54 protein-coding genes and 1 other RNA gene (2 of these 55 running past the window's edge) are annotated in these 56,123 nt (G+C 73.6%); 30 read left to right on the forward strand and 25 right to left on the reverse strand.

Annotated features, from left to right (window positions below):
* Positions 1–706, forward strand: the 3' portion of a protein-coding gene (locus J3P38_RS13100) for a 5'-3' exonuclease (RefSeq protein ID WP_210441429.1). 278 nt of this gene lie to the left of the window's left edge; 706 of the gene's 984 nt are visible here — the last part of the coding sequence; its start codon lies beyond the left edge, outside the window; it ends in the stop codon at positions 704–706.
* Here J3P38_RS13100 and J3P38_RS13105 read toward each other — a convergent pair.
* Positions 698–1,000 carry a MerR family transcriptional regulator gene (locus J3P38_RS13105; protein ID WP_307807900.1) on the reverse strand — a complete coding sequence of 101 codons (303 nt, stop codon included), beginning with the start codon at positions 998–1,000 and terminating at the stop codon, positions 698–700. The two genes, J3P38_RS13100 and J3P38_RS13105, sit on opposite strands and share 9 nt — an antisense overlap.
* A 132-nt stretch (positions 1,001–1,132) precedes the next feature.
* Between J3P38_RS13105 and J3P38_RS13110 the strand changes: the two genes are divergently transcribed.
* Together J3P38_RS13110 and J3P38_RS13115 are read left to right on the forward strand one after the other, a co-directional pair.
* Positions 1,133–1,570, forward strand: coding sequence for an Hsp20/alpha crystallin family protein (locus J3P38_RS13110; protein ID WP_282594235.1), 438 nt, complete (start codon positions 1,133–1,135; stop codon positions 1,568–1,570).
* A gap of 123 nt (positions 1,571–1,693) precedes the next feature.
* Positions 1,694–2,899 (forward strand): thiolase family protein, encoded by a 1,206-nt coding sequence (locus J3P38_RS13115; RefSeq protein ID WP_210503960.1) that lies wholly within the window; start codon positions 1,694–1,696, stop codon positions 2,897–2,899.
* 69 nt (positions 2,900–2,968) lie between these two features.
* On the opposite strand, the gene J3P38_RS13120 is transcribed toward J3P38_RS13115, so the two are convergent.
* Positions 2,969–3,583 carry a hypothetical protein gene (locus tag J3P38_RS13120; RefSeq protein WP_210503961.1) on the reverse strand — a complete coding sequence of 205 codons (615 nt, stop codon included), beginning with the start codon at positions 3,581–3,583 and terminating at the stop codon, positions 2,969–2,971.
* A gap of 188 nt (positions 3,584–3,771) precedes the next feature.
* Here J3P38_RS13120 and J3P38_RS13125 point away from each other — a divergent pair, with 188 nt between their 5' ends.
* The 3 genes from J3P38_RS13125 (at position 3,772) to J3P38_RS13135 (ending at position 9,636) form a co-directional block, all read left to right on the forward strand.
* Entirely contained in the window at positions 3,772–5,817 is a 2,046-nt protein-coding gene (locus tag J3P38_RS13125) for a PhoX family protein (protein WP_210503962.1), read from the forward strand.
* A 93-nt stretch (positions 5,818–5,910) separates the two neighbouring features.
* The gene (locus J3P38_RS13130) at positions 5,911–8,223 is read left to right on the forward strand and encodes an esterase-like activity of phytase family protein (RefSeq protein ID WP_210503963.1); all 2,313 of its coding nucleotides are present in this window, start codon (positions 5,911–5,913) and stop codon (positions 8,221–8,223) included.
* A 42-nt stretch (positions 8,224–8,265) separates the two neighbouring features.
* Positions 8,266–9,636, forward strand: coding sequence for an endonuclease/exonuclease/phosphatase family protein (locus J3P38_RS13135; protein ID WP_210503964.1), 1,371 nt, complete (start codon positions 8,266–8,268; stop codon positions 9,634–9,636).
* Positions 9,637–9,664: 28 nt separating this feature from the next.
* On the opposite strand, the gene ctlX is transcribed toward J3P38_RS13135, so the two are convergent.
* The 5 genes from ctlX to J3P38_RS13160 form a co-directional block, all read right to left on the reverse strand.
* Entirely contained in the window at positions 9,665–10,696 is a 1,032-nt protein-coding gene (gene ctlX, locus J3P38_RS13140; protein ID WP_307807901.1) for a citrulline utilization hydrolase CtlX, read from the reverse strand.
* A 52-nt stretch (positions 10,697–10,748) separates the two neighbouring features.
* On the reverse strand, positions 10,749–11,852 hold the full coding sequence (locus tag J3P38_RS13145) for a threonine aldolase family protein (RefSeq protein ID WP_210503966.1): 1,104 nt from the start codon (positions 11,850–11,852) through the stop codon (positions 10,749–10,751).
* A 19-nt stretch (positions 11,853–11,871) separates the two neighbouring features.
* A complete protein-coding gene (locus J3P38_RS13150; protein WP_210441675.1) occupies positions 11,872–12,075 on the reverse strand; it encodes a hypothetical protein in 204 nt (67 codons plus the stop codon).
* A gap of 44 nt (positions 12,076–12,119) precedes the next feature.
* Entirely contained in the window at positions 12,120–12,848 is a 729-nt protein-coding gene (locus J3P38_RS13155; protein ID WP_210503967.1) for a thermonuclease family protein, read from the reverse strand.
* Positions 12,849–12,912: 64 nt separating this feature from the next.
* Positions 12,913–13,446 carry a 2'-5' RNA ligase family protein gene (locus J3P38_RS13160; protein ID WP_307807902.1) on the reverse strand — a complete coding sequence of 178 codons (534 nt, stop codon included), beginning with the start codon at positions 13,444–13,446 and terminating at the stop codon, positions 12,913–12,915.
* 55 nt (positions 13,447–13,501) lie between these two features.
* Between J3P38_RS13160 and cobT the strand changes: the two genes are divergently transcribed.
* Positions 13,502–14,608 carry a nicotinate-nucleotide--dimethylbenzimidazole phosphoribosyltransferase gene (gene cobT / locus J3P38_RS13165; RefSeq protein WP_210503969.1) on the forward strand — a complete coding sequence of 369 codons (1,107 nt, stop codon included), beginning with the start codon at positions 13,502–13,504 and terminating at the stop codon, positions 14,606–14,608.
* A complete protein-coding gene (locus tag J3P38_RS13170) occupies positions 14,605–15,369 on the forward strand; it encodes an adenosylcobinamide-GDP ribazoletransferase (protein ID WP_210503970.1) in 765 nt (254 codons plus the stop codon). Before cobT ends, J3P38_RS13170 begins: the two co-directional genes overlap by 4 nt.
* Before the next feature lie 30 nt (positions 15,370–15,399).
* Here the strand turns inward: J3P38_RS13170 and J3P38_RS13175 are convergent, their stop codons facing one another.
* Entirely contained in the window at positions 15,400–16,248 is an 849-nt protein-coding gene (locus J3P38_RS13175; protein WP_210503971.1) for an SDR family NAD(P)-dependent oxidoreductase, read from the reverse strand.
* Positions 16,249–16,308: 60 nt separating this feature from the next.
* Here J3P38_RS13175 and cobU point away from each other — a divergent pair, with 60 nt between their 5' ends.
* The 6 genes from cobU (at position 16,309) to J3P38_RS13205 (ending at position 22,443) form a co-directional block, all read left to right on the forward strand.
* Complete coding sequence (gene cobU, locus J3P38_RS13180) at positions 16,309–16,836, forward strand: bifunctional adenosylcobinamide kinase/adenosylcobinamide-phosphate guanylyltransferase (RefSeq protein WP_210503972.1); 528 nt, start codon at positions 16,309–16,311, stop codon at positions 16,834–16,836.
* A 72-nt stretch (positions 16,837–16,908) separates the two neighbouring features.
* The gene (locus tag J3P38_RS13185) at positions 16,909–17,226 is read left to right on the forward strand and encodes a hypothetical protein (RefSeq protein ID WP_210503973.1); all 318 of its coding nucleotides are present in this window, start codon (positions 16,909–16,911) and stop codon (positions 17,224–17,226) included.
* Positions 17,227–17,317: 91 nt separating this feature from the next.
* Positions 17,318–17,782 (forward strand): hypothetical protein, encoded by a 465-nt coding sequence (locus tag J3P38_RS13190; RefSeq protein WP_210503974.1) that lies wholly within the window; start codon positions 17,318–17,320, stop codon positions 17,780–17,782.
* A gap of 127 nt (positions 17,783–17,909) precedes the next feature.
* Positions 17,910–19,991, forward strand: coding sequence for an ATP-binding protein (locus J3P38_RS13195; RefSeq protein ID WP_210503975.1), 2,082 nt, complete (start codon positions 17,910–17,912; stop codon positions 19,989–19,991).
* A gap of 49 nt (positions 19,992–20,040) precedes the next feature.
* Positions 20,041–21,414, forward strand: a complete 1,374-nt coding sequence (locus tag J3P38_RS13200) for an FAD-dependent oxidoreductase (protein WP_210503976.1) — start codon at positions 20,041–20,043, stop codon at positions 21,412–21,414.
* A 297-nt stretch (positions 21,415–21,711) separates the two neighbouring features.
* Entirely contained in the window at positions 21,712–22,443 is a 732-nt protein-coding gene (locus J3P38_RS13205; RefSeq protein ID WP_210503977.1) for a DUF5995 family protein, read from the forward strand.
* 94 nt (positions 22,444–22,537) lie between these two features.
* On the opposite strand, the gene J3P38_RS13210 is transcribed toward J3P38_RS13205, so the two are convergent.
* The 4 genes from J3P38_RS13210 to J3P38_RS13225 form a co-directional block, all read right to left on the reverse strand.
* Positions 22,538–23,272: a hypothetical protein gene (locus J3P38_RS13210; protein WP_210503978.1), complete on the reverse strand. Its 735-nt coding sequence runs from the start codon at positions 23,270–23,272 to the stop codon at positions 22,538–22,540.
* Positions 23,269–23,928 carry a SatD family protein gene (locus J3P38_RS13215; protein ID WP_246856056.1) on the reverse strand — a complete coding sequence of 220 codons (660 nt, stop codon included), beginning with the start codon at positions 23,926–23,928 and terminating at the stop codon, positions 23,269–23,271. Before J3P38_RS13215 ends, J3P38_RS13210 begins: the two co-directional genes overlap by 4 nt.
* A 63-nt stretch (positions 23,929–23,991) precedes the next feature.
* Positions 23,992–26,988, reverse strand: a complete 2,997-nt coding sequence (locus J3P38_RS13220; protein ID WP_210503980.1) for a bifunctional [glutamine synthetase] adenylyltransferase/[glutamine synthetase]-adenylyl-L-tyrosine phosphorylase — start codon at positions 26,986–26,988, stop codon at positions 23,992–23,994.
* Positions 26,989–26,998: 10 nt separating this feature from the next.
* Positions 26,999–28,345: a glutamine synthetase family protein gene (locus J3P38_RS13225; protein ID WP_210503981.1), complete on the reverse strand. Its 1,347-nt coding sequence runs from the start codon at positions 28,343–28,345 to the stop codon at positions 26,999–27,001.
* A 120-nt stretch (positions 28,346–28,465) separates the two neighbouring features.
* Here J3P38_RS13225 and J3P38_RS13230 point away from each other — a divergent pair, with 120 nt between their 5' ends.
* Entirely contained in the window at positions 28,466–29,815 is a 1,350-nt protein-coding gene (locus tag J3P38_RS13230; RefSeq protein WP_210503982.1) for a M20 family metallopeptidase, read from the forward strand.
* A gap of 3 nt (positions 29,816–29,818) precedes the next feature.
* Complete coding sequence (locus J3P38_RS13235) at positions 29,819–31,432, forward strand: AbgT family transporter (RefSeq protein ID WP_210503983.1); 1,614 nt, start codon at positions 29,819–29,821, stop codon at positions 31,430–31,432.
* Between the two features lie 60 nt (positions 31,433–31,492).
* Here the strand turns inward: J3P38_RS13235 and J3P38_RS13240 are convergent, their stop codons facing one another.
* Positions 31,493–32,128, reverse strand: a complete 636-nt coding sequence (locus J3P38_RS13240; RefSeq protein WP_210503984.1) for a hypothetical protein — start codon at positions 32,126–32,128, stop codon at positions 31,493–31,495.
* Between the two features lie 67 nt (positions 32,129–32,195).
* Entirely contained in the window at positions 32,196–32,627 is a 432-nt protein-coding gene (locus tag J3P38_RS13245; protein ID WP_210503985.1) for a hypothetical protein, read from the reverse strand.
* A gap of 102 nt (positions 32,628–32,729) precedes the next feature.
* Between J3P38_RS13245 and J3P38_RS13250 the strand changes: the two genes are divergently transcribed.
* A complete protein-coding gene (locus J3P38_RS13250; RefSeq protein WP_210503986.1) occupies positions 32,730–33,467 on the forward strand; it encodes a response regulator transcription factor in 738 nt (245 codons plus the stop codon).
* Position 33,468: 1 nt separating this feature from the next.
* Positions 33,469–34,767, forward strand: coding sequence for a sensor histidine kinase (locus J3P38_RS13255; protein WP_210503987.1), 1,299 nt, complete (start codon positions 33,469–33,471; stop codon positions 34,765–34,767).
* Between the two features lie 42 nt (positions 34,768–34,809).
* Here J3P38_RS13255 and J3P38_RS13260 read toward each other — a convergent pair whose 3' ends face one another.
* The 3 genes from J3P38_RS13260 to J3P38_RS13270 form a co-directional block, all read right to left on the reverse strand.
* Positions 34,810–35,187: a hypothetical protein gene (locus J3P38_RS13260; protein WP_210503988.1), complete on the reverse strand. Its 378-nt coding sequence runs from the start codon at positions 35,185–35,187 to the stop codon at positions 34,810–34,812.
* Between the two features lie 29 nt (positions 35,188–35,216).
* A complete protein-coding gene (locus J3P38_RS13265; protein WP_210503989.1) occupies positions 35,217–35,597 on the reverse strand; it encodes a hypothetical protein in 381 nt (126 codons plus the stop codon).
* A gap of 599 nt (positions 35,598–36,196) precedes the next feature.
* Positions 36,197–38,236: an NAD(+) synthase gene (locus tag J3P38_RS13270; protein ID WP_210503990.1), complete on the reverse strand. Its 2,040-nt coding sequence runs from the start codon at positions 38,234–38,236 to the stop codon at positions 36,197–36,199.
* A 175-nt stretch (positions 38,237–38,411) separates the two neighbouring features.
* Between J3P38_RS13270 and J3P38_RS13275 the strand changes: the two genes are divergently transcribed.
* From J3P38_RS13275 to panB, 4 genes are all read left to right on the forward strand, one after another.
* Positions 38,412–39,299: a GNAT family N-acetyltransferase gene (locus J3P38_RS13275; protein ID WP_210503991.1), complete on the forward strand. Its 888-nt coding sequence runs from the start codon at positions 38,412–38,414 to the stop codon at positions 39,297–39,299.
* A gap of 53 nt (positions 39,300–39,352) precedes the next feature.
* A complete protein-coding gene (locus J3P38_RS13280; RefSeq protein ID WP_210503992.1) occupies positions 39,353–40,585 on the forward strand; it encodes a PQQ-dependent sugar dehydrogenase in 1,233 nt (410 codons plus the stop codon).
* A 273-nt stretch (positions 40,586–40,858) separates the two neighbouring features.
* Positions 40,859–41,878 carry a PQQ-dependent sugar dehydrogenase gene (locus J3P38_RS13285; RefSeq protein ID WP_210503993.1) on the forward strand — a complete coding sequence of 340 codons (1,020 nt, stop codon included), beginning with the start codon at positions 40,859–40,861 and terminating at the stop codon, positions 41,876–41,878.
* Positions 41,879–42,045: 167 nt separating this feature from the next.
* Complete coding sequence (panB, locus tag J3P38_RS13290; protein ID WP_210503994.1) at positions 42,046–42,921, forward strand: 3-methyl-2-oxobutanoate hydroxymethyltransferase; 876 nt, start codon at positions 42,046–42,048, stop codon at positions 42,919–42,921.
* A 16-nt stretch (positions 42,922–42,937) separates the two neighbouring features.
* Here panB and J3P38_RS13295 read toward each other — a convergent pair whose 3' ends face one another.
* Both J3P38_RS13295 and J3P38_RS13300 read right to left on the reverse strand, forming a co-directional pair.
* Positions 42,938–43,273, reverse strand: coding sequence for a hypothetical protein (locus tag J3P38_RS13295; protein WP_210503995.1), 336 nt, complete (start codon positions 43,271–43,273; stop codon positions 42,938–42,940).
* Positions 43,225–43,437, reverse strand: coding sequence for a hypothetical protein (locus J3P38_RS13300; RefSeq protein WP_210441493.1), 213 nt, complete (start codon positions 43,435–43,437; stop codon positions 43,225–43,227). The genes J3P38_RS13295 and J3P38_RS13300 overlap by 49 nt, the downstream gene beginning before the upstream one ends.
* A gap of 23 nt (positions 43,438–43,460) precedes the next feature.
* Between J3P38_RS13300 and map the strand changes: the two genes are divergently transcribed.
* A complete protein-coding gene (gene map, locus J3P38_RS13305) occupies positions 43,461–44,309 on the forward strand; it encodes a type I methionyl aminopeptidase (RefSeq protein ID WP_210503996.1) in 849 nt (282 codons plus the stop codon).
* A gap of 13 nt (positions 44,310–44,322) precedes the next feature.
* Positions 44,323–44,702: RNase P RNA component class A (gene rnpB / locus J3P38_RS13310), an RNA gene on the forward strand.
* A 66-nt stretch (positions 44,703–44,768) separates the two neighbouring features.
* Here rnpB and J3P38_RS13315 read toward each other — a convergent pair.
* Positions 44,769–45,107: a hypothetical protein gene (locus J3P38_RS13315; RefSeq protein WP_210441529.1), complete on the reverse strand. Its 339-nt coding sequence runs from the start codon at positions 45,105–45,107 to the stop codon at positions 44,769–44,771.
* Positions 45,108–45,307: 200 nt separating this feature from the next.
* Between J3P38_RS13315 and J3P38_RS13320 the strand changes: the two genes are divergently transcribed.
* Positions 45,308–46,192: a PDDEXK family nuclease gene (locus J3P38_RS13320; RefSeq protein ID WP_210503997.1), complete on the forward strand. Its 885-nt coding sequence runs from the start codon at positions 45,308–45,310 to the stop codon at positions 46,190–46,192.
* A 55-nt stretch (positions 46,193–46,247) separates the two neighbouring features.
* On the opposite strand, the gene J3P38_RS13325 is transcribed toward J3P38_RS13320, so the two are convergent.
* Positions 46,248–47,699 carry an RNB domain-containing ribonuclease gene (locus J3P38_RS13325; RefSeq protein ID WP_210503998.1) on the reverse strand — a complete coding sequence of 484 codons (1,452 nt, stop codon included), beginning with the start codon at positions 47,697–47,699 and terminating at the stop codon, positions 46,248–46,250.
* A 51-nt stretch (positions 47,700–47,750) separates the two neighbouring features.
* Here J3P38_RS13325 and yaaA point away from each other — a divergent pair, with 51 nt between their 5' ends.
* Together yaaA and J3P38_RS13335 are read left to right on the forward strand one after the other, a co-directional pair.
* Entirely contained in the window at positions 47,751–48,530 is a 780-nt protein-coding gene (gene yaaA / locus J3P38_RS13330; RefSeq protein WP_210503999.1) for a peroxide stress protein YaaA, read from the forward strand.
* A gap of 63 nt (positions 48,531–48,593) precedes the next feature.
* Positions 48,594–49,370: a DUF427 domain-containing protein gene (locus tag J3P38_RS13335; RefSeq protein WP_210441537.1), complete on the forward strand. Its 777-nt coding sequence runs from the start codon at positions 48,594–48,596 to the stop codon at positions 49,368–49,370.
* Between the two features lie 24 nt (positions 49,371–49,394).
* Here J3P38_RS13335 and J3P38_RS13340 read toward each other — a convergent pair whose 3' ends face one another.
* The 4 genes from J3P38_RS13340 to J3P38_RS13355 are packed head-to-tail and all read right to left on the reverse strand — an operon-like array spanning position 49,395 to position 53,934.
* Complete coding sequence (locus tag J3P38_RS13340; protein ID WP_210504000.1) at positions 49,395–50,489, reverse strand: FUSC family protein; 1,095 nt, start codon at positions 50,487–50,489, stop codon at positions 49,395–49,397.
* Positions 50,490–50,503: 14 nt separating this feature from the next.
* Positions 50,504–51,244, reverse strand: coding sequence for a zinc ribbon domain-containing protein (locus tag J3P38_RS13345; RefSeq protein ID WP_210504001.1), 741 nt, complete (start codon positions 51,242–51,244; stop codon positions 50,504–50,506).
* Between the two features lie 16 nt (positions 51,245–51,260).
* Positions 51,261–52,379, reverse strand: a complete 1,119-nt coding sequence (locus J3P38_RS13350; RefSeq protein WP_210504002.1) for a Nif3-like dinuclear metal center hexameric protein — start codon at positions 52,377–52,379, stop codon at positions 51,261–51,263.
* A gap of 22 nt (positions 52,380–52,401) precedes the next feature.
* A complete protein-coding gene (locus J3P38_RS13355; protein WP_210504003.1) occupies positions 52,402–53,934 on the reverse strand; it encodes an AMP-binding protein in 1,533 nt (510 codons plus the stop codon).
* Between the two features lie 148 nt (positions 53,935–54,082).
* Between J3P38_RS13355 and J3P38_RS13360 the strand changes: the two genes are divergently transcribed.
* The 3 genes in view from J3P38_RS13360 to J3P38_RS13370 are tightly spaced (at most 40 nt apart) and all read left to right on the forward strand, a layout consistent with a single transcriptional unit that may run on beyond the window.
* Positions 54,083–54,481: a hypothetical protein gene (locus J3P38_RS13360; protein ID WP_210504004.1), complete on the forward strand. Its 399-nt coding sequence runs from the start codon at positions 54,083–54,085 to the stop codon at positions 54,479–54,481.
* Positions 54,438–55,892 carry a sensor histidine kinase gene (locus J3P38_RS13365; protein WP_246856057.1) on the forward strand — a complete coding sequence of 485 codons (1,455 nt, stop codon included), beginning with the start codon at positions 54,438–54,440 and terminating at the stop codon, positions 55,890–55,892. The genes J3P38_RS13360 and J3P38_RS13365 overlap by 44 nt, the downstream gene beginning before the upstream one ends.
* A 40-nt stretch (positions 55,893–55,932) precedes the next feature.
* Positions 55,933–56,123, forward strand: the beginning of a protein-coding gene (locus J3P38_RS13370; protein WP_210441551.1) for a response regulator transcription factor. 484 nt of this gene lie beyond the right edge of the window; the window shows 191 of its 675 coding nt (coding positions 1–191); the start codon lies at positions 55,933–55,935; the stop codon falls past the right edge of the window.

A 56,123-nucleotide genomic window follows, 5' to 3' on the forward strand; every position in this document is an offset into this window, starting at 1 on the left:
CGACCGCGCCGGCGCGCTCCTCGACGCGCTGGGCCTGGCGACGCTGACACCGACCGGGCTCGAGGCCGACGACGTCAACGCCTCGGGCGCCACCTGGGCCTCGGCCAACGGCTGGGACTGCGTGATCATCACCTCCGACCGCGACGCCTTCGCGCACATCAGCCGCCACACCCGGGTGCTGCGCCTCATCGACGGCGGCATCCACGGCTCGCCGATGCTCGACCCCGCCCGGCTGTTCACCATGTACGGCGTCCGTCCCTCCAACTACCTGGCCTTCGCCGCCCTGCGGGGCGACGCCAGCGACAACCTGCCCGGCGTGCAGGGCATTGGCGAGAAGACCGCGGCCATCCTGCTCGACGTCGCCGGCTCGATGGACGCCGTGTGGGCCGACGTCGACCACCAGGAGGGTCGCTCGCTCCTCGCCGCCCTCGACGACTGGTCGGCCGAGACGGGTGGCCGCCGCGTCGGCGCCACCGTCGTGCGCCGACTGCTGGCGCCGGGCGCCCGCGAGCGCTACGAGTTCAACGTGCAGATGATGGCCGGCCGCGACGACCTCGACCTCGGCCTGACCCCGGACGTCCCCGGGTCGCGCGGACTGCTCCCGCTGGACCTCGACCGCGTGACGCGGGTCGTCGGCTTCCTCGACAACGACTTCACCACCGACTTCGCGGTGCGGGTGCTGACCAGCGCGCCGGCGTCAGGCTGAGTCCCTGCTGTTGGGGTCCGCGAGCGCGTCGTCCAGCCGGGCCCGCAGCTCCTGCACCTCGTCCTCGAGCTCCAGCACGCGGGCGATGCCCGCCAGGTTCAGGCCGTCGGCCAGCAGGTCGCGGATCCTCTCGAGGCGGGCCACGTCGTCCGCGCTGTAGAGGCGCGTGCCGCCCGCTGTGCGGTCGGGCGTGAGCAGCCCGCGCCGTTCGTAGACCCGCAGGTTCTGGATCTCCATCGAGACCATCGAGGCCGCGACGGAGATGGCGTACACGCCGTGGTCGCTGGCTGTCACTCGCACCTCCTCCGACGAAATTTCCGAGCCGCTCGGCTTGATCTTGCCTCATCCATTGGCTATAAGAAACCTATAACAGCAACTACAGGTCGTGGACCAGAGGTCCACCCGGCAGAACCAGGAGGAGACGACATGCTGCTTCGCAACACCGACCCGTTCCGTGACCTCGACCGGCTCGCCCAGCAGCTCATGGGCACGACCAACCGTCCCGCGGTGATGCCGATGGACGCCTGGCGCGAGGGAGACCGCTTCGTCATCGAGTTCGACCTGCCGGGCGTCACCCCCGACAGCATCGACCTCGACGTCGAGCGCAACGTGCTGACCGTGCGTGCCGAGCGCGTCGCCCGCAACGGCGACTGGGAGGCACTGGCCGCCGAGCGGCCGAGGGGCGCGTTCAGCCGCCAGCTGGTGCTGGGCGACAACCTCGACCTCGAGCGCATCGACGCCTCCTACGAGCACGGTGTGCTGCGCCTGGTCGTCCCGGTCGCCGAGAGGGCCAAGCCCCGCAAGATCGAGATCACGCAGTCCGGTTCCAGCCGGACCGGGGACCACGCCGAGCTGACGGCCTGATCCCCCTCCCCTCGCGGGGTCGCAGCCCTTGCGCAGTGCGCTGCGACCCCGCGATCGCGGTCCTCCCGCGGCACGGCAGGTGTCGCCGGCCGGGCCGCTGCGGCCATCGGCGAAGATGGCTGCATGAGCACGTCTCAGGCCCACGTCTACGCCGCGGTGCGCACGCCCTTCGGACGCTTCGGCGGGGCGCTGGCGACGTCCCGGCCCGACGACCTGGCGGCCGGGGTGCTCCGGGCGGCGCTCGAGCGCACGCGGCTCGACGCAGCCGAGGTCGACGAGGTGGTGCTCGGCAACGCCAACGGAGCCGGTGAGGACAACCGCAACGTCGCGCGGATGGCCGCCCTGCTCGCCGGGCTCCCGGTGTCGGTGCCCGGCACGTCGGTCAACCGGCTCTGCGGGTCGTCCCTCGACGCCGCCATGGCCGGCTCGCGCACCATCGAGACCGGTGACGCCGACATCGTCCTGACCGGCGGCGTCGAGTCCATGACCCGTGCCCCCTGGGTGCTGCCGAAGGCCGAGCGGGCGTTCCCGGCGGGCAACGCCGAGCTGGTCTCCACCACCCTCGGCTGGCGCCTGGTGAACCCGCGCATGCGGGCCGAGTGGACCGTCTCCCTCGGCGAGGCCAACGAGCAGCTCTGCGAGGCGTACGACGTCTCCCGCGACCGGCAGGACGCCTTCGCCGTGCGCTCGCACCGGCTGGCCCACGAGGCGTGGGAGGCGGGGTTCTACGACGACCTCGTCGTGCCCGTCGACGGCGTCGACCTGGCCCGCGACGAGGGGATCCGTCCCGACGCCACGGCCGCGTCGCTGGCCGGCCTCCGGCCGTCGTTCCGACCGGACGGGACCATCACCGCGGGCAACGCCTCCCCGCTCAGCGACGGCGCGTCCGCGGTGCTGCTCGGCTCGGCCGGAGCGGCCGACCGCATCGGGCGCGAGCCGCTGGCGCGCATCGCCGGGCGCGGCACGCACGCCGTCGAGCCGCACCGGTTCGGCTACGCCCCTGTCGAGGCCGCCGACAAGGCACTCGCCCGGGCGGGCATCACGTGGTCCGACGTCGGGGTCGTCGAGCTCAACGAGGCGTTCGCGGTCCAGTCGCTCGTCTGCGTCGACGCGTGGCTGGAGCGCGGGCTGTCCGACCCCGAGGTCGTCAACACGCGAGGCGGCGCGATCGCCCTCGGCCACCCGCTGGGCGCCTCGGGCGGTCGCGTCCTCGGCACCCTCGCGGAGGCCATGCGCGCCGACGGCCACCGCTGGGGCGTCGCCGCCATCTGCATCGGTGTCGGTCAGGGACTGGCCGTGGTGCTCGAGAACGAGGCCGCGGCGGGGTAGTTGGCCGTCAGCGACCCCCGGCGCGGCCGACCACCGCGGGGACGATGGCCGCGGGGACGACGACCGCCGTCAGGACGTCTCCGCTCCTCGCGGATCCGTCTGCTGGCGGAGGTCGAGCCGCAACCGGCGGGCGGCGAGGTCCACCGCCGGACCGAGGAGCAGGATGACCGCGAGCGTGCCCACCCCCACCGTCGCCCCGAGCAGCCACCCGGCCAGCGCTCCCCCTCCCTGCACCGCGCTGTAGCTCCACCGGAACGGCACCGGCGGGTCCCAGGCGAGCGCGGCCGCCTCGGCCGGCCCGGCGCCGGTGTTGCTGCCGAGGTAGAGGGCGATGCCCACCGCCAGCACCGGGAACGCCGCGACCAGGAGGAGCACCTGCCAGACGGTGGCGTCCGGCGTGGGCAGCAGACCCAGCACGACCGAGACCGTCACCCCCACCAGGACGACCTGCACGACGGTGCCGACGCCCGGGCGGACCTTGCGCAGCGCGGCGAGCGCGACGAGGGCGACGCCGACCAGGAGGTTCACGACCCAGAAGGCGGCACCGGTCCTGCGCGTGAGCCCGTTGACGAACGTGGAGTAGCCGTCGGACCCGAGGTCGGCGGCTAGGAGGAGGGCCACCCCTGTGCCGAGGACGACACACCCGAGGAGGAGCAGGACCGTACGACGCGGGCTGGGGATCACGGCGTCAGCATGGCAGCCGGGACCGGCCGGCTCGTCGTCGACGCGGCCCGTCGTACCGCCGGAGCGGGCCTGCGGGGCACGATTGTCGAGTCGTTCACCGGACGTCCACCTGCCGGACTCCGAACCGGTCGGGCGGCGTACGAGAGTCGTCGGTGCATCCATCCCCCCTCACTCGGCACGGAGAAACGATGACCGACACCACCCCGCGGCCCCTCCTCCCCCTCCTCCCCATGGCGGGCCGCACCCACGGCAACCGGAGTGCGGTGACCTGCCACCTCCGGTGCGGCGACGCCTGCTCCGTGGCCGCTCCCAACACCACCGACACGTCCTACTTCCGCGACGTCGCCGCGCAGGCCCTGAGCCGCCGCACCGTCGTGGGCGCCGGGCTCACCGTCACCGCCCTCGGTGCGGTCTCGGCCTCCCCCGCGGCCGCGGGCCGGGCGACCGGGCACGGCAACGGCAACGGGCACGGCGGACACGGTCACCACCTCGACCTCGAGTTCGACGCGATCGCGCCCGCGCCGGTCACCGTCGACGACGTGACCGTCCCCGCCGGCTACGACTGGCGGACGATCATCCGCTGGGGCGACCCGATCCTGCGGGGCGCGCCCACCTTCGACGCCGCCCACCAGACGCCCGAGGCGCAGGCCGGCCAGTTCGGCTACAACAACGACTACCTCGACATCATCGAGACCAACCGCCAGGGCACCAGGGCGCTGCTGGTGTGCAACCACGAGTACACCAACGAGAACATCATGTTCCCGCCCGGCACCGACCCGGCCACCGTCATCCGCACCGCGTGGGCCGCCCACGGCATGTCGGTCGTCGAGCTCAGGCGCCGCCGCCGCGGCGACGCCTGGACCTACGTCCCGGGCGCCCGCCTCAACCGGCGGATCACCCTCGACACCCCGTTCGCCGTGGACGGCCCCGCCGCCGGCTCCGACCTGCTCAAGACCGCGGCCGACCCGACGGGCACCCGCGTGCTGGGCACGATGAACAACTGCGCCGGCGGGACGACCCCGTGGGGCACGGTGCTCTCGGGCGAGGAGAACTTCAACCAGTACTTCCGCGCCTCCGGCACCGACCCCCGCGAGGCCCGCTACGGCCTCTCCGCGACGCAGGACTCGCGCAACTGGCGCTCGCTCGACCCGCGGTGGGACGCCACCACACCGGAGTTCGCCAACGAGCCCAACCGCTTCGGCTGGATCGTGGAGGTCGACCCCTCCGACCCGCGGTCGACCCCGGTGAAGCACACCGCGATGGGCCGCTTCAAGCACGAGGGCGCGAACGTCATCGTCAACCGCGACGGACACGTCGTGGCCTACATGGGCGACGACGAGCGCTTCGACTACCTCTACCGCTTCGTCTCCCGCGACCGCATGCGCAGCGGCGACAGCCGGTCGGACCGCCGGCACAACAAGACGCTCCTCAGCGAGGGCGACCTCTCGGTGGCGCGCTTCACCGGCGACGGTCTCGGGGACGGCGTCAGCGACGGCACCGGCGAGTGGATCCCGCTCACCAAGGACGGACGGTCCATGGTGCCCGGGTTCACCATCGAGGAGGTGCTGGTCTACACGCGCCTCGCAGCCGACACGGTCATGCCGACCAAGATGGACCGCCCCGAGGACGTGGAGCCGAGCATGCACAACGGCCGCGTCTACGTCGCCTGCACCAACAACACCGACCGCGGCAAGGCCGGCAAGGAGGGCCCGACCGAGCCCAACCCGCGCCCCCTCAACAAGGACGGGCACGTCGTCGAGATCACGCCGACGAACGGCGACCACACCCGCTCGACCTTCACCTGGAACCTGTTCCTGATCTGCGGTGACGCCGCCTCGGCCGGCACCTACTTCGGCGGCTGGACCGGCCCCGTGTCGCCCATCTCCTGCCCCGACAACGTCGCCTTCGACAGCGAGGGCAACCTCTGGGTCTCCACCGACGGCCAGCCCAGCGCGATCAAGGTCAGCGACGGCCTCTTCAAGGTCCCGGTCGAGGGCCCCGAGCGCGGCCACGTCCAGCAGTTCCTCGCGGTGCCCTCGGGCGCCGAGACGTGCGGTCCGGTCATCCACGACCGCGACGGCTCGGTCTTCGTCGCCGTCCAGCACCCCGGCGAGGACGGCAGCTGGGAGGCCCCGCAGTCGCGGTTCCCGGACTTCGTGCCCGCCGGCTCGACCGCCGCCCGCGGCCAGTTCGCCGGCCCGCGCCCGTCGGTCGTCCAGGTCACCCGCGGCTGATCCGACACCCACGCCCGGTGCGGGCCGTCGCCGACGGCCCGCACCGGCGCCTCGCCCTGCACGCAGCACCCGCGAACCAGCGAAGGACCCGCCATGCCCCTGCCCCGCCGTACGGCGCTCGCCACCGTCGCCGCCCTCGTCAGCCCCCTGCTCACCCTGCCCCTGCTCGGCGCACCCGGCCACGCCGACCGGCCCACCGACCGGTCCACCGACCGGCCGTCGGGTCGACCCGCCGAGCGGCCCGCCGACCAGGCCGTGGGCCGCTGGCTGGACGTGCCGACCCTGGTCGGCCGCGCCACCCTCGACGCCGACTTCCTGGCGCCCGGTCCCCCGTCGGGGACCCGGATGACCCCTGCGAACGGACGCAGCGGCCCCTTCCCCGGCCAGGTGGTCCCCGGGTTCTCGGCCATGCTCGACAACGGCGACGGCACCTTCTGGGCCATGCCGGACAACGGCTTCGGCACCAAGGCCAACTCCGCCGACTTCCTGCTGCGGATGTACGAGGCGCGCCCCGACTTCGAAGGGGCCGACGGCGGTGAGGGCACCGTCGACCTGCCCCGCTTCCTCTCCTTCCGCGACCCCGACCACAAGGTCCCCTTCCCCATCGTCAACGAGGCCACCACCGAGCGGCTGCTCACCGGTGCCGACTTCGACATCGAGTCCGTGGTGCGGCTGCGCGACGGCAGCTTCCTCGTCGGTGAGGAGTTCGGGCCGTTCGTGCTCCACTTCGACCGCACCGGCAAGCTGCTGGCAGCACCGGTGCCGCTGCCGGGCGTGCAGTCGCCCCAGCACCCCGGTCTCGCCGGCGCCCGACCGACCCTGCCCGCCAGCAAGGGCTTCGAGGCGATGGCCTTCGACGGCTCGCGCTACGCCTACCCCGTCCTCGAGGGCGCCCTGGTCGACGAGCCCGACCAGCGCGTCCGCGAGATCCACCAGCTCGACACCCGCACGATGCGCTACACCGGGCGCACGTGGGACTACCGCACCGTCGAGGCCGCCAACCTCGTCGGCGACGCGTTCATGGTCGGCCGCGACCGCATGCTCGTGCTGGAGCGCGACAACTTCGGCGGCGCCCAGGCGGTCACCAAGCGCGTCGTCGAGGTCGACCTCGGCCGCACCGAGCCCGGTGGCCACCTCGTCGCCGAGCCGGTGCTCGACCTGCTGGAGATTGCGAACCCCGACGGCATCGGCGCCGGCGACGGCTACGGCACGGGCGACCCGTTCTCGTTCCCGTTCGTCTCCGACGAGACGATCGTGCAGCTGCGCGACGGCAGCTTCGTGCTCACCAACGACAACAACTTCCCCGGCGACGACGCCCGGGTCGACGGCGAGCCCGACGACATCGAGATCATCCACGTCGACCTGCGCCGCCAGCGGGTCCGCGACGGCGGTCCGGTCGTCTTCGCCCACCGCGGCGCGTCCGGCTACCGCCCCGAGCACACCATCGCCGCCTACGAGCTGGCCGCGCAGCAGTGCGCCGACTTCGTCGAGCCGGACCTGGTGATGACGAAGGACGGCGTGCTCGTGGCCCGCCACGAGCCGGAGATCGGCGGGACGACCGACGTCGCCGCGCGTCCGGAGTTTGCCGAGCGCCGCACCACCAAGCAGGTCGACGGTCGCGCGGTGACCGGCTGGTTCGTCGAGGACTTCACCCTCGCCGAGCTCAAGACCCTGCGGGCCGAGGAGCGCCTGCCACAGCTGCGCCCGGGCAACACGGCCTGGGACGGCCTCTACCAGGTGCCGACGCTCGACGAGGTCCTCACCTTCGCCCGGCGCACCGAGACGTGCGACGGCGAGCCGCTCGGCGTCATCCCCGAGATCAAGCACAGCACCTACCTGGCGCAGGCGGGCCTGCCGGCGGAGCGACCCCTGCTCGAGGCACTGCACCGCAACGGCGTACGCCCCGGGGACACACCGGTCGTCATCCAGAGCTTCGAGGTCTCCAACCTCCGTGCGCTCGACCCGATGACCCGCTTCGAGCTCGTCCAGCTCGTCGACTGCTCCGGCGCGCCCTACGACCAGGTCGCGGCCGGCACCGGCGTCACGTACGCCGACCTGGTCACCCGCCGGGGCATGCGGACGGTGGCCCGCTACGCCGACAGCGTCGGGATGTGCAAGGACGTGATGATCCCCCGGCTGCCCGACGGTAGGCTGGGTCGCCCCACCGACGCCATCGACAACGCCCACGAGGCCGGCCTCACCGTCACCGGCTGGACGTTCCGCCGCGAGAACTCCTTCCTGCCGCTGCAGTTCCGCTCGTCCACCGACCCGGCGGCCCCCGGCGACCTGGCCGGCGAGATCCGCGCGTTCCTCCGGGCCGGCATGGACGACGTCTTCACCGACAACCCCGACGTCGGCGCCCAGGTGGCGGCGGACTGGGGCGACCGTGCCCGGCGCTCGTCGTAGGTTGTCCAGGTCCCCTGAGGAACCGCTCGGAAAGGTCCTTCCATGACGTCACGCACCCGCACGACCCCCGCCGGCCGGGCCGCGCTCGCCGCGACCCTCGCCGCGACCGTCGCCATGTCCCTCGCGATGTCCCTCGTCGCGACCCTCACCACCGCGAGCCTCGCCGCCGCGCCGCCGACGTCGTCCGTCGGCGACCGCGACCGGCACCCGGCCGGCCGCGGACACGGTGGCGCGCCCCACGACCGCGCGCCGGTGCTCCGGTTCGCCACGTTCAACGCCTCGCTCAACCGGGGCACGGCCGGTGAGCTCGTCCGCGACCTCTCCACCCCGGGCCACCGGCAGGCTGCCGCGGCAGCGGAGACCATCCAGCGCACCGGGGCCGACGTGCTGCTGATCAACGAGTTCGACCACGACGAGGCCGGGCGCGCGGCCGAGCTGTTCCGCGACAACTACCTCGCGGTGGGGCAGAACGGCGCCGCCCCCATCGACTACCCCTACTACTACGTCGCGCCGTCCAACACCGGCGTCCCGAGCGGATTCGACCTGAACAACGACGGCCAGGTCGGCCGGCCCGGCACCCAGGCGGGCGGTGACGACTCGCTGGGCTTCGGCCTCTTCCCCGGCCAGTACGGCATGGTCGTCTACTCCAGGTACCCGATCCTCACCGACGAGGTCCGCACCTTCCAGCGCTTCCTGTGGAAGGACATGCCCGGCGCGCTGCTCCCCGACGACCCGGCGACACCTGCCCCGGCCGACTGGTACTCCCCCGACGAGCTCGACGTCCTCCGGCTCTCGTCGAAGTCCCACTGGGACGTCCCGGTCGCGGTGCCCGGTCGCAAGCCCGTGCACTTCCTGGTGTCGCACCCCACGCCGCCCACGTTCGACGGTGCCGAGGACCGCAACGGCACGCGCAACCACGACGAGATCCGGCTGTGGGCCGACTACGTCAGCGGCGGTCGGCGCGCCGCGTACATCTACGACGACGCGGGACGCCGGGGCGGCCTCGGCAAGGGCCAGGACTTCGTGATCGCGGGCGACCAGAACGCCGACCCGTTCGACGGCGACTCGACCGGCCGGGCTATCCACCAGCTGCTCGACCACCCGCGCATCCAGGACCCCCGCCCCCGGTCCACCGGCGCGGTGGACCAGTCGCGGTCGCAGGCGGGCGCCAACCTCACGCACACCGGACCGGCCGCCGAGGACACCGCCGACTTCGCCGATACGACGCCCGGCAACCTGCGCGCCGACTACGTGCTGCCGAGCCGCAGCCTGCAGGTGCGGGGATCCGGCGTGTACTGGCTGCCGAGCAGCGACCCGCTGTTCCCGCGCCTCGTCGGGGTCTACCCGTTCCCGGTGAGCGACCACCGGCTGGTGTGGGTCGACGTCCGCGCCTCGAAGGGACGCCACCGCTGACCCGGCGCGGGCGCCTCGTCGGCGGCGGTCAGTCGTTGCCGTCGACGAAGCGCCCGTCGGGCGTCACCGGGTTGTCCTCGTTGATGGCCTCCACGGCCTCCGTGAGCTCGGCCTCCTCGAGCGGCGGGCGCCGGTCGAGGTGGATGCCGGCGATCATGCAGCGCACGGAGCCGCCGGCCAGCTCGATCGTGGGGATGTCGACGGCGATGATCTCGCAGGACTCCTCGATCGCGGCCACCTGCTCGGGGCGCAGCGAGCGGCACGCCCGCGCCGACATCGCCATGACGTAGCGCCGCCGACCCTCGGGCGTCCGGCCGCAGAGCTCCACCGCGTTGCCGGCGAACTCCCGGACCTGCTGCTCGGTCAGCTCGATGATCGTGCGGCCGGTCACCGCGAGCCGCTCGCGCACCTGGTCGCGCCGGTGCTTGTCCGGGATCATCTCCAGGGCGATCATCGCGACCTCGGTGCCGATGCAGGCGATGACGTTGGTGTGGTAGACCGGGACGCCGTCGGAGTCGAGCGCGTCGAAGGCCATCGGCTCGTAGTTGAAGTCGGTGCAGAAGCGCTCGAGCACGGTGACGTCGGCGCGGTGGCTGCGAGCGGTGTACGCCACGCGCGACACGTGGTCGAGCACCATGGCCCCGGTGCCCTCCAGGAACACGCCGTCGGGCTCGAGGCCGGAGTAGTCGACGATCGCCTGGACGCGGTACTCCGACTTGAGCATCTCCAGCACGTCCGCGCGGCGCTCGTGCCGGCGGTTCGAGGCGTACATCGGGTAGACGGCGACCGTGCCGCCCGCGTGGGTCGAGACCCAGTTGTTGGGGAACACGCTGTCGGGACGGGTGTGGTCGTCGTCCTCGAACACGTGGACCCGGACGCCGGCCGCGCGGAGGGCCTCGGCCAGCGCGTCCATCTCGGCCAGCGCCTTGGCCGACGTCGCCTCCTGCGACTGGCCGGCGGGCGCGTCGGACTGGAACGCGTTGTCGGCCGCGGTCGCCGGGTTGGGGACGAAGCTGGTCGCGCGGACGAGGATGACGGCGGAAGGGGCCTGAGCACTCACGGGAGGAATGTAGGCCACCGGGAGCGCCGCCCGGAAACCGCGCCGCGCGTCCTCAGGTGGCCGGCGACGGGCCTGTCACGACCTCCGCGAGCAGGCGCGCCACCTCGCCGGGTTCGCGCGCAGCGGCCGACTCGTAGCAGGTCAGCTCGGTCTGGACCCACCCGGGCACGTCGGCCGCGCTCCAGAGACCCGAGGGCACCACGGCGTGCTCCTCGGCCCAGGCGACCACGCGCTCGTTGACCTCGTCGGCCGTGCCGGGGGCGTAGGCCAGGAACGTGGCGATGTGGGGCACCTCCGGGAAGGTCCGGATGCCGTGCTCGTGCAGCGCGCCGGCGAGCTCGACGGCCCAGGAGCGGTAGTCGCCGAACCTCGGCAGGCGCTCGCGCAGCCCCATGAGCCCGCCGACGGCGGCCGTCGTCATCGAGAAGATCGTGCCGCCCATCCGCTGCCGCCACGCCCGCAGCTCGCCGGCAAGGTCCTCCGGGCAGACGACGAGGGCGCCGCTCGAGCCGCCGAGGCCCTTGTAGAGGGAGACGTACATCGAGTCGAACAACGCCGCCGCCTCCGCCAGCGTCCGGTCCCAGTAGGGCACCGACTCCCAGATGCGGGCGCCGTCGGCGTGCAGGGGCACGCCGCGGTCGCGCGCCGCCTCGGACAGCTCCACCAGCTCGTCCCACGTCGGCAGCAGGCACCCGGCGTCGCGCAGCGGCAGCTCCACCATCGCCGCGCCGAGCCGCCCGCCCACCGCCGCGAGCGCAGCCGCCGTGGGCGTCGCACGCCCGGAGGTCAACCACTCCAGCTCCAGGCCCAGCACGCGACGCGGGCCGTCCTGCTCGTGGTGGACCAGGTGCGACAGGTCGGGCAGGGCGACGCGGCGCGACCCGGAGCGGTCGCACCACGCCCGGAGGGCGGCCTGCTGCGCCATGACGCCGCTGGGGAACATCACCGCGGCGGGCTTACCGAGCAGCTCGGCGACCTCGGTCTCCAGCTGCTCGACCGCACCCCGCTCGCCGTAGCGGTCCCAGGCGATGTCGTGCTGCTCGGCGAAGGCGGCGAGGTCGCGAAACATGCCGGCCGGCGTGCCGGGAGCACGCCAGAAGATCGCCTCCGCCGAGGCCGACGCCGCGCGGAGGCGGGCGCCGAGGTCGTCGCTCATGCGCGGGCCGGGCGGGCGGTCAGGCCTGGCGCTTGAACCAGTACGTCGTCTGCGGACCGGGCACCACCTGCACCAGCTCCCAGCCGTTGAGGCCGAGGGTGGAGAGCAGGTCCTCCCACGACTCGGTGCCCTCGACGAGCGCCTCGGGGTCGGCGTTGTAGCCGCCGACCTCCACGTTGCCCTGGTCGTCGACAGTGATCTCGAGGTGCGCCCAAGAAGCCATGGCCCGATCCTGCCATGCCGGTCAACGCCGCCCGCCCGCCGGGCTCAGCGCCAGCACCGGCCCCACAACCCGCGCTCACGGGCCATCGCGCGCCGCTCGGCGCGCCGGTAGGAGGCGGTGCGGCGGAACGGGTCGTCACGGTGGACGTACACCTGCGCACGGCCGCGCAGCACCTGGGCGCGGCCCACGTCCGTGCCGCTGCGGTGCACGTAGCGCAGCAGCCGGCCGTAGCGGTCGCGGTCGGCCTGGCTGGGGTCGGACAGCAGCAGGACCCGTGAGCCGACCGGGGCGAGACCGCGCATGGACCGGCTGGCCTCCGTTCCGCCGCACTCGCGACGGCCGTGGACCTCCGGGGTGTCGATCCCCAGGATCCGGACGTACTCCTCGCTGCCGTCGGGCAACCGCACCACGAGCGTGTCCCCGTCGGTCACGCGGACCACCCGCACGTGCTCGCGCCGCCCCGGCCCGCCGCCGGAGCCGTCGGGATCGGTCGTCGGGGTCGCGACCGGGGTCGTGGGGGCGGCGGTCGGTGTCGGCGTCCCGGCCACCGGCACCGGGGAGGTCGAGCACGGGCACGGGTTGGACTCGCACGCGACACCGTCCCCGTCGGAGTCGAGCCGGTGCGGGTCGCCGGGGCCGGCGGCGGTGAAGAACGCCTGCGCGGCCGCCTGGGTGGCGAAGTCGGCGCAGTCCGCGTCCGCTGCGGTCGCCGGCGGTGCGGTCAGGAGGGAGGCGCCGACGAGGACGAGGACCGAGATCACGAGGCGACGCATGCCGCCAGCCTCGTGCCCCGCCCCCGCCGGCGGGCCCGATCGGGACCGAGATGGCTCGATGTGACTAGGCGCCCCCGCCGGTCAGCGGCCACTCGTGCATCACGTGGCAGCGGCCGGCCTCCCACCACGCCAGCTGGAGCCGGTCCAGCTCGACGTCGGTCGGCAGGAGGTCCGCCAGCAGTGCGGCGGTGGAGGCGAGGTCGACCCCGTCCGAGGCCGCGTCGAGCGTGAGGTGGGGCCGGACGTCGCTGCCGAACTCGCCGGCGTACGGCGGCCACGCGGGGAACGCCGCGACGAGCCGGGCGGTCAGCTCGCGCAGCCGCACGTCGGGCTCCGGCACAAGGTGGATGATGCCGTCCGGGAACTGGGCCAGCCCGCCCAGCCGCACCCGCACCGGCGCGGTCGTGGCCGCCAGGGCCGCGACCGTGTCGAGGTCGCGGCGCGAGGGCGACGGGGCGAACGGCCCGAGGGCCGTGATGTGCGCGTGCCCGAACCGCGGGTCGGTGGAGACGAAGGCGGCGTCGTAGTGCCCGGTGCGCTCGCGCACCCACCCCTCCAGCGCCGGCACGGGCAGCTGCAGCACGGAGTGACCGCTCACGCGGGCCAGCCTCGCAGGTCGCCGCCGGACGCCGCTCACTAGGCTGGCGCCCGTCATGACCGAGCCCCCTGCACACTCGCCCATCGCCCCGCCGTCGCCGGAGGCGGCGGCCGTCGCGCAGGAGCGGCTCGCCGGCCTCGCCACGCCACCGGGCGCGCTCGGCCGGATCGGCGAGGTCGGTGCGTGGCTCGCCGCGGCGCAGGGCGAGGTGCCGCCCCGCGCGCTCACCGACGTCCGACTGGTGGTGCTCGCCGGCGACCACGGCGTCGCGGCGCACGCCGTCTCGGCGTACCCGGCAGCCGTCACCGAGGCGATGGTGCGCACGATCGTCGCGGGGCGCGCGGGGGTGAGCGCGCTGGCCGCGGAGCACGGAGTGGCCGTCTCCGTCGTCGACGTGGCCGTCGACGCCGACCTGTCCGACCTGCCTGCCACGGTCACGGCCCGCAAGGTACGGCGCGGGTCCGGCGCCATCCACCTCACCGACGCCCTCAGCCGCGGAGAGGCGGAGCGCTCCCTGAGGCTGGGGGCCGAGCTGGCGGGCGAGCTCGTCGACGACGGCGCGCAGCTGTTGATGACCGGCGACCTCGGGATCGGCAACACCACCGTCGCGGCCGCCCTCGTGGCGGCGATGCTCGGGCTCCCGGCCGACGAGGTCACCGGCCGCGGCACCGGCGTCGACGACGCCGGGTGGGTGCGGAAGCGGGACGTGGTGGCGCAGGCGCTCGCGCGCACCGGACACCTCGGGCACGGCGGCGGCGCCGACCCCGTCGCGGTGCTCACCGCCCTCGGCAGCGCCGACCTCGCCGCCACCACCGGCTTCCTGGTCGAGTGCTCGCGACGAGGCGCCCCCGTCGTCCTCGACGGCCTGATGTCGCTCGCGTGCGCCGTCGTGGCCGAGGCGCTCGCGCCGGGTGCGTCGGCCTGGTGGCTCGCCGGGCACCGCTCGACCGAACCGGCACAGGCGCACGCGCTCAAGTCGCTCGGCCTCGACCCGCTGCTCGACCTGGACATGCGGCTGGGTGAGGGGTCGGGCGCCGTGGCCGCCCTGCCGGTGCTCCGCTCGGGCATCGCGGTGCTGCGCGACGTGGCGCTGCTCTCCGAGGTCCTGCCCGGCCCTCCCGGTCCGTCCGCTTCGTCCGGTCCGTCCGCGTCGGCTTCGTGAACCTCCGCGACGGCTGGCTGCTCGCCACCGGCACGCTGACCGCCGTGCGCGTGCCACCTCCGCGCACCGTGGACCGCTCGGTGGCCGCGACCGCGATGGTCCTCGCCCCGGTCGCCGCCCTCCCCCTCGGTGTCGCCGCGGCAGGGGTCGCCCTGGCCGGCCGGTGGCTCGACCTGCCGCCGCTCGCGGTCGCGTACGTCGTCCTGCTGGCCCTCGCCCTCGGCAGCCGTGCCTTCCACTGGGACGGCCTCGCCGACACCGCCGACGGCCTGACCGCGTCGTACTCCCGCGAACGCTCGCTCGAGGTGATGCGCACCGGTCCCGTGGGGCCCGCGGGCGTCGTCGCGGTGGTGCTCGTCGCCGGCTGCCAGGCCGCGGGGCTCAGCACGCTCGTGCAGCACGACGACGGGTGGTGGGTGGCCGGACTGCTGGTGTGTGCCTCCCGCGTCGGCCTCGCGCTCGCGTGCGTCCGCGGCGTCCCGGCGGCCCGCTCCGACGGCCTGGGCGCCGCCCACGTCGGGTCGGTGCCCCTGGTGGCGGCCGTTGCCGCGCTGGTGGCGACGGGCGCCGTCCTGGGTGCCGCAGGTCAGGTCGTCGGGTCCGCGCTGCCCCTCGTGCTGGGGCTGGTCGCGGCGGTCGCGGTGGCGCTGGCGCTGCTCCTGCGGTGCGTCCGCCGTCTGGGCGGGATCACCGGCGACGTGCTCGGTGCCGTGGTGGAGGTCTCCTTCGCGGTGCTGGTGCTGGCCGCAGCCACCGCGTGAACGGCGTCACCCGCTCCGTCACCCGCTGCGTCAGCTGCCCGACCCCGGCTCGGCCATCTTGCGGTGCATCGCGGCCTTGAGCTTGTCGGGCATCGCCTTGCTCGCGGCCTCCTGCACCTTGGTCTTCACGCCACCCCCGACCACGCGGTCCTTGCCGTCCATAAGCGCGTCGAAGCCCTGGCGGGCGACCGTCGCCGGATCGTCCTTCGGCGACGTCCCGACGAGCGTGTCGTCGGCCATGTCGGCCCGCTCGAAGAACTCCGTCTCCGTGGGGCCGGGCATCAGGGACGTGAGCGTGACGCCGGTGTCCTTGAGCTCGTTCTGCAGCGCCTCGGTGAAGGACTGGAGGAACGACTTCGACGCGTTGTAGACCGCCTGGAACGAGCCCGGCATCGTCGAGGCGATCGACGAGGTCACGAGCACCCGACCGGCGTCGGCCGCCACCATGTCGCGCAGCACCAGCTTCGCCAGCCGCACCGTCGAGGTGATGTTGAGGTCGATGATGGAGAGCTCGTCGGCCAGGTCGTTGTCGACGAACGCGCCGCCCTGGCCGTGTCCGGCGTTCAGCGCGATGGCGGCGAGGGGCCTGCCGTCGGCCTTGATCGCGGCGTAGAGCTCCTCGACGCCCTCCGGCCGGCGCAGGTCGACCTGCACCGGCTGGACGAGACCGCCGCTCTCGGACCGGAGGACGGCCGCGGCGACGGCGAGCTCGTCGTCCTCGGCGGCGACGATCAGGTCGAAGTCGTGCTCGGCGAACTGCCGGGCGAGCTCGAGGCCGATCCCGCTGGAGGCGCCGGTGACGACCGCGAGCTGCCTAGCGCCGGTCGGGGCCGCGCCGGTGGCGGCCGTGGTCTCGGGGCTGGACGCGTGTTCGCTCATGCCGCTCGGTACCCAGCGCTCCTGCGTCCGATCCGCGCCGCCTCTGCGAGGATGCCCGCCATGCGCATCTTGGTCACCGGCGGCGTGCGGTCCGGCAAGTCGACGCACGCGGAGTCGCTGATCGGCGGTGCGCCGGCGACGTACGTCGCGACCGGCGCCGCCCCCGAGCGCGAGGACGACCGCGACTGGACGGCGCGCGTCGCCGCCCACCGCGCGCGCCGACCGGCGTCGTGGGGCACGGTGGAGACCCAGGACCTCCCCCGCGTGCTCGCCGAGGCCGAGGACCCGCTGCTCATCGACTGCCTCGGCACCTGGCTCACCGCGACCATCGACGCCCAGGACGCGTGGGAGCAGGACGCCGACGCCGTCCACGCCCTCGTGCTGGCGCGCACCGACGAGGTCGTCGCCGCGCTCGTGGCGTGCCGCCAGGACGTCGTCGTCGTGACCAACGAGGTGGGCCTCGGCGTGGTGCCCGAGCACCGCTCCGGCCGCCTGTTCCGCGACCTGCTCGGCACGGTCAACCAGCGCGTCGCGGCGGCGTGCGACGAGGTGCACCTCGTGGTCGCGGGGCGCGTGCTACGCCTGTGAGCGCATCTCGGCAGATCCGGATCTCTGTCGAAGCAGACATCGTGGTCGATTCGGTGGGCCATACTCGTGCCCGTGTCGCGGCAAGTCACCACCCGTGCTGAAGCGCGGCTCTCTTGGCTCATCCTCGGCGCCTTCGCCATCCAGGCGGTGGCGTCTCTCGCCGTGTGGTTCGTGGTGAACGACATGTCCCGTGGTACGGGCGTCTTCTACAACGAGGACTTCAGCGAGTCGGTGAGGCTGAGCGTTGTCTGCTCGGTCTTCATCGTGGTGATAGCCGGGTTGCTCCTGCGCCGCGGCCTCGTCGTCGTGGCGGTCGTCGTCGGGTGCCATTCAGCGTTGCTGTCCGGCTTCGCCATCTTCGTGGGGTGGGCAGTCTTCAACTCGGCATAGCTGCCTGCGTGAGACGTCCGCTCATCGGCAGATCCGCGCGCTCGTCGCGGCACATGCGTGCGCTTCGCTCTCGGGCGGTCAGAATCGACCCATGATCAAGTTCTTCCGACGGGGACAGGGAAGCGGGCGTCAGTTACGTCGGCGCCCGGTCGAAGAGCAGATCCGGGCCATTCTCGGATGGAACACGTTCAGGTGGGCCGTCGACCAGTTGCCCGCGGGCGTCGTGATCGACGACGTCACGTTCGGAGACTTGGTGTCGGTCACGCGAGAGGACGTCTTGCAGTGGGTTGAGGAGCACGGCTTCGAGTCCACCGCCGTTCGCGACGATCGATATGACGGTCACGAGTCCCTCTACCTACTGCCGGAAGGGGGTGCCTGGGTCGTCTTCTACTCCGAGCGAGGCAATCGAAACTTCGAGCACCGCTTTGACAACGAGACAGATGGTCGGGAGTGGGTCGTGGACCACCTCTACGACTCCGCGCGCACATCGCTGAATCACCGCTGGTGGCATGCCCACCCTGAGTCGCGGCCAGCAAGCATCGCCGCCATGCCCTGAGCGGATCTCGGCAGATCCGGACGTTCGAGCTGCGCCGGCACGCGGCGGTTGGCCGCACCCGATCAGCGTCACCGAGCACCCAGCGATCGTCGTTGACGATGGTGGGACGGCGTGGGATTGTCCCGCCATGGCCCGATCGGAGGGCAGAGGCGCGACACTCGCCGACGCGCTCGGACGCAGCAGGGCCGCCCGGTTCGTGGGCCGCGCGGCCGAGCAGGAGATGTTCGGGCAGATCCTGTCCGGCGGGTCCAGCGTCCGGGTGGTGTGGATCCATGGTCCGGGCGGCGTAGGGAAGAGCTCACTCACACAGGCGTTCCGACGGCAGGCGGCCGGCGCCGGGAGGTTGGCGATCCAGGTCGACTTCGCGTCAGTGGAACCCCGTCCGGACGCCCTCCTGCGCGAGGCCGCTGTGCAGGGCTGGGCGACGGACGGCGATCCCGCACCGATCATCACGCTCGACAGCTTCGAGCGCGCGGCGGCACTGGAGGGCTGGCTCCAGCACGACTGGCTTCCCGCGCTGCCCGCGGCGGCGATCGTGGTCGTCGCCGGACGCAGGCCGCCGTCCCACCTCTGGCGGTCGGACGAGGGATGGCGGGAGTTGCTCGGCGAGATCCGGCTGCGCAACTTCGCACCGGAGGAGACCGCCGCCTACCTGGCCGGGTGCGACGTGCCCGAGTCCGAGCACGAGACCGCCGCCGAGCTGACGCACGGTCACCCCCTGGCCCTGTCCCTCGTCGCCGACCTGGCCCGGCACGACTCGGCGAAGTCGCTGACCCGGCTCGAGGACGCGCCGGACCTGGTCGACGAGCTGGTCCGCCGGCTGGTCGACAGCATCCCGGACGAGGCGCACCGTCGCGCGCTGCAGCTGTGCGCCCACGCCTGGATGACCACGGAGGACCTGCTGAGGGAGGTGCTCGAGACGCGGCGCGCCGGCGAGCTGCTGGCGTGGTTGCGCGGGCTGTCGCTGGTCGAGGTGGGTCCCTATGGCGTCTTCCCCCACGACCTGGCGCGCGACGTCATCGACGCGGATCTCCGCTGGCGCGACGCCGTCGCCTACGCAGACCTGCACCGGCGGGTGCAGCGGTCGAGCGTCCGTCGTGCCACACAGGTCACGGGCGCCGAGCAACAGCGGGCGATCATGCAGGTCGTCCACGCGCACCGGCACAGCGCGACGGCCGCGTTCTGGAACTACGACGAGCTCGGTACGGCGTACTTCGACGGCGTGCGCCCCACGGACGCGGACCACCTCCTGCAGATGACCAGCCGCCACCAGGGAGACGCGCAGGCTGCCCTGGTCGAGCACTGGCTCGGCCGGCAGCCCGGAGCGTTCCGTGTCGTCCGAACCAAGGCATCCGAGCCTGCCGGCTTCGCTGCGGTGGTGCGTCTGGACCTGGCCGACGCTTCCGACCTTGCGCGCGACCCGACGATGCGAGCGGCGCGCGAGGCGATCGAGCGCCGACGCCCGCTCCGGCCGGGGGACCACGCGACTGTGATGCGGTTCCTCATCGACGCGGAGCGCAACCAGTCGCCCTCCCGGACCCTGAACCTGGGCCCGGTGCTGAGCATCCAGACCCTGTTGGAGGACCCGGCGACGGCGTGGGACGTGATCTGCTGGGTCGACTCGGGTGCCATGGACCCGCTCATGGAGTTCATCGACTACCAGCGGCTGGACGGTGCCGAGCACCGCATCGGCGCGGGGGCCTACGCCTTGTTCGGACGCGACTTCCGGCGCGGGTCGCTGGCCGACTGGTTCGACCTGCTGGCCGACCGCGAGCTGGGCGCTCCGGTGATGTCGCCGACCGGTCGGTCCGACCTGCTCGCCCTGTCCTTCGACGAGTTCGCCACGAGCGTCGGTCGGGCACTCAAGGACCTCCACCGCCGCGACCAGCTGGTGGCCAACCCGCTGTGCCGGAGCCGGTTGGTGGTCGAGGGCGACGACGACCACGAGCCAGCCGACCGCCTGGCCGCCCTGATCCGCGACGCTGCGGACGCCCTCGCGGGCCATCCTCGCGAGGAGCGGCTCGCCCGGGCGATCGATCGCACCTACCTCCGCCCCGCTCCCACGCAGGAGGCGGCGGCTGAGGTCCTCGGCCTGCCGTTCAGCACCTACCGGCGACACCTGACGCGCGGGGTCGAGCGGATCGTCGAGATGCTGTGGCGCCGGGAGATCGGTGGCCAGGAAGTGAGCAGCAACCGGTCTGGAGAGTGAGCAGCGACCTGGATGACGGTGCTGGCATCCGTCGACCAGGAGGTGTTCCATGAAGTCCAACCCGACGCCGGCTCGCGACCGTGCGGTCGTCATCGGCGCCAGCATGGCCGGACTGCTCGCTGCACGCGTGCTCGCCGACCACTACACCGAGGTCATCCTCGTCGATCGCGACCAGCTGACCGGCGGCCACGAGCCGCGCCGCGGCGTGCCGCAGGGTCGCCACATCCACTCCGTCCTCGGCCGAGGGGACGAGATCCTCGCCGAGCTCTTCCCCGGCATCCGCGACGACTTCGCGGCGGCCGGCGCGGCGAGCGCGCGGATCGCCGGCGAGGTCCGGTTCATCAACGCGTACGGCGTGCTCCCGCGCGTCGAGGTGACCACCCCCTCGATCTGCGCCACGAGGCCGCTGATCGAGGACGTCGTACGGGAGCGCGTGCTCGCGGACCCCGCGGTCGAGCTGCGGGACAACACCGACGCGGCCGGCGTGATGGTGGACGGCGGTGGCCGGATCAGGGGCGTGCGGCTCGTCGCGCGCGACGATCACCGGGACCTGCCGCTGTCCGCGGATCTCGTCGTCGACGCGAGCGGGCGTTCCGGGCGCTCCGTCGCGTGGCTCGACGGGCTCGGCCACGGGCGGCCACCCGAGGACATCGTCCACTCGAACATGGGCTACGCGACACGCCGTTACCGGTTGGCCGGCTCGACCGGGCGCGACCAGTTCATCGTCGTGGCGGCACGGCCGGACCGTCCGATCGGCATGGCCGCCGGCGTCGTGGAGAACGACTCCTGGGTCGTGACCTTGTTCGGCTACGGCAGCCACCAGCCCTCCGGCGCGGAGGAAGACTTCCTCCCCCAGCTCGAGGCGATCGCTCCTCGTGACCTGTTCGCCGCCGTGCTGGGGGGCCAGCCGCTCGGGCCGGTCGTGACCCATCGCACGCCGACGAGCATCCGGCGCAACTACCAGCGGATGCGCACCTTCCCACGCGGCCTGATCGTCTTCGGCGACGCCCTCTGCTGCTTCAACCCCATCTACGGTCAGGGGATCACCGTCGCCGCACAGCAGTCCCTGGTCCTGCGGTCCTGGCTCGAGAGCGGCAGCGACGACCCTCGCGTCTTCTTCCGTCACGCTGCGCCAGTGGTCCGAGGCGCTTGGGACATCGTGAGCGGCGCCGACCTGTCGATTCCCGAGGTGCCCGGGGACCGCCCCCTGTCGGTGCGTGTGATCGGGCGTTACATGTCGCGGCTGCAAGCGGCGGCCGTCGGAGACCCCGTCGTCGGACACGCCTACCTGCGCGTCCTCAACCTCCTCGACCGGCCCACCGCGTTGATGCGGCCCGCCATCGCCGCGCGCGTCCTGCGTCCCGGTGCCGCCGTTCGAGCTCTCGCCCCGACCGACCCCCAGCCCACGGCAGTCGGGGCATGACACGGGCCAGCCGGTGGACCGACTCCGGGGCCGGGCGTCACCGCGCTCGCCGTGCCCGTGTTCGGGAAGGTACCGCTGCGCTGCCACGCACGACGTGCGCGCATCCGCGACGAGATGTCGCGCAGGTTCGACGCCGCACGGACGGCGGCGCGCTCGGGCTGGCTGCCGGTGGGACCGAGTCCTGGAGGCACCCCGTTGTGGTCGCCGTCGGACGGGTACCGGTGGCAGGCGGCCCCGGACGGGTGCTGTGCAGGACGCGGAGATCGGACACCACGTATGGCGCCGGACGAGGGCGGTGTGGCAGCCGTGGTGGCGCGCATGCAGCAGTGCCTGGACCGTCTCGGGCCGGCCCAGCACGGACACCGGGCGTTCCTGAGCACCTACCTGCGCACGACCGTCGCCGTCGGGGAGGCGATCGGACGAGGCGTCTTCGAGGACAGCACGTGGGTCGAGGCGTGGGACGTGGCGTTCGCGGACCTCTACTTCGATGCGCTCGATGCCGACGCGACCGCCGGCGAACGGGTGCCGCTGCCCTGGCGGCTCGCACTCGGTGCACCGCCCGACCTGCCGCCGCTGCGGCACGTGCTGCTGGGCATCAACGCCCACATCAACTACGACCTGCCCCAGGCCCTGTTGGCGGTGATCGACGACCGTGACTTCGCCGACCCGGTCGTGATGGAGCGGCGGCGGCGCGACCACGAGCGGATCGACGCGGTGCTCCGGGCGCGCGTCGGTGCCGAGAACGAGGAGCTGGTCGCCCAGTCGGGCGTGACGCTGCTCGACCGGGTCCTGCAGCCCGTGAACCACCGGGCCTCCGGGCGGTTCCTGCGCATGGCGCGGCGCAAGGTTTGGCACAACGCGCTCGAGCTGCAGCAGGCCCGTCTCACCGGACCGGAGGCGTACGCCGTCCGGCTCCGGGAGCTCGAGGCGTTGAGCGCTGCGCGCATCGACGACCTGCTCGCGCCCGGGCCGGTGCTCCTGCGCCTCGGCATCAACGGCTCCGGGATCCTCCTGCCGCCCGTGCGGTGACGTACTTCTTCTGCTTCGGCCTGGGGCGGATCCGAGCGTGCACGTGCCCGACCCGCGAACCCGCACGCCCCGGGAGCGGCGGAGCCGTCCCCCGTCATCCGAGGAGGACGAACGACCCCAGCGCCACGAGCCAGGACGCGAACGAGCCGAGCAGGAAGTACTCCGTCATCTCGTGCACTGTCTGCTGCTCGTGACGTGAGGAGAGCTCGGGGAAGCGCAGCAGTCCCTTGGCCGCGACGACCACGCTGGCAGCGGTCACCTGGCCCCCGAGGGCGAGGGCGAGGATGAAGACGCGCTCGAGGGGCCCGAGGAGCCGGCCGCCCTTGAGCTGCGTCGGCGGCAGCGCGCCGTCGGCGCGCGGATTGATCGTGCCGGTCGCCTTGAGCACCAGCCGCACGAGGACGTTGCCGGTCGACAGCTGCACCGCGAAGGCGCCGAGCAGCAGCAGGAAGCGGTCGGCCGGGACGTCGCCCAGGTCGGCCACGGCGAGCGAGGCGAGCCAGCGTCCGAGCGGACCCGCGGCGTCGGGCGCCAGGCCCGAGCAGGCGATGGCCCCCAGCAGCGCGACGACGAACACCCCCAGCGGGAGCCGGGCCGCCTTCGGGCCCGGGTGGCCGAAGCCCCAGGTGACCGTGAGACCCCACACCAGCACGACCGCGACGATGACCAGGAGCGCACCGACGTCACGACCCGACGTCAGCCCGGCGAGCAGGCCGGTGCAGAGCGCCACCAGCGCGCCGACGCACTCCGGCAGGAACCGGGTCCTGCGCACGGAGTGCGTGAGGTCGGTGACCGCGAAGCCGATCAGCAGGATCCCGAGCCAGCTCACCGGTCGCCTCCTTCCTGCTGCTCGTCGCCTCGTCCGGGCCCGAGCATGTCGTGGGCGGCGACGATCGCCGCCAGGCCGTCGGCGCGCACCCGCTGCGATACCGCGGACGGGCTGATCCCCAGCTCCTCGGCGACGTCGCGCTGCGTCTCGTGGGACAGCAGACCACGCAGCACCGACACCGAGCGCTCCGACAGGCCGCTCACGCGCTCGTCGCGCAGCACGAGCGCGGCGTTCACCAGCCCGGGGTCCGGACCGCCCGGCGCCCCGTCCGCGACGGCATACGCCGTGCGCAGCCACCGCTGGGCCGAGGTCGACTCCGACCGCGCGGCGGCCTCGATCGCCGACCGGGCCGCCCACCAGCCGGGGCCGTCCTCGATCCCGGCCCCGGCGTCGAGGAGCGTCGTGCCGCCCCAGCCGATCCCGTGCCGCACGTCGCACACCGTCCACATCTCGACCCGCACGAGGAGCGTCGCCTGCACGGCCTCGCCGACGGTGGCGAAGGTCCCCTGGAACTCGTCGCCCGCAGTGATCCACAGGGGCCGCACCGGGGCGAGGAGGTCGTTGACCGTGGCGATCGCGCGCGACAGCTCCTCGTGGAGGCGCCGGCGGTCGAGCGAGGCGCGCGATCCGACGAGGTCGCCGATCACTGCAGCCATTTCCTTCACTCAACCCATGGTGAAGGTTATTGCTTCATTTGTCTACCGATGAAGATTTCCGCTTCATTCCCAGAAGACGTGCTCCACGACGGCGTGAGCGCGCCGCGTCGTGCGCAGGTAGTCGTTCACCATCTGGTCCGAGGCGCCCTGCGGATAGCCGAGCACCTGCGCGACGGCGGCCCGCTCGCGAGCGTCGCGCGGGAGCTGGTCGAACGGCTTGCCCCGCACGAGCGTCACGGCGTTGCGGACCCGGCTCACCAGGCGCCAGGCCTCGGCAAGGGTGGCGGCGTCGTCCTCGGCGATCAGCCCGGCCTCGGCTGCGGCCCGGAGCGCGGGCAGCGTCTGGGGCGTCCGCAGCCCCTCGACGCGCCCGGCGTGCCGCATCTGGAGGAGCTGCACCGTCCACTCGACGTCGGCGAGCCCCCCGCGCCCGAGCTTGAGGTGGGTCTGCCGGTCGGCCCCGCGGGGCAGCCGCTCGTCGTCGACACGCGCCTTGATCCGACGCACCTCGACCACGTCGGACTCCGAGATGCCGTCGGCGGGGAAGCGGATCGGGTCGACCAGCTCGGTGAACCGCCGTCGCAGGTCCTCGTCGCCGGCCACCGCGTCCGCCCGGAGCAGCGCCTGGAACTCCCACACGTGCGACCACTTGGCGTAGTAGGCGGCGTAGGACTCCACCGTGCGCACCATCGGTCCGTTCTTGCCCTCGGGGCGCAGGTCCGGGTCGACCTCGAGCGGCGGGTCGCTGGCCGGCAGGGACAGCAGCCGCCTGACCTCTCCGACCACGGCCGTGGCGAACGACGAGGCCGCCTGCGGCTCGACGCCCGGCGCGGGCTCGTGCACGAACATCACGTCGGCGTCGCTGCCGTAGGACAGCTCGAAACCGCCGTAGCGGCCCATCGCGATGACCGCGATCCGGCTCGCAGGGGCCTCCAGGCCACGGTGCCGGCGCACCGACTCCGTGGCGACGGCGAGGGTCGCCTGCAGCGTGGCGTCGGTGAGGCGGCTGAGCCCCTGCCCGACCAGCGCCACGTCGGTCCCCGCCACGAGCTCGCCGCACGCGATCCGCAGCAGCTCGCGCCGGCGTACGGCGCGCACCGCGGCGACCGCGGACTCCGGGGTCTCCGCGCGCTCGACCAGCGCCTGCATCTCGGCCAGCGCGGCCTCGGCGCTCAGCGGCACCAGCGACTCGCCGAGCATCTTCACCCCCTGCGGCTCGCGCTCGAGCAGGTCGGTGGCGTAGCGGGACGTGCCCAGGACGAGGGCCAGCCGCTGCGCGACCTGGCCCTCGTCGCGCAGCATCGTGAGGTACCACGGCGTGCGCCCGAGGCTCTCGCTGATCCGCCGGAAGCCGAAGAGCCCGGCGTCCGGGTCGGGCGAGTCGGCGAACCACTCCAGCAGCACCGGCAGCAGGGTGCGCTGGATGTCGGAGGTGCGGGAGACCCCGCTCGTGAGTGCCTCGAGGTGGCGCAACGCGGCCCGCGGGTCGGCGTACCCGAGGGCGGACAGCCGCGCCTCCGCGGCCTCCAGCGACAGCCGCGCCTCGCTGCCGGGCAGCTTGGCGACCGCCCCGAGGAGCGGACGGTAGAACAGCTTCTCGTGGAGCCGGCGCACCTCGCGGCGGTGGTAGCGCCACTGCTTGTCGAGCGCGGCGGCGGGCTCGGAGAGGAACCCGAGCGAGCGGCCGAGGCGGCGCAGCGACGCCTCGTCGTCGGGCAGCACGTGGGTGCGTCGCAGCTGGTGCAGCTGGATGCGGTGCTCGAGGGCGCGGAGGAAGGAGTAGGCCTCGTGCAGCCGCTCGCCGTCCTCGCGACCGACGTAGCCCCCGGCCGTCAGCCGGGCCAGCGCGCTGAGGGTCGCGCCCTCCCGCAGCGACGGGTCGGAGCGACCGTGGACCAGCTGCAGCAGCTGCACGGCGAACTCCACGTCGCGCAAACCGCCCGAGCCGAGCTTGAGCTGGCGCTCGGCCTCGTGTGCCGGGATGTGCTCGAGCACCCGGCGGCGCATCGCCTGCACGTCGCCGACGAAGCCCTCGCGCTCCGCGGCGCTCCACACCATCGGGGCCACCATCTCGCAGTAGCGGCGGCCGAGGTCCCGGTCACCGGCGACGGGGCGGGCCTTGAGCAGCGCCTGGAACTCCCAGGTCTTCGCCCACTTCTCGTAGTAGCCCCGGTGGCTGGCCAGCGTCCGCACGAGCGGGCCCTGGCTGCCCTCGGGCCGCAGGTTGGCGTCGACCGGCCAGATGGTGCCCTCGCGGGTGTGGTCGGAGCAGATCCGCATGAGGTGCGAGGCCATCTGCGTGGCGGCCCGCAGCGCCGTCCCGTCGGCGCCGCCTCCTTCCGGGCCGCCGTCGGACGCCGGCTCGTAGACGAAGACCACGTCGACGTCGGAGATGTAGTTGAGCTCGTGGCCGCCGCACTTGCCCATCGCGATCACGGCGAGGCGTGCGGTGCGCGCGCTCTCCCCCAGACGCGAGCGGGCGATCGCGAGCGCGGCGTCCAGCGTCGCCGCGGCGAGGTCGGACAGCTCGGCGGCCGCGTCGTCGACGCTGAGGTGGTGGGCCAGGTCGCGGGAGGCCAGCCGGAGCAGGATGCGCCGGTACTCCACGCGCAGCGCGTCGACCGCCTCCGCGTCCGGCAGCCCGGCGACGGGCTCCTCGGCGTGCGGGTCGGCGCCCACCGCCGCCAGCATCGCCTCACGGACGGCGTACGCCGCGGTGCGGGTGCTGCCCAGCGTCGGGTCGGTCAGCTCCCGCCAGTGCTCCGGGTGTCGGACCAGGTGGTGCGTCAGCGCGACGCTGGCGCCGAGCACGCTGCACAGCCGCATGGCGGTGCCCTCGTCGTCGGCGACCTCCGCGAGCATCCGGCGCCCGGCCCCCTCCTCCTGCCCGTCGAGGGCCTCGACGAGTCGGAGCAGTCCGCCGAGCGCGGCGTCCGGGTCGGCGGAGGCGGCGAGCGTGTCGACGAGCGGCGCCCCCGCGTCACCGAGCCGCTCGACGCCCTGCGCGGCGGCGGCGCCGTCGACGAACCCCTTGCGCACGAACGACCCGGGCGACGTCATGGGGCCGGCCTCAGATCACCGGGAGCATCCGGTCGCGCTCGTAGGCCGAGACCTGCGTCCGGTACTCCTCCCACTCGGCGCGCTTGTTGCGCAGGAAGAAGTCGAAGACGTGCTCGCCCAGCGTCTCGGCGAGCAGCTCGGAGTCCTCGGCGACGCCGATGGCGTCCGACAGGCTGCGCGGCAGGGGCGTGATGCCCAGCGCGCGCCGCTCCCGCTCGGTCAGCGACCAGACGTCGTCCTCGGCCTCGCGAGGCAGCTCGTAGCCCTCCTCGATGCCCTTCATGCCCGCGGCGAGCACGACGGCGAAGGCGAGGTAGGGGTTGCAGGCCGGGTCGATCGTGCGCAGCTCGACGCGCGTCGACTGGCCCTTGTTGGGCTTGTACATCGGCACCCGGACCATCGCGGACCGGTTGTTGTGGCCCCAGCACACGCCCGAGGGCGCCTCGCCGCCGCCGAGCAGGCGCTTGTAGGAGTTGACCCACTGGTTGGTGACCACGCTGATCTCGCTGGCGTGGCGCAGGATGCCGGCGATGAACTGGCGTCCGGTGCGCGACAGCTGGTACTCCGCGCCCGCCTCGAAGAAGGCGTTGCGGTCGCCCTCGAAGAGCGAGACGTGGGTGTGCATGCCCGAGCCCGGGTGGGTGGTGAACGGCTTGGGCATGAACGACGCCCAGATGCCCTGACCGAGCGCCACCTCGCGGATGACGGTGCGGAAGGTCATGATGTTGTCGGCGGTGGTCAGCGCGTCGGCGTAGCGCAGGTCGATCTCCTGCTGGCCGGGACCGCCCTCGTGGTGGCTGAACTCCACCGAGATGCCCATCGCCTCGAGCATGGTGATCGCCTCGCGGCGGAAGTCCGCCCCCCGCGACTGGGCGGTGTGGTCGAAGAACCCGCTGCGGTCGACCGGCTGGGGCTCGTCACCCTTCCCGGGCACGTCCTTGAACAGGTAGAACTCGATCTCGGGGTGGGTGTAGAAGGTGAACCCCTTGTCGGCCGCCCGGCTCAGCGTCCGCTTCAGGACGTGGCGCGGGTCGGCGTACGACGGGCTGCCGTCGGGCATCACGATGTCGCAGAACATCCGTGCGGTGGCCGGGCCGCCGTCGTCGCCGGTGCGCCAGGGCAGGATCTGGAACGTCGAGGCGTCGGGGTGGGCGAGCATGTCGGACTCGTAGACGCGGGCGAAGCCCTCGATGGCCGAGCCGTCGAAGCCGATGCCCTCGTCGAAGGCGTTCTCGAGCTCGGCGGGCGCCACGCTCACGCTCTTGAGGAAGCCCAGCACGTCGGTGAACCACAGCCGCACGAACCGGACGTCGCGCTCCTCGAGCGCCCGGAGCACGAAGTCCTCTTGCTTGCCCATGGCACCACCCTAGGGGGCGTCGGCGGCCGTTCCGTCCGGTGGCTGAGGTGTGGTCGGTGCTAGCGTCGCGAGACCAGTCGCCCGCTCGGGCCCGCCCCCCACGGGAAGGGACACTGCACGATGAGCCACCACGACGAGTCCTCCGGCACCTCCGCCCCCACGCCACCGGACAGCTTCCTGCTCCGCCACCTCGGCGAGGAGGCACGGCGCCTGGCCCGGACGGCGCGGGCCCCGGAGGCCACCACCGCCGGCGCCGACCCGGACGTCCTCGCGGCGCTGGGTGCGGCCGTGGACGAGCTCGCGCCGACGCTGCTCGCCGCCAGCCACGACCTGTCGGAGCATCCCGAGGTCTCCTTCGAGGAGCACCGGTCGGCGGCCGTGCTCGCCGACCTCGTCGAGGGGCGCGGGATCGACGTGGTCCGCCAGGCGCACGGGCTCCCCACCGCGCTGCGCGCCGAGGTCGGCGACCCCGACGGTCCCACCATCGCGGTGCTCTCGGAGTACGACGCCCTGCCGGGCATCGGGCACGGCTGCGGCCACAACGTCATCGCCACCGCCGGGCTGGGGGCGTTCCTGGCACTGGCCGCCGTCGCCGACCGCCTGCCGGGTCGCGTCGTGTGGCTCGGCACCCCCGCGGAGGAGGGCGGCGGTGGCAAGGAGCTCATGGCGGCCGACGGGGCGTTCGAGGGCGTGGACGCGGCGCTCATGGTGCATCCGTTCACCTACGACATCGCCGACCCGCTCTTCCTCGGCCGCCGGCAGCTCCGCGCCACCTTCACCGGCATCACCTCGCACGCCTCGGCGCAGCCGTTCATGGGCCGCAACGCCCTCGACGCGGTCAACCTCATGTACACCGGCGTCGGGCTCCACCGTCAGCAGATGCCGCCGACGGACCGCGTGCACGGCGTCGTCACCGCCGGCGGAGAGCGACCCAACGTCATCCCCGAGCACGCCGAGATGCTGTTCTACCTGCGCAGCGAGCACCCCGAGGGGCTCGCCGTCCTCAGCGACCGGCTCGCCGACATCGCCCGCGGCGCGGCCCTCATGACCGGGTGCGGCGTGGAGCTGTCCTGGGACGAGGCACCGGCCTACCTGCCCGTCCGCGGCAACGGCCCCCTCGCCGCGGCGTGGACCACCCGCTACGGCGAGCGGGGGCGCACCGTGCTGCCGCCGGACGTGGTGCCGCGGATGTTCGCCGGCTCGACCGACTTCGGCAACGTCTCCTACCGGCTGCCGGGGGTCCACGCGATGGTCCGGATCACCGACGCCGACCTGTCGCTCCACACCCGGGAGTTCGCCGACGCCGCGGTGAGCGAGGAGGCCGACCGGGTGGTGCTCGACTCGGCCTGGTCGCTGGCGGCGGTCTGCGCCGACTGGCTCAGCGACGCCGAGCTGCGGCAGGCGGCCGCCGACGACTTCGCGGCCGCCGGCGGCGCCGTCGACGTCGCGTCCTACTTCGGGGAGGGCTGAGCGATGACCGCCACCGACGCGACGCCGTCGCGCACCGACCGGGCCCTGGCCGCCGTCGAGCGCGTCGGCAACCGGCTCCCCGACCCGTTCCTGCTGTTCCTCGGCCTGTTCCTCGTCGTCGGCGTGATCTCCACGGTGCTGCAGCTGCTCGGCACCGCGGTGACCATCCCCGGGTCGGACGAGGAGACGGCCGTCCGCGGCCTCTTCACCGGCGAGGGGCTGTCCTGGCTGACGGTCAACCTCGGCGCCAACTTCATCGGCTTCCCGCCGCTGGTGACCGTCGTGACGATCCTGCTCGCCGTCACCGTCGCCGAGCGCACCGGCCTGCTCGGCGCGGCGATCCGTGCCAGCCTCGGATCGGCGCCGCGCTGGCTGCTGCCGTACGCCGTCGGGTTCGTCGGGGTGAACGCGTCGGTGATGGCCGACGCCGCCTTCATCGTGGTGCCGCCCCTGGCGGCGATGGTCTTCAAGGCAGCCGGGCGGCATCCGCTCGCGGGCCTGGTCGGAGGCTTCGCCGCCGTCGGTGCCGGCTACTCCACCTCGATGCTGGTCACCAGCCTGGACGCGCTGTTCGCCGGGATCACCAGCTCCGTGACGACCGGCCTGCCCGAGGCCGGGGCGGCGGTCACCCCGGTCTCCAACCTCTGGTTCAACATGGCGTCGTCGGTCGTGCTGGCGCTGATCGCGGGCCTGGTGATTGACCGCCTCGTCGAGCCGCGCCTGGTCCGCGAGGACGCGCCGGTCGACATGGTCGAGCAGGACGACGCCGCCGCCACCCTCGACGGCGGCGCGGGTGACGACGAGGACGTCGCCCCCGCGCTGCGGGCGGCGCCCGTGGACCTCTCCCCCGACCTGAAGCCGGCGGAGCGTCGCGGGCTGCGCGTGGCGGGCCTGGTGTTCCTCGCGCTCGCCGTCGTGATCCTGGCGGCGGTGCTGCCGGGCGGGTCGCCGTGGCGCAACGAGGACGGGGCGTTCCTTCCGGAGTCCCCGCTGCTGGACTCCACGGTGTTCGTCGTGTTCGTGATGTTCCTCGGGCCCGCCCTGGCGTACGGCTTCGTGAGCGGGTCCCTGCGCGAGGCCGCCGACGTGCCCAAGGTGATGGGCCTGGGCATCAAGGACATGGCCGCCTTCATCGTGCTGGCGTTCATGCTCGGTCAGTTCATCGCCCTCTTCAACTGGAGCAACGTCGGCTCCGCGCTGGCCGTCGCGGGCGCCGACGGCCTCGAGTCGATCGGCCTCACCGGCTACCCCGCCATCATCGGGTTCATCCTGCTCGCGTCGTTGCTCAACCTGTTCATCGTCAGCGGCTCCTCGATGTGGACGCTGATGGGCGCGGTCTTCGTGCCGCTGTTCGCGCTCCTGGGCTACGAGCCGGGGTTCGTGCAGGCGGCGTTCCGGGTGGGCGACTCGGCCACCCAGGTGATCACGCCGATGAACCCCTACATCTGGATCTTCCTCGTGATGCTCAAGCGCTACGAGCCCGACGCGGGGCTCGGCACCGTCATCTCGCGGATGATCCCGTTCGTGGTGCCCTTCTGGATCTCCTGGGTGGCCGTGCTCACCGTCTTCTACCTGACGGGCGCCGACGTCGGGCCGGGGGTCGGGATCCGGATCTGACCGCGCGGTCGCGGCCCCCAGCGTCCCGCCGCCGATCCCCGGGCCCGGTCAGGCGCGGCGTCAGCGGCAGATGTTGACGTCCTGGGAGCCGAGGACGCCGTCCCAGACCTCGCGCATCGGCCCGAGCCAGCTCTCGGTCGTCGGCACGAACGCGATGCTGCCGTTGACCTTCTTCCTCACGCCGTCCACGCGCACCTTCTCGACGACGAGGGGGACGGTGACCTCGCGGCGGCGCACCCCCTCCCAGCAGGCCGAGGCACGCTTCTTCGTCACCGCCTCCTCGAGCGTGACCGGGTCGCCGACCCGCTCGCCGTTGTAGCGCCACGCGACGGTGGTGAGGTAGCCGGTGTGGCCCTCCCACGGCGCCACGACGGTCACCGACATGCCCCACGTGCGCCTGGTGGCCACGTCGAAGGTGACCGTGCCGCCCCGCACCTCCTTGGTCCTGGACCGCCAGACGTGGACCACGTCGGCATCGAGCGTGCCGCGTGCGTTGACGAGCTGGACCTCGCAGCCCTCGCAGTCCTCGACCGCGAAGGTCAGGGCCGTGCGGGCCTGGGCGCCGCGCTGGTCGGGCTGAGCCCCGACGGGGGTGGCCTGGGCCACCGCCGCGGGGGCTGCGAGCGAGCCGGCGAGCAGCGCGGCGCCGAGGGCGGTGCCGAGGGTGGTGCCGAGGGTGGTCATGCGGTTGGTCATCTGTCTCTCCCCGTGAAGTGGTCGTCGAGGGGTGGACGCGCCGCGACAGCGGGAGGTTGCATCTTCCTCAGTCGTCGGCGAGCGTGTTGCGCTCGAGCTCGGCGAGGGTGGGTCGGCCCCGGTTGCAGAAGACCTCGAGGTCCACGGAGTTGCGGCCGTCGCTGAAGACCGCGTCCACGTCGTCGTCCGGGCCCTTCTCCCAGCTCACGACCCGCCACCCGGCCGCCTCGTCGGGTCGTACGCCGACGCCGTACGCCCACGTGTCCCGGCACTGCACCACGAAGGCGCCCCACTCACCGGAGATCTCCTCGCGCACCCGTGGCCCGTCGGGTGCCGGGACCGAGGCGGGGTCGACGGCGGTGTCGCGCACCACCTCGTCGCCGACGGGGCCGCGGTCGCGGATCGTCGCCCCGACGGTGGACACGGCGAAGACGCCGACCAGCACGGCCACGGCCGTGGTGGCGGCCCACAGCCCGACGAGCAGCATCCGACGCCTCACCGGACCATCGTGCCGCCTGCCGGGTGAGGACGAGGCCAGGCGGTGGTTAAGGCGCGGCTAAGGCCGGGGGCGGCCGGCGTCCGGGACGGTACGGTCTCGGGCGTGGCCGAGGTGCTGATCATCGAGGACGACGACCGGATCAGGCCGTTGCTGGTGCGCGGCCTGCGCGAGTGCGGCCACACCGTGACCTCGGCACCGAACGGGATGGGCGGCCTCCAGCTCGCCGTCGACTCCTCACCCGACCTGGTCGTCCTCGACCTGGGCCTTCCCGACGTCGACGGCACGCAGGTCCTCTCGATGCTGCGGGCCGTGAGCGAGGTGCCGGTCATCATCGCCAGCGCCCGCGCGGACGACCCGTCGCTCGTGGGCGCGCTCGACGCCGGCGCCGACGACTACGTCGTCAAGCCCTTCACGAGCGCCCAGCTCGACGCCCGCATCCGGGCGGTGCTGCGGCGCGTCGACGCCGGCCGCCAGCGGCCCAGCACGGTGACCGTCGGCGGGCTGGCGGTCGACCTCGCCGGCCGGCGGGTCCACCTCGACGGTCGCGAGGTCGAGCTCACACCGCGGGAGTTCGACCTCCTCGCCCACCTCGCCGAGCGTCCGGGCGAGGTGGTCACCAAGCGCGACCTGCTGGTCGAGGTCTGGCGGCAGCCGTGGGGCGGCTCCGACAAGACGGTGGACGTCCACCTCTCCTGGCTGCGCCGCAAGCTCGGCGAGACCGCCGCCGCGCCCCGCTACCTGACCACGGTCCGCGGCGTCGGCGTACGCCTCGCGGCTCCCGAGCCGACCCCGGAGCCGGCCCCCGAGCCGGCCCACGGGCCGGCTGCCGAGGACGGCTGAGGTGCGCCGCAGCCTCCTGCTCACCGCGGCGGCGGCGATCTCGATGGTCCTGCTCGCCATGCTGGTGCCGATGGCCATCCTGGTCCGCAGCTACGCCTTGGAGGACCGGCTGGCGCGGGCCGCGCTCGAGGTGCAGGCGGTCGAGACGGTGGTGTCCGGGCAGGACAAGGGCGTCGTCGGGCAGTACGTCGCCCGGCTCAACGACGCCGCCGAGCACACCCGGGTCACCGTGCTCTACCCCGACGGGACCGGGGTCGGGCCCGACCCCGGCGAGGACGAGCGGGTCCTCGACGCGCGCAACACCGGGCGCGCCCGCGTCGACGACGTGGCCGGCGGTTCGCAGGTCCTCGTGCCGGTCTCCCGTGGCGGCAACTCGGCCCTCCCGTCGCTGACGCCGGTGATCCGGGTCGTCGTGGACGAGCCGGGGATCACCTCTGCGGTGGGCGTCGCCTGGGGCCTGCTCGGGCTGCTCGCGCTGACCCTGCTCGCCGGCTCCCTGGTCGTCGTCGACCGCTTGGGCCGGTCGGTCGTCCAGCCCATCCGCCGGCTCGCCGAGCACACCCAGACGCTCGGGCGCACCGGCACGGTCGCGCCGGTGGCGGCGGTGTCCGGACCGCGCGAGGTGCAGGAGCTCGCCGGCGCCGTCGACCGCCTCGTCGGCCGGATCCAGCTCCTGCTCGCGCGCGAGCGGGAGCACGTCGCCGACCTCTCCCACCGCCTCCGCACCCCGGTGACCGCGCTGCGGCTGCGGGTGGAGGCGGTGACCGACCCCGACCTGCGCGAGCGGCTCGCCGGTGACCTCGACGCCCTCCAGGCGACGGTCGACGAGATCGTGCGCGAGGCACGGCGCTCGGAGCGCGAGGGCCTCGACCCCCGCACCGACGCGGTCGCGGTCATCGCCGAGCGCGTCCGTCACTGGGAGCCGCTCGCCGAGGACCAGGGCCGGCCCTACGACCTCGCCCTGGCCACGCACGGTCCGCTGCTGCGCACCAGCCGTGCCGACCTCGAGGCCCTGGTCGACGTGCTGCTCGACAACGTCTTCTCGCACACCGCCGACGACGCCGCCGTACGCGTGAGCCTGACCGCCACCGACGACCGCGTCGAGCTCGTCGTCGACGACGCCGGGCCCGGCCTGCCCGACGGCCTGGACCCCACCGGTCGGGGCGAGAGCGGAGCCGGGTCCACCGGCCTCGGCCTCGCGATCGCGGCGCGAACGGCCGCGGACTCGGGCGGAAGCCTCACGACGGGCACCTCCGACATGGGGGGAGCCCGGGTCGCCGTCACGTTGAGGACGGCCTGACCCGGGCTCCAGCCGGTCGGCGGGCCGCCGACCGGGCGTGCGTCAGCGCACGGTGACCTTCGTGGAGCAGGTCCTGCCGCCCGCCGGTGTCACGGACAGCCGGAAGGTGTCGGAGCCCGCGGTGTCGCCACGGAACGTGTCGAGGTCCAGCTCGCCCTCGCCGTCGGCGCGCAGCACCCGCGACGTCGCGACCCTGCCGTCGTGCCGGATGCTCACCCGCCACTCGCTGCCGACCCGGGCGCCGTCGACGTCGGCGTCGACCTCGAAGCCGCCTCGCTCACGGTCGACGCCGAGCTCGTACGTCGCGCCGGCGCAGGTGCCCCGCCGCTCGACGTCGGCACTCGCCGGTCCGGCGACCAGGACGGTGGTGCCCGCCGCGGCGGTGGCGACGAGGGCGGTGCTGGCGATCAGCTTCTTCATGGTGTCTCCTCTGTTCGGTCGGGTGCGGGTCAGGAGCCGAGGGTGGCCGTGCACGGCTCGCCCTCGGCGGGGCTGAAGGTGACGGTGTACGTCGCGTCGCCGGGGTTGCCGGAGCTGTAGGCGTCGACGTCGATCTCGCCGTCCTCGTCGGTGGTGCGGCTGCCGTCGAGCAGCGACGCCTCGCCGCGGAGCAGCTCCACCTGCCACTCCTCGCCCGGACCGGAGGACTGCAGCTCCGCACTCACCTCGGTGCCGTCGTCCTCCGCCTCGGCGCTGAGCTCCCAGGTCGCGCCGCCGCACGTGCCGCGCTCGCTGGTCTGGTCCTCGACGGCGTTGCCGACGGCCCACCAGGCTCCGGCTCCGACGATGACCGCCGCGGCGACGCCCCCTCCGATGACTGCCTTGTGCACGATTCCTCCTCGTCCGACGCCGTGGTGGCGTCACGACAGGAAGGCTCGTCGAGGCGCGGCTAACCGCGCTCCAGCCCGCCGCTAAGGGCAGGCAAAGTCGTCCGGAGCGGTGCGTGAGGCAGGTTTTGCGCCTCGGAAAGGTGCCTCACGCACCGCCACGCACCTGTCCACCCGAGCAGCGGTGAGTGACGCAGGTTCTGCGCTCCGGAAAGGTGCCTCACACACCGCCCCGCCCCCAACCACCCGAGCAGCGGTGCGTCACGCAGGTTCCGCGCCCCGGAAAGCTGCCTCACGCACCGCCCCGCCCCCAACTAGCCGACGAGCGGTGAGTCACGCAGGTTCCGCGCCCCGAGAAGCTGCCTCACGCACCGCCCCGCCCCCGCTCCGCCCGGGCAGCGGTACGTGACGCAGGTTCCGCGCCCCGAAAAGCTGCCTCACGCACCGCCCCGCACCCGTCCACCCGACCAGCGGTGCGTGACGCAGGTTCCACGCCCCGAAAAGCTGCCTCACGCACCGCCCCCCGGCCCGCGCCCACCCGAGCTGCGGTGAGTCACGCAGGTTCCGCGCCCCGAAAATCTGCCTCACGCACCGCCCCAGGGTCAGGACGCCGGGACGTCCCGCTCGATCTCGGCCAGCCACGCCGTGCCCTTGGCGTCGCTGGGCATTCGCCAGTCGCCGCGCGGGCTCATCGTGCCGCTCGGGCTGACCTTGGGCCCGTTGGGCAGCGCCGAGCGCTTGAACTGGTTGGCGAAGAAGCGGCGGACGAACACCTGCAGCCAGGTGCGCACCTCCTCGAGCGTGTACGCCACGCGCGCGTCCTCGGGGAAGCCGGGCGGCCACTCCCCCGACTCGACGTCCTTCCACGCGTGCCAGGCCAGGAAGGCGATCTTGCGCGGCCGGAAGCCGTGCCGCACCACCAGCGCCAGCGTGAAGTCCTGCAGGTTGTAGGGACCCACCGTGTCCTGAGTCGCCTGCGGCTTCTTGCCCTCCTCGATGGGCACCAGCTCGGGGGTGATCTCCTGCTGGAGGATCTCCCTGAGGAGGTCGTTGGCCTCCTCGAGCTCGCCGTGGCTGATGACCCAGCGGATCAGGTGCTGCACGAGCGTCTTGGGGACCCCGGCGTTGACGGTGTAGTGCGACATCTGGTCGCCGACGCCGTACGTGCACCACCCGAGCGCCAGCTCCGACAGGTCACCGGTGCCGACGACGATGCCGCCGCGCTGGTTGGCCAGCCGGAAGAGGTAGTCGTAGCGCAGCCCCGCCTGCACGTTCTCGAAGGTGACGTCGTAGACCTTCTCCCCGCGCGAGTAGGGGTGCCCCATGTCCGCCAGCATCTGCTCGGCCGCCGGGCGGATGTCGATCTCCTCGAAGGTGACGCCGAGCGCCTGCGACAGCCGGGTGGCGTACGACTTGGTGGTCGACCCGGTCGCGAAGCCGGGCATCGTGAACGCCAGCACGTCGCTGCGCGGACGGCCCAGCCGGTCCATCGCCTTGCACGCCACGATCAGCGCGTGGGTGGAGTCGAGGCCGCCGCTCACGCCGATCACGGCCTTCGGCGTGCCGATCGACGACAGGCGTCGCTCGAGGCCGGAGACCTGGATGTTGTAGGCCTCGTAGCAGTCGAGCTCGAGCCGCTCGGCGTCGTCGGGGACGAACGGGTAGCGGTCCACCTTGCGCAACAGGCCGATGTCGCCGGCGGGCGGCTCGAGCTGCCACTCCACCGTGCGGAACCGCTGGACGCGCTCGGCGTGGGTGCGGCGGTTGTCGTCGAAGGTGACCTGCCGCATCCGCTCCTGGCGGATCAGGTCGAGGTCGACGTCGACCACGGTGCGCCGCGGACCGTCGGGGAACCGCTCGCTCTCCCCCAGCAGCGAGCCGCACTCGTAGACCATGGTCTGGCCGTCCCAGCTCAGGTCGGTCGTCGACTCGCCCTGGCCGGCTGCCGCATAGACGTACGCCGCCGCGCACCGCGAGCTCGCGCTGCGGACCAGCAGCCGACGGTCCTCCGCGCGGGCGATCGTGATCGGCGACCCGCTGAGGTTGACGAGCAGGGTCGCGCCCGCGAGGGCAGCCTCCGCGCTCGGCGGCACCGGCACCCACAGGTCCTCGCAGACCTCGACGTGCATGTCGAGCCCCGGGACGTCGAGGCACCGGAAGATCAGGTCCGGTCCGAACCGGACGTCCTGCCCGGCGAGGGTCACCCACTCGAGCTCGCGGTCGTCGCCCGGTGCGAACCACCGGCGCTCGTAGAACTCGCGGTAGTTGGGCAGGTAGGACTTCGGGGCGACGCCCAGGATCGACCCGCGGTGCACGACGACCGCGCAGTTGAAGACCCGGTTGCCCTGCACCACCGGCGCGCCCACGACCAGCATCGTCATCAGGTCGGCGCTCGCCGCGACGATCTCGGCGATCGCGTCCTCCACGCCCGCGAGCAAGGTGTCCTGGAGGAACAGGTCGTCGGCCGAGTAGCCGGTCAGGCCCAGCTCGGGGAACACCGCGACAGCGACGTGGTCGTCGTGGCAGGCCCGCGCCTGCTCGATGACGGCCGCCGCGTTCGCGGCCGGGTCGGCGAGGTGCACGGGCAGCGTGCAGGCCGCGATGCGGGCGAATCCCTGGGCATAGGCGGAGTAGAAGTCCACGGCGTCACTCTAGGGACCGCCGCATCGCCACGTGTGCCTCCCTCCGGGCGGTCGGTCGGGCACGGGGCCGGGCTCGACCGCGGGCTCGCGCATCCTCGGGTCGCCCACGACGACCGGTCCGCGAGCGGCGGAAAAGGTGGGGACGAGTTGCCGTGGCGCGTCCTACGGTGCGGTCATGGCCCTCGACATCAGCCCCTGCTCCACCGACGAGGACCTCGAGGCCTGGCGTCGGGTGCGGATCGCGGTGGTCCCCTACGAGCGCACGCAGTCCGTCGCGGAGCTGCGGGCCGCCGACACCCCCGAGCGACTGCTGGTCCTCGCTCGCGAGGACGGCGTGGTCGTCGGCTCGGGGATGGCCAACCGGTCCGACCTGGCCGGATCGGGCAGCGTCGCCCCGCGCGTCCTGCCCGAGCACCGGCGCCGCGGCGTCGGCACCGCGCTCCTGCAGCGCCTGGTCCAGCACGTGGAGGGCCTCGGCTACCCGATGCTGCGTGCCGGCGCGGACGACGAGGGGTCCCTGGCGTTCGGGCGGCGTGCCGGTTTCGCCGAGGTCAACCGGGAGGTGGAGCAGACGTTCCGCATCGAGGGGCCGGTCGAGGTGTCCCCGGTGCCGGACGGCATCGAGGTGGTCACGGCCGAGGAACGCCCCGGCCTGTGGGAGGCGGCCTACGAGCGCTTCGGGCGCGAGGCGCTGGCCGGCTTCGCCGTCGACACGCCGCTCGACGTCACGCCGCAGGGCTGGGTGCAGTCGTGGCGCGTCGACCCGACGTTCCTCGCCCTCCACGACGGCGAGGTCGTCGGGTGCGCCGGCCTCGGGCTCGACCCCGACCAGCCGGACCGCGCGGAGAACGGTCTCACCGCCGTGCGCGGCGACTGGCGTGGCCGCGGCCTCGCCGTGCACCTCAAGCAGGTCGCCCTCGCCTGGGCCGCCGACCACGGGGTCCACGAGGTCTACACGTGGACCCAGGACGGCAACGCCGCCATGCGCGCCCTCAACACCCGGCTGGGCTACGCGACGACGAGGGTCGGTGTCCAGCTGGCCCGCCCCGTCCACCCGGGCTGAGGCACCCTTTCGGGCACTGTCACCCGACGTCCGACGCGCCGTAGCGTCAGAGGGTGCGCCCCACCCCTCGCACCACCCCGCGCCCCCCGTCCACCGCTCCGGCCCCTCGGCGCGCCGCGCTCGCCGTGTCCCTCGCCGCGCTGGCCGGGAGCCTGTTCGCCGGCCTGCCGACCTCGGCGGCCCAACCCGCGCCGGCGACCACCGCCGCTCCCGGCGCGACGGTCGCGCCGGCCGGCCGGTCGGCCGCGCAGGCGCCCGTCCTGCGGGTGCGCACGGTCGCCCGCCGCCTCGCGCACCCGTGGGACGTCCAGCAGGCGCCGGGCGGGCGGCTCGTCGTCTCCGAGCGCGACCGCGCCCGCCTCAGCGTCGTACGCAAGGGGAAGCGGCGCACGCTCGCCAACCTGAGGCGGTCGGTCTGGGTGTCCGGCGAGACCGGCCTGCTGTCCCTCGCGGTCGACCCCGGGTCGCGCACGCTGTGGGCCTGCCACGGCGCCACCCGCCGAGGTCGCCACGAGGTGCGGGTGACGCGCTGGCGGGTCGACCGCGCCTGGCGCCGCCTGTCCCACCGCGCCGTGGTGCTCGGCGGGATCCCCGCGACCTCCGGCCGCCACGGCGGCTGCCGCCTGCTGCTCGACCGCGACAGCGACGCGCTGCTCATCGGCACCGGTGACGCCGCCGTCGGGACCCATCCGCGCGACCTCGACTCGCTCGGCGGCAAGGTGCTGCGCGTGCACCGCCGCACCGGCGCGGCGATGCCCGACAACCCCTTCGCCGGCGCCAGCGGCAAGCGGCGGTTCGTGTGGACCTACGGCCACCGCAACGTGCAGGGGCTGGCCCAGCGCGCCGACGGGTCGGTGTGGTCGGTCGAGCACGGCAGCTACCGCGACGACGAGGTCAACCGTCTCGTGCCGGGCGGCGACTACGGCTGGAACCCGGTGCCCGGCTACGACGAGTCCGTCCCGATGACCGACCACTCCCTGCCCGGCGAGCAGCAGGCGGCCGCCTGGTCCTCCGGGAGGCCGACGATCGCGACGTCCGGCGCCGCGTGGGTGAGCGGCGCGCAGTGGGGCAGCCTCGACGGCACCCTCGCCGTGGCGGCGCTCAAGGGCTCGCGCGTGGTCTTCATGCGCTTCGACCGCGACGGTGTGCTCCGGGACGTGGTCCGGCCGCGGCGGCTCACCGGCCTGGGCCGGCTGCGCTCGGTCACCAGCGCACGCAACGGCGACCTGCTCGTGACGACTGACAACGGCGCCCGCGACCGGGTCCTGCGGGTGTCCCCGCGCTGACGCCATCCGTGCAAGGACACCCCCGAATCTGGGGTTGCCCGGTGGGCGCCGTGCGCCGCTAGCGTCGATGACGTGCGCCTCCACCTTCGGACGACCCTGCTGCCCGTTGCCCTCGGCACCTCGCTCGCGCTGGCCCTGCCCGCGTGCAACGCCTCGGCCGGTCCCGATCCCCAGGCACGGACAGCGAGCTCGTCCCCGAAGGTCGGAGAACCGGCGGACGGGCGGTCCTCCGGGCGGTCCTCCGAGCGGTCTTCTGCGGCTCGAGGGCTGCGCGTGCGCGTCGTCGCGCGCGGCCTGGAGCACCCGTGGGACGTCCAGCAGGCGCCCGGCGGACGGCTCGTCGTCTCCGAGCGCGACCGCGCCCGCATCAGCGTGGTCCGCAAGGGAAAGCGTCGCACCCTCGTGGACCTGTCCGGGCAGGTCCGGGTGGAGGGCGAGACCGGCCTGATGTCGCTCGCGGTGGACCGCAGGCGTCGGGTGGTATGGGCCTGCCACGGCGCTGCGGCGGGCAACGCGTACGACGTTCGGGTGACCCGCCTGCGGGTCGACTCCCGGTGGCGCCGGGTCACGGGATCGCGGACGCTCATCGCCGGGTTCCCCGCCACCAGCGGCCGGCACGGCGGCTGCCGACTCCTCCTCGACCGCGTCGGGCCGGCGCTGCTCATCGGCACGGGCGACGCCGCCGTCGGCACCGTCCCGCAGGACCTCGACTCCCTGGGTGGCAAGGTGCTGCGGATACACCGGGACTCCGGTGCTGCCCTGCCGGGCAACCCATGGGCCTCCGCGGCGACTGCCCGCCGGTTCGTCCTGACCTACGGCCACCGCAACGTCCAGGGCCTGGCGCAGCGCCGGGACGGGTCGTTGTGGTCGGTGGAGCACGGCCCGTCGGAGGACGACGAGGTCAACCGTCTCGTGGCCGGCGGCAACTACGGCTGGAACCCCGTGCCGGGATATGAGTCCTCAGTGCCGATGACCGACCACTCGCTGCCCGGGACCCAGGTCGACGCCCGGTGGTCCACCGGCTCCCCGACCAAGGCGATCGCCGGGGCGGCATGGGTGCGCGGCCGGCATTGGGGCGCCCTCGACGGCACGCTCGCCGTCGCTGCCCTCAAGGACGAAGAGCTGCTCTTCCTGCGCTTCGACGCGGATGGTCGCTTCATCTCCGTCCGGATTCCGGAGGAGCTTACGGGGTTCGGGCGGCTCCGCTCGGTCACGTCCGCACGCAACGGCGACCTGCTTCTCACGACCGACGAGGGCGACGACGACGAGGTGCTCCGCGTCTCCCCGCGCTGACGTCGCGCTGGCCGACCCGCTCCCGACCGCGCGCGGTGAGCCCCGCACGGACCGTCCGCGCACGGCGCGTGACCGGCGACACACGGTCCTACCGGCGGGTTCGCCACTAGCCTGAGACGCGGTCCGTGGACTCCACCGGGGAGCCGCGAGATGACGAGGAGCACCGCATGTCCCACGAGTCCGCCCCGCCCGAGGAGACCGCCCCCTACGGCACCGGCGCCGCACCCACCACGCCGGCCGCCGCGCCCGTGAAGCGGGTGCGCACCCACCACCTGCGCGAGATGAAGGAGCGCGGCGAGCGCATCACCATGCTCACGGCGTACGACATGTACACCGCCGCCACCTTCGACGAGGCAGGCATCGACCTCCTCCTCGTCGGCGACTCCGCCTCGAACAACGTCTTCGGCAACGAGACGTCGCTGCCGGTGACGGTCGACGAGCTGCTCCCCCTGACCCGCGCGGTGGCGCGCTCGGTGACCCGGGCGATGGTCGTCGGCGACCTGCCCTTCGGCAGCTACCAGGCCTCCCCGGAGCAGGGCTACCTGACCGCCGTCCGCTTCATGAAGGAGGCCGGCGCGCACTGCGTGAAGCTCGAGGGCGGCGCCGAGATGGCCCCCGTGATCCGCAGGTGCACCCAGGGCGGCATCCCCGTCATGGCGCACATCGGCTTCACCCCGCAGTCCGAGCACACCCTCGGCGGCTACCGCGTACAGGGCCGCGGCGACGCGAGCGACCGGGTCCTCGCCGACGCCCACGCGGTGCAGGAGGCCGGCGCGTTCGCCGTCGTGATGGAGATGGTCCCCGGCGACGTGGCCGCGCGGATCAGCAAGGAGCTCACCATCCCCACCATCGGCATCGGCGCCGGGGCCGGCTGCGACGGCCAGGTGCTCGTGTGGCAGGACGCCTTCGGCCTGCGCACGGGCAGGATGGCGCGCTTCGTCAAGCAGTACGCCGACGTGCACGGGGTGCTGCTCGAGGCGGCGAAGGCCTACGCCGACGACGTGCGCGGCGGCACCTTCCCCGGTCCCGAGCACACGTTCTGAGAGCCTGCGGCTGCGGTCACGACCAGCCGAGGTAGCGGGCGCCGCCCACCACCGTCGCGAACCAGACCACCGCCACGACCACCGGCAGCAGCGCCACCGTGCGGGGACGGCGTACGAACCAGGCGACCGCCAGGGCCAGGGCGACCAGCCACACGAGCGCGAGCCCGGCGAAGGCCCACCACGGAGCGGCGACCGCGACGCTGGTCGCGCCGATCAGGAAGGCGACGCACGCCAGGCCGACGAGCCCGGCGACGGGCCACGGCGAGATCGGGGTGCCCCGGGCCGGCGGTCGAGCGGGGGCGCTCAGCGGCCCGGGGTCCCGTCGGCGCCGTCCGAGCCGTCGTCGTTCCACCTCGGGTCGTTGTCCCAGGCCTCGTTGCGCTCGGCGACCTTGTCGAGCGCGCGGGACGCCTCCGCCGGGCTGGCGTAGGGGCCGAGGCGGTCGGCGTTCTTGCAGCCGTCGCGTCCCTCGACCGTGTGGTGGGTCAGGCAGAACCAGTATTCGTCCTCGCTCATGCCGCGAAACTACACTCGCGCACGTGCCCGCCGTAGCCCCTGCCGTGATCTCCCCCCGGCGGGCCGTCCCGCCGCACATCGCCCGTCCCGAGTACGTCGACCGGCCCGCCCCGCAGCGCTTCACCGGCGAGGAGGTCAAGGACGCCGAGACCATCGAGCGGATGCGGGTCGCCGGCCGGCTCGCCGCCCAGGCGCGCGAGCTCGTCGGGTCGCACGTGGCGCCCGGGGTGACCACCGACGAGCTCGACCGCATCGGCCACGAGTTCCTCTGCGACCACGGCGCCTACCCCTCCACCCTCGGCTACCGGGGCTTCCCCAAGTCGCTGTGCTCCAGCGTCAACGAGGTCGTCTGCCACGGCATCCCGGACTCCCGCGTCGTCGAGGACGGCGACATCGTCAACATCGACATCACGGCCTACATCGGCGGGGTGCACGGCGACACCAATGCCACCTTCCTCGCCGGCGACGTCGACGAGGAGTCGCGCCTGCTCGTCGAGCGGACCCGGGAGTCGCTCGACCGCGCGATCAGGGCCGTGAAGCCGGGGCGCCGGGTCAACGTGATCGGCCGGGTCATCGAGGCCTACGCCAAGCGCTTCGGCTACGGCGTCGTCCGCGACTTCACCGGTCACGGCATCGGCACCGCGTTCCACTCCGGGCTGATCATCCCCCACTACGACGACCCGCGGTACGACGACGAGATCCGCGTCGGGATGACCTTCACCATCGAGCCGATGCTCAACCTCGGCACGCCCGACTACGACATGTGGGACGACGGGTGGACCGTCGTGACCCGCGACCGCCGCCGGTCCGCGCAGTTCGAGCACACCCTCCTCGTGACCGAGGATGGCGCCGAGGTCCTCACCCACCCCTAGACTCGTCCGCGAGTGGGTCGGCCGGGCGGCCGCGGTCCGCCGCCTCCGGGCGGTGGGTCGAGGAAGGTCCGGGCTCCACAGGGCAGGGTGGTGGCCAACAGCCACCCGGGGCAACCCGCGGGATCAGTGCCACAGAGAACAGACCGCCTCCCCTCCACGTCCGCGTGGCGGGGCGGCAAGGGTGAAACGGTGGTGCAAGAGACCACCAGTGCGCCGGGCGACCGGCGCAGCTAGGCAAACCCCACCCGGAGCAAGATCAGACAGGATGCGTCCGAGGGCGGCCCGCCCGAGCATCCGGGTAGATCGCACCAGGCGGCCGGCAACGGTCGTCGCAGATGGATGGTCGCCCCTGCGCAAGCAGGACAGAACCCGGCCTACAGGCCGGCCCACTCCTCACCATCCCCTCCGACCTGAGGGGTGTGCACCTGGTGCGCCGGACCGAGGTCCTTGTCCGACGAGTCAGGCAGGCGACAGCATCGCGGCGCTGACCCACATCTCCACGATCCCCCAGCCGACACCGGGCTCCTGGGCGGCCACCGCGATCCGACCGTCGTAGTGACCACCGGTGTTGCGCCACCCGAGCAGCAACGCCGGCTGCCGTCCGTGCGGGCCGTCGTACCAGCAGTGGCGGACAGGCGGAGCGGTCTCGACCGGCTCCGGAACCGAGTCCGCCCCCGGGAACCAACCCGCTGGCCGCTGCCCGTGGAGGTCCGAGGTGCCGTGGCCCTGGCGCGCTCGGGTGTTCGCGACCCGCTGCGCCAGCGTCTCGTGCCCGCCGGGTGTCATGCCGCCCGCCATGGGACAACTCTAGAACATGTGTTCGACTGAGGCCCCGCAGGCGGTGACCGTCACGGCCGCGTCCGGCGCGCCGGACGACCGCGACCCGCGTCGTGGCCGGGCACCTGTCGTACGGGCCGGGTCGCGCACGACTTCGGGTCGTCCGGCGCGCCTGTGGACGGACGATGCGCCGACTCAGCGGTCGAGGGCAGTCTGGCGCAGTGGATCCCGTGACGGCCCTCGAGCGCCTCGGCGGCGTCGCCCGAGCCGAGGAGCTGTTGCGCCTCACCACCCGCCGCACGCTGCGCCGGGCTGTCCACGACGGCCGCGTCGACCGCTGCGCCCTCGGTCGGTACGCCCTCCCCACCGCCGCCGCGGCACAGCGGGCGGCGACTGCACTGACCGCCGTGGTGTGCCTGCGCAGCGCCGCTGCTCACCACGGGTGGGAGCTCAAGCTGCAGCCGCCCGCTCCCGAGCTGGTGGTGCGGCGCGGGCGCAAGCTCGCTCCCGGACAGCGCACAGGAGTCACCATCCGGTGGGCGAACCTGGCTGACGACCAGGTGAGGGACTGCGTCACGAGTCCCGTGCGCACGGTCGTCGACTGTGCGCGCGTCCTGCCGTTCGACGAGGCACTCGCCGTCGCCGACTCGGCGCTGCGGTCCGGGGTCCTCTGCCGCGACGACCTCGAGGGCCTGGACGTGCGCGGTGCGGGCGCCGCTGCCGTGCGCCGGGTGCTGCGGCAGGCCGACGGCCGCGCGGCCAACCCGTTCGAGTCCGTCCTCCGGGCACTGTGCCTCGAGAGCGGGCTCGACGTGGAGCCCCAAGCCATCGTCGGCCTCGGCACCGGGACGGTCCGCCCGGACCTCGTCTGCCGCCCGCTGCGCGTGGCCCTCGAGGCCGACTCCTGGACCTTCCACGCCTCGCGGAGCGCCCATCGCCGGGACTGCGCGCGCTACAACCTGCTCGTGCTGCGCGACTGGCGGGTGCTGCGCTTCACGTGGGAGCAGGTCATGCACGACCAGCCGTACGTCCGGTGGGTGCTGTCGGAGCTCACCCGGCGCGTCGAACGACCGGAAATCAGCGACACGCTCCCGCGCTCCGCGTGAGCGGTGTCGACCCACGTCCTTCTGGTCGTCCGGCGCGCCGCAGCACGTACGCCGCTCACCCCAGCCGGAACTCCACCTTCCGCGTCCGGGGGTCGGCGTGCACCAGCTCGACGGTGACCTCCTCGCCGAGCGGCAGCGCGGACGAGCCGGTGACCGGGGCCTCGATCGCCGGGTCCTGGATGGTGATCTCGCCCTTCGTCCCGTCCTTCTCGTCGACGTCGACGACGACCGCGGTGAACCGCTCCCCCACGCGGTCGTGCAGCAGCTCGGCCTCGCAGAGGTCGATGATGGCGTTCTCGTACTGGTTCGCGCGGCGCCCGGAGCGCGTCATGGTCTCCGGCAGCTCGGTCATCGCGGCCAGCACCCAGTCGGGCACCTCCGTGCCCGCGCAGAGCGCGACGCAGATCTCGAGGGCGTAGCGGTCGGCGAGCCGGCGCAGGGGCGCGGTGACGTGGGCGTACTCCGAGGCGAGCGCCGAGTGCTGCGCCTGCTCGGGCAGCTCGCCGTTGAACGTCACGTAGCCGGCGCCGCGCAGCAGCCGGGTGCACGCGACGATCATCGCGGCGTGTGTCGGCCTCGACGGGTCGAGGGTACGCACGAAGTCGGGGTAGAGCTGCTCGGCGGGCCAGTCGATGCCGAGCGCCCGCGCCGTGCGGTGCAGGCGCTGCACGTCGCGCGGGTCGGCCGGGGGCAGGGTGCGGAGCACGCCGACGCGCGCGTAGACCATGAGCGAGGCGGCGGCCATGCCGGTGAGCAGCGAGATCTGCGCGTTCCACGTCTCGACCGGGAGCAGCTCGCGGAACTCCAGCTCCCAGTGGCCGTCCCCGGTCTCGACGAGCTCCTGCTCGGGCAGCGGCAGCGACACGCCGCCGCGCGCGGCCTCGCGTGCGAGCCGCAGCTCGCCGACCTCCCGGAGCAGCCCGATCAGCTCGCTCTCGGTCCCCGCGTCGACCTCGGCCTGGACGTCGCCGTAGGAGAGCTTGGCGCGCGAGCGGACCAGTGCCCGCTCGACCGTGACGTCGGTGCCCTCGCCCATGGCGTCGACCCGGATCGTCCACAGCAAGGCGGGGCGCACCTCGTCGGGCAGCAGCGAGGCCGCCCCCTCGCTCAGCACCTTCGGGTGCAGAGGCACCTTCGAGTCCGCGCCGTAGAGGGTCTCGCCGCGCCGGTTGGCCTCGACGTCCACCGGGTCGCCCGCGGTGACGAACGCCGCGACGTCGGCGATCGCGTAGTGGACCACGTAGCCGTCGCCCGACCGCGAGATGTGCATCGCCTGGTCGAGGTCGCGGGAGGACTCCGGGTCGATCGTGACGAGCTCGATGTCGGTGCGGTCGAGGTCGGGCAGCCTGGGCTCGGCCGCCGCCCGGGCGGCGGCCCGCTCCACCGACCCGGGGAACGTCGGCGACACGTCGAGCTCCTGCTGGATCGCGGCGATCCCGTCGCGCATCTCCTGTGCGTTCACGCTGTCACCCGTCGACCGGACCTTCACCACGCGGTTGCTCGGCATACGGCGACCCTAGCCACACCACCGGACTCCGCGCTCCCTACGCTTGCCCGCGTGCTGATCCTCCTGCCGCCCAGCGAAGGCAAGTCGGCCCCGCGTCGCGGCAGGTCCGTGGACCTCGCCTCGCTGTCGTCGCCGGCGCTGACCCCCACCCGGACCGCCCTCCTGCAGGCGCTCACCGAGCTGTGCCGCGACGACCCCGAGAAGGCGGTCGCGGTGCTGGGACTGGGTCCCGCGCAGCACGACCTCGTGCAGCGCAACGCGGTGCTCGGGTCGGCGCCCACCGCCCGCGCCGACGCGATCTACACCGGCGTGCTCTACGACGCGCTCGGGTTCGCCACCCTCTCCCCCGCCGCGCGCCGCCGGGCGAGCGCGCGGCTCGCGGTGACGAGCTCGCTCTTCGGCATCGTGCGTCCCGGCGACCGGATCCCGGCCTACCGGCTCTCGGGTGACGCGGTGCTGCCGGATGTGGGCTCCGTCGCCGGCGCCTGGCGCGAGGTCCTCGGCGGCGCGGTCGCCGACGCGCTGCGCGGCGGCCTGCTCGTCGACCTCCGCTCCAGCACGTACGCCGCCTTCTGGAGGCCCGCGGGCGACGTCGGTCGGCGCACCGCCACCGTGCGCGTGCTCCACGAGTCGGGCGGCAGGCGGACGGTGGTGAGCCACTTCAACAAGGCGACGAAGGGCCGCATCGTGCGGGCGCTGCTCGAGGACGGGGCCGACCCCCGCACGCCCGCGGCGCTCGCCGACACCCTCACCCGCCTGGGGTGGACCGTCGAGGTGGGCGAGCCCACGCCCAAGGGGACGCAGCTCGACGTCGTCGTGGCCGAGGCCTGAGCAGCGGCGCTCCTGCGGTCGAGGAGGGTGGCGGGCCGGCCGTGCCGGGAGCACACTGGACGGATGATCCGGACCGAGCCGATCGACAAGTGGGTGCGGGGCCGTGTCGGCGGCCGGGTCGTCGTCGAGACGCGCGAGCCGCTGCTGGTGTGGCAGGGAGGCTTCCCGCCCGTCTACGCGTTCCGCCGTGACGAGGTCGCGGACGGCCTGCTGCAGCCGTCGGACGGGGACGCGTACGACGGCTTCTTCTTCCACGGCCCGCACGCCCCGGTCGAGCGCTGGTACGACGTGGTGCTGGGCGAGCAGGTGCTGCGCTGCGCCGCGTGGAGCCTCGACGACGACGCCGTGCGCGACCGCGTGGTGCTCACCTGGGAACCCGGGCGGTTGCAGTGGACGGAGGAGGACGAGGACGTCACCGGCCACCCACGCGACCCGCACAAGCGTGTGGAGGCGCTGGCCAGCTCGCGCCACGTGGAGGTCGCGATCGGCGGCGTCACCGTCGCGAGCAGCGACCGCCCGGTCCTGCTCCTGGAGACGGACCTGCCGACCCGCTACTACCTGCCGCGCGAGGACGTGCGGCTCGACCTCCTCGAGCCCACGGAGAACACCTCCGTCTGTCCCTACAAGGGGTGGGCCGAGGACTACTGGACCTGGCCGGGGCCGCCCGCGGTGGCCAACGTCGCCTGGTCGTACTCCTCGCCGTCCCCGGCGGTCGGCGCGATCGCCGGCCGGGTGGCGTTCTACGACGAGCTGGTCGACGTCAGCGTCGACGGGGTCCCGCGGCAGCGGCCTGAGTCGCCCTTCTCGACGCCGGCCCAGCGGCCGGGCGCCGACGGCTGAGCCGCAAGGACCGCCCGAGCCACGTCAGCGGGGAGGGATCACGTCGGTCGCCTCGAGCGGGTCCATCCCGCAGAGCGCCAGCAGGTCGGCGATGATGGAGCGCACCTGCGCCAGGATGACCTCGGCGGACAGGTCGTCGCTGTGCTCGACCGTGGCGGTGGCCCGCCCGAGCGCGACGAGGTCGTCGATCACCGCGACCGCCATCCGGTCGGCCACCAGCTCGTCGGCGACCCGGTCGGTCAGGCCGGCCAGGTCGCGCAGGAGCGCGGCGTACGACGCCGGGACGGGCTCCCGGCGGTAGCAAGCCACCGCCACCCGGCGCACGACCACGCGGGTGTTGCGCAGCGCGACGTCGAGCGGCTCCACGAGCTCGGCGAGCTGGCGCTGGTGCTCGCCGTGCCGCCTGCGGAACGGCGAGGAGCTCACCACGGACAGGCCCTCCGCCGAGGCGGCGCGGAGCTCGGCGATCAGGGCGTCGGTCGACCGGGCGTCGCGCAGCACGGCCAGGGCGGCGTCCGCGTCGCCGTCGCCCAGCCGGTCGGCCGACGAGCGCAGCAGCTCGGCGATCTTGCGCACCACCACCGCCGCCTGGTCGCGCGGCTTGCGCAGCGCCGCTCGCGGCACCACCGTCGCGGCGACCAGCGCGACGGCACCGCCGACGATGGCATCGGTCCACCGCAGGAACGCATCGCCCGGCGCCGGCGCGAGCGCCGCCACGACGATCCCCTGCACGGCCGCCTGGATGACCAGCAGCTGCCCGGCGTCGAGCAGCAGCGCGATCGACATGCCGGCGGCCACGATCAGCGCGATCTGCGGCCCGCCGGAGCCGATGAGGTGCGTGGTCACGTCGCCCAGGAACACCCCCAGCGCGACGCCGACGGTCACCTCCGCGACCCGGCGCTGGCGCTGGCCGTAGGACATCCCGAGCGAGACGACCGCGGCGATCGGCGCGAAGAACGGCAGCCGGTGCCCGAGCACGTCGGCGGCCAGCCACCACGCGACACCGGCCGCGACCGCGCACTGGCCGATCACCCAGCCCTTGGCCCGCAGCCGGGCGACGCGGGCGCGCACGGACGTACGACCGCGGGCTGCGACCAGCTCCGCGTCGATGAAGCGCATGGGGGGTGCGGCTCTCAGAGTCCCGACTCGTCGGTGCGCACCAGGATGCGCTGGCACTCCTCGCACCGGATGACCTCGTCGGCGTCGGCCGAGCGGATCCGGGCCAGCTCGGAGGCGTCGAGCGTCATGTTGCAGCCGCCGCACTGGCGCGCACGGAGCAGCGCGGCCCCGATGCCCTTCTGCTCGCGCAGCCGCTCGTAGAGCCCCATCAGGTCCGCGGGCATGCCCTCGACGGCCGGCCCGCGGGCCCCGGCGACCTCCTGCAGCGTGGCGTCGATGGCGGCGCGCTTCTCGTCGCGGGCGGCCACGAGCTCGGCGAGCCGGGCGTCGATGTCGTCGGCGCGGATCGCGAGGCCGTCTAGGACCTGCTGGGCCTCCTCCAGCCTCTCCATCACCTCCAGCTCGGCGTCCTCGAGGGTGCCGATCCGGCGCTCGAGCGAGACCAGCTCGTGCTGCATGCGCTCGAGGTCCTTGGGGTTGGTGATCTGGCCGGAGTCCATCCGCGTGCAGTCCCGCTCGCGGCGCGCCTTGACCTGCTCGACCTCGCGGTCGGCCTTGGCCTGCTCCGCCGTCAGGTCGTCGACGACGATCCGCGCGTCGCGGACCTGGTCGGTGAGCTCGGTGCGCTCTGCCTCGAGCGCGCTGATCTCGGCCAGCTCGGGCAGGTGCGCGCGCTGGTGTCGCAGCTGCGCGGCCCGCGCGTCGAGCTCGGCGACGTCGAGGAGCTTGAGCTGGTGGGATGGGTCGGCCTTCAACGGCTCTCCTGCTGGTTCAGGGGCGGAACGTCCACGGGTCGGTGCACCGCGTGCTGACCCGGGTGACGACCCTATCGCCCGTCGCCTCGCGGAGCCGAGCCTCGACCACCGGCAGCCAGGTCCACTCCGCGGCCCAGTGCGCCACGTCGACGAGCGCCGGACCCCCGTGCTCGAGGAACTCGCCCGCGCGGTGGTGGCGCAGGTCGCTGGTGACGAAGGCGTCCACGTCGCTGCCGGCCAGCTCGTCGAGCAGGAAGTCGCCCGCGCCCCCGCACACCGCCACCCGCCGCACCGGCCGGTCCCGGTCGCCGGCGACCCGGACGCCGTGGGCGGTGGCGGGCAGCGCCGCCGCGACCCGTGCCGCGAAGCCCTCCAGGGTGGTGGGCTCCACCGTGCCGATGCGGCCGGTGCCGGTCGGCGCCAGTCCCGGGTCGGCGAGCGGGAGCACGTCGAAGGCCGGCTCCTCGTAGGGATGGGCGGCGAGCAGCGCCCGGACGACGGCCGTACGCCGCGCGCGGGGCGCCACGACCTCGATCCGCGCCTCGTCCACCACCTCGAGCCGGCCGACGCGGCCGATCGCCGGGTCGGCGCCGTCGAGCGGGCGGAAGCGGCCCTCGCCGGTCACGGTGAAGGACGCCGCGTCGTAGTCGCCGATGCGGCCCGCGCCGGCCTCCTGCAGAGCGGCGCGCACGACGTCCGCGTCGGCGGCGGGGACGAAGGTGACCACCTTGTCGAGCGGCGCGGCGGGCGCCGGCCTGATGGGGGCGAGGTCGGTCAGCCCGAGCGCGAGCGCCAGCGACTCCGAGACGCCGGACACGGCCTGGTCGGCGTTGGTGTGCGCGGCGAGCAGCGCGCACCCGCCCTGCGTCAGCGCGTGCAGCGTGCGGCCCTTCGGGGTCGTCGCCGCGACCGAGCTGACCGGCCGCAGGAAGAGCGGGTGGTGCACCACGAGCAGGTCGGCTCCCCACTCGACGGCCTCCCGGGCGACCTCGATCGTGGGGTCCACCGCGAACATCACGCGCCCGACGTCCGCCGTCGGGTGGCCCGCCACCAGCCCCACCGCGTCCCAGGCGTCGGCGGTCCCGGGCGGGTACCAGGCGTGGAGCAGGTCGACGACGTCCGCGAGGGAGGGCATGCGGCCGATTATCGCCGCCGCCCTAGTTGACCTGCCGCGTCCGGCCCTCCCAGTAGGGCTGGCGCAGCTTGAACTTCTGCAGCTTGCCGGTGGCGGTGCGCGCCAGCTCGTCACGGAACTCGACCGACGTCGGCGCCTTGTAGCCCGCCGCCCTGTCCTTGCACCACGCGATCAGGTCCGCCTCGGTGGCCTGCTCACCCTCGGCGAGCACGACCAGCGCCTTGATGGTCTCGCCCCACCTCTCGCTCGGCACGCCGATGACCGCGACCTCCGCCACGGCCGGGTGGGAGAACAGCACGTCCTCGACCTCGATGGAGGAGACGTTCTCCCCTCCGGTGATGATGACGTCCTTCTTCCGGTCGCTGATGCTGAGGTAGCCGTCCTCGCCGATCACGCCGCCGTCGCCGGTGTGGAACCAGCCGTCGACGAGCGCCTTCCCGGTCTCGTCCGGGCGCTCCCAGTAGCCCTCGAGGATCACGTTCGAACGGGCCAGCACCTCACCCTCGTCGTCGGTGCGCAGGCGTACGCCGATCGCCGGGGCGCCGGCCCGCACCAGCCTGGCCGCGCGCTCCTCGGCGGGCAGGTCGTCCCACTCGGCACGGCTGCGGTTGACCGTCAGCAGCGGCGAGGTCTCGGTGAGGCCGTAGATCTGCACGAACTCCCAGCCGAGCTCCTCCTCGACCCGCACGACCGTCCTCGTGGGCGGCGGCGCGCCCGCCATGATGATCCGGACCCGGTCACGGCCGGGGATCTCGCCCTCCCACGACTGCGCCGCCTCCAGCACGGCGGCGGCGACCGCGGGAGCCGCGCACATCACGGTCACCCCGTGCTGCTCGACCCGCCGCAGGATCTCGGCCCCGTCGACCTTGCGCAGGACCACCTGCGGCACGCCGAGACCGGTCATCGTGAACGGCATGCCCCAGCCGTTGGCGTGGAACATCGGCAGCGTGTGGAGGTAGACGTCGCGGTCGCTGACCCCGGCGTGCAGCCCGAAGGTGACGGCGTTGGTCCACAGGTTGCGGTGCGTGAGCTGGACCCCCTTCGGACGCGCGGTCGTCCCGGAGGTGTAGTTGATCGTCGCGGTGGCGTTCTCGTCGGGCTGCCACGCGCGCGGCTCGGCGCCGGGCGCGGCGAACATCGACTCGTCGTCGCCGAGCACGAAGGTGTGCTCCACGTCGATGCCGCGCAGCGAGTCGACCAGCTCGGGGTCGACGTAGAGCACCCGCGCCCCCGAGTGCGACACGATGTAGGAGACCTCGTCGGGCCGCAGCCGGAAGTTGATCGGCACCAGGACCCGGCCCGACCCGCAGACGCCGAAGAACGAGGTGAGCAGCCGCGCGGAGTTGTGGCTGACGATCGCCACCCGGTCGCCGACCTCCATGCCGAGCTCGTCGAGCCGGGCGGCCTGCCTGCGGGAGAGGTCGTACGCCTCGGCGTAGGTCAAGGTGCCCAGCGACCCGGCCGGCTGGTCGGGCTCGTCGATGAAGCCGGGCCGCTCGCCGTAGACGGCCGCTGCGCGCTCGATGAAGTCGGTGACGCTGAACGGGACGATCATGGGTTCACTGTGGCATGCGTCACCCGGCGCGGCGAGGTGTCGACGGCGTCGTGCGGCGGACGGCGCGTGGGCGTCGGCGAGCGGACCCTAAGAAGCTTCTCATTCGCCTCTCACGCGGTCGCCACGATGCTCGACGACCCTGCCGCCCATGGGTCCGGTGTCCAAGGTGCTCCTGCTCCTGGCGGTCGTGGTGCCGGTGACGGCGTACGTCGCCGGCTCCCTCGCGTCCCCCGGTCCGCCCGCGCCGGCCGACCACAGCCCGGTCATCCTCCAGGACCGCCCGGGCGGGTCCCCCACCACGCCGGCTCCCGAGGCGCCCACGACGACACCCCGGCCGCCCACGTCGAGCCCGTCCGACGGCGAGGGGCGGTCCGGCCGCGGGGAGCGCGACGACGGCGACGGGGAGCGCGAGCGCGACGGCGGCAAGGCCCGGGTGGTCACGCCCCAGCCGACGCCGGTCGGGGAGGATGACGAGGACGAGTGGGACGACGACGGGCCTGACGATGACGAGACCGACGACGATCGGGACGACGACGGGGACGACTGACGGTGCCCGCCGCCGCTTCGCCCGCGTCTCGGTCCGCACGCGGATCACGGTCGTCATCGCCGTCCTCACCGCTGCTGCCATGACCGGCGCCGGACTGCTCGTGTACGCCCTCGAGTCCGCCCGCATCGAACGGGCCGTGAACGCGCAGATCGACCAGGAGATCAACGAGTTCCGCAGGCTGAGCATCGACCCGCTGACCGGCGAGCCGTTCGACGACGTCGGCCGCGTGCTCAACGTGTTCCTCACCCGCAACGTGCCCGACGACGACGAGATGCTCGTGGGCTACGTGCGCGGCGAGATCCCCGAGCGCACGGTCAACCGCTACGGCCAGGAGGTCCTCGACGAGCCGGCCTACCAGGACGCCCTGGCCGACCTCGCCGAGGTGGGGGGCACGCGGGTCATCGAGTCGCCCACCTTCGGCGAGACGTGGGTGACCGTCGTCCCGGTGACCAACACCCAGGGCGAGGGGGCGTTGGTCATCGTCAACTTCCTCCGCGACGAGCACGAGGAGCTCGTGCGGACCCTGCGCACCTACACCCTCATCGCGCTGCTGTCCCTCGGCCTCATCACCACGATCGCCGGGTTCCAGTCCGGCCGGCTGCTGGCGCCGTTGCGCACCCTCGAGGAGACGGCGCGCGAGATCACCGCCACCGACCTCTCGCGGCGCATCCCCGAGCGGGGCAACGACGACATCACAGCCCTGACCCGCACCATCAACGGGATGCTCGAGCGGCTCGACGCCGGGTTCGCCGCCCAGCGGCAGTTCCTCGACGACGCGGGGCACGAGCTCAAGACCCCGCTCACGGTGCTCCGCGGCCACCTCGAGCTGCTGGACCACGGCGACGCCGAGGAGCTCGCGCAGACCCGCGACCTGCTGCTCGACGAGACCGACCGCATGTCCCGGCTGGTCGGCGACCTGATGCTGCTCGCCAAGAGCCGCCGCCCCGACTTCCTCGTCCTCGGCGAGGTCGAGCTGACGCCGTTGACCCAGTCCGTGCTCGCGAAGGCCACGGCGCTCGGGGACCGCCGCTGGCGGCTGGACGCCATGGCGAGGGGACGCGCCGTGCTCGACGAGCAGCGCGTCACCCAGGCCCTGCTGCAGCTGGCCGACAACGCGGTGAAGCACACCGACCCGGGGGCCGAGATCGGCATCGGCTCCGCGGTGCAGGACGGGACCGTGCGCCTGTGGGTGCGCGACACCGGTGACGGCATCCCGCCGGAGGACCGCGACGCCGTGCTGGAGCGCTTCGGCCGCAGCCACGTGCGCGCCGGCGACGACGGCTTCGGGCTCGGCCTGAGCATCGTGTCCGCCATCGCCGAGGCGCACGGCGGCGACGTGCGCATCCGGGACGGCGAGCCGCGCGGCGCGCTCGTCGAGATCAGCCTGCCCCAGCGGACCATGACGCGATGACCACATCAAGTGGACGCATCCGGCGAGGAGAGGAGACGACGTGGCCCAGATCCTGATCGTGGAGGACGAGGAGCGAATTGCCTCCTTCGTGGCCAAGGGCCTGCGCGCCGAGGGCCACCAGCCCACGATCGCCGGCGACGGGCCGCGCGGGCTCGACGAGGCGATGTCGGGCCGCTTCGACCTCATGGTGCTCGACATCGGGCTGCCCGGCATGGACGGCTTCGAGGTCCT

Source organism: Nocardioides xinjiangensis, from assembly GCF_017916455.1.
Lineage (GTDB): Bacteria > Actinomycetota > Actinomycetes > Propionibacteriales > Nocardioidaceae > Nocardioides > Nocardioides xinjiangensis.

Coding starts and splice junctions, on each gene's coding strand:
- J3P38_RS13355 (WP_210504003.1), bottom strand. CDS start 53,934: ATGATCGTCCCGTTCAGCGTCACCGACTTCATCGAGCGCGCAGCGGCC.
- cobU (WP_210503972.1), top strand. CDS start 16,309: ATGCGCATCTTGGTCACCGGCGGCGTGCGGTCCGGCAAGTCGACGCAC.
- J3P38_RS13350 (WP_210504002.1), bottom strand. CDS start 52,379: ATGCCCTCCCTCGCGGACGTCGTCGACCTGCTCCACGCCTGGTACCCG.
- J3P38_RS13340 (WP_210504000.1), bottom strand. CDS start 50,489: ATGCGCTTCATCGACGCGGAGCTGGTCGCAGCCCGCGGTCGTACGTCC.
- J3P38_RS13150 (WP_210441675.1), bottom strand. CDS start 12,075: ATGGCTTCTTGGGCGCACCTCGAGATCACTGTCGACGACCAGGGCAAC.
- J3P38_RS13115 (WP_210503960.1), top strand. CDS start 1,694: ATGAGCACGTCTCAGGCCCACGTCTACGCCGCGGTGCGCACGCCCTTC.
- J3P38_RS13300 (WP_210441493.1), bottom strand. CDS start 43,437: ATGAGCGAGGACGAATACTGGTTCTGCCTGACCCACCACACGGTCGAG.
- J3P38_RS13360 (WP_210504004.1), top strand. CDS start 54,083: ATGGGTCCGGTGTCCAAGGTGCTCCTGCTCCTGGCGGTCGTGGTGCCG.
- J3P38_RS13335 (WP_210441537.1), top strand. CDS start 48,594: ATGATCCGGACCGAGCCGATCGACAAGTGGGTGCGGGGCCGTGTCGGC.
- J3P38_RS13220 (WP_210503980.1), bottom strand. CDS start 26,988: ATGACGTCGCCCGGGTCGTTCGTGCGCAAGGGGTTCGTCGACGGCGCC.
- J3P38_RS13130 (WP_210503963.1), top strand. CDS start 5,911: ATGCCCCTGCCCCGCCGTACGGCGCTCGCCACCGTCGCCGCCCTCGTC.
- J3P38_RS13230 (WP_210503982.1), top strand. CDS start 28,466: ATGAGCCACCACGACGAGTCCTCCGGCACCTCCGCCCCCACGCCACCG.
- J3P38_RS13110 (WP_282594235.1), top strand. CDS start 1,133: ATGCTGCTTCGCAACACCGACCCGTTCCGTGACCTCGACCGGCTCGCC.
- cobT (WP_210503969.1), top strand. CDS start 13,502: ATGACCGAGCCCCCTGCACACTCGCCCATCGCCCCGCCGTCGCCGGAG.
- J3P38_RS13145 (WP_210503966.1), bottom strand. CDS start 11,852: ATGAGCGACGACCTCGGCGCCCGCCTCCGCGCGGCGTCGGCCTCGGCG.
- J3P38_RS13155 (WP_210503967.1), bottom strand. CDS start 12,848: ATGCGTCGCCTCGTGATCTCGGTCCTCGTCCTCGTCGGCGCCTCCCTC.
- panB (WP_210503994.1), top strand. CDS start 42,046: ATGTCCCACGAGTCCGCCCCGCCCGAGGAGACCGCCCCCTACGGCACC.
- J3P38_RS13275 (WP_210503991.1), top strand. CDS start 38,412: ATGGCCCTCGACATCAGCCCCTGCTCCACCGACGAGGACCTCGAGGCC.
- J3P38_RS13190 (WP_210503974.1), top strand. CDS start 17,318: ATGATCAAGTTCTTCCGACGGGGACAGGGAAGCGGGCGTCAGTTACGT.
- J3P38_RS13365 (WP_246856057.1), top strand. CDS start 54,438: ATGACGAGACCGACGACGATCGGGACGACGACGGGGACGACTGACGGT.
- J3P38_RS13325 (WP_210503998.1), bottom strand. CDS start 47,699: ATGCCGAGCAACCGCGTGGTGAAGGTCCGGTCGACGGGTGACAGCGTG.
- J3P38_RS13125 (WP_210503962.1), top strand. CDS start 3,772: ATGACCGACACCACCCCGCGGCCCCTCCTCCCCCTCCTCCCCATGGCG.
- J3P38_RS13225 (WP_210503981.1), bottom strand. CDS start 28,345: ATGGGCAAGCAAGAGGACTTCGTGCTCCGGGCGCTCGAGGAGCGCGAC.
- J3P38_RS13135 (WP_210503964.1), top strand. CDS start 8,266: ATGACGTCACGCACCCGCACGACCCCCGCCGGCCGGGCCGCGCTCGCC.
- J3P38_RS13215 (WP_246856056.1), bottom strand. CDS start 23,928: ATGGCTGCAGTGATCGGCGACCTCGTCGGATCGCGCGCCTCGCTCGAC.
- J3P38_RS13235 (WP_210503983.1), top strand. CDS start 29,819: ATGACCGCCACCGACGCGACGCCGTCGCGCACCGACCGGGCCCTGGCC.
- J3P38_RS13260 (WP_210503988.1), bottom strand. CDS start 35,187: ATGAAGAAGCTGATCGCCAGCACCGCCCTCGTCGCCACCGCCGCGGCG.
- J3P38_RS13315 (WP_210441529.1), bottom strand. CDS start 45,107: ATGGCGGGCGGCATGACACCCGGCGGGCACGAGACGCTGGCGCAGCGG.
- J3P38_RS13195 (WP_210503975.1), top strand. CDS start 17,910: ATGGCCCGATCGGAGGGCAGAGGCGCGACACTCGCCGACGCGCTCGGA.
- J3P38_RS13240 (WP_210503984.1), bottom strand. CDS start 32,128: ATGACCAACCGCATGACCACCCTCGGCACCACCCTCGGCACCGCCCTC.
- J3P38_RS13175 (WP_210503971.1), bottom strand. CDS start 16,248: ATGAGCGAACACGCGTCCAGCCCCGAGACCACGGCCGCCACCGGCGCG.
- J3P38_RS13200 (WP_210503976.1), top strand. CDS start 20,041: ATGAAGTCCAACCCGACGCCGGCTCGCGACCGTGCGGTCGTCATCGGC.